This window comes from Alistipes megaguti (assembly GCF_944320325.1).
In the GTDB taxonomy this organism is placed as follows: Bacteria; Bacteroidota; Bacteroidia; order Bacteroidales; family Rikenellaceae; genus Alistipes; species Alistipes megaguti.
This window is the reverse complement of record NZ_CALUHA010000011.1, coordinates 1-57,671: the sequence shown is the minus strand read 5'-3', so window position 1 is coordinate 57,671 and position 57,671 is coordinate 1. Positions and strand designations below refer to the sequence as shown.

Sequence of the window (57,671 nt, the reverse complement as noted above, 5' to 3'; positions counted from 1 at the left end):
CGGGGTGATCCTGAACCAGGTGCCCCCGCTCGGATACATCCTCGGCGACGAAGGGAGCGGCTCGGCCCTCGGGCGTGCCCTGCTCAACGGACTCTTCAAGGGGCACATTCCGCTGTGCGAAGAGTTCCTGGCCGAGAGCCGCCTCACCTACGAGGAGATCATCAGCCGCGTCTACCGCGAACCCTCGGCCAACCGTTTCCTCGCCTCGCTGGCCCCCTTTGTCCACAGCCGGATGGAGTGTCCCGAAATACGAGAAATGGTCAGCCAGACATTCCGCGAGTTTGCCCGCCGAAACCTCAAACGCTACCCCGCAGGGCTCACCGTCGCGTGTCTCGGAGGCATCGCCGCCCATTTCGAGCAACCGCTGCGCGAGGCGCTCGCCGACGAGGGTCTTCGCGTCGGAACCATTGTCGAATCGCCCGCCGAAGGGCTCATCCGCTATCACCATGGAGAAGCGAATTACGGAACAGAGTTCGGAATACGATAACCTGCCGGAGATGTCGACCCACGACCTGCTGGTCGCCATCAACCGCGAGGATGCCCACGTGCATGAGGCCGTACGGAAGGCCATCCCCACGATGGAGCAGCTCGTCGAGCGCATCGTCGAACGGATGCGCCGCGGCGGGAGGCTCTTCTACATCGGCGCCGGGACGAGCGGGCGTCTCGGCGTAACCGACGCCTCGGAGCTGCCGCCGACGTTCGGCATACCGTTCGATCGGGTGATCGGGCTGATCGCCGGAGGCGACGGAGCCCTGCGCCGCGCCGTCGAGCACGCCGAAGACGACCTGCAGGGCGCCTGGCGCGACATGACCCCCTACCACCCCACGGCCGACGATGCGCTCGTCGGCATCGCCGCCTCGGGAACCACCCCCTACGTCATCGGCGGACTTCGCGAGGCGCGGCGCCACGGCCTGCTGACCGGAGCCGTCGTCTGCAACCCTCGCTCGCCCGTCGCCGCCGAGGCCGACTACGCGCTGGAAGCGGTCGTCGGACCCGAATTCGTCACCGGCTCGACCCGCATGAAGGCCGGAACGGCACAGAAAATGATGCTCAACATGCTGTCGACCACGGTGATGATCCGCCTGGGGCGGGTCGAGGGAAACCGCATGGTCAACATGCAGCTCACGAACAACAAACTCGTCGACCGCGGAACCCGCATGGTCGCCCAAACCACCGGCCTTCCGGAAGAGGAGGCACGCGGGGCACTGCTCCGATGGGGATCGGTCAAACGCGCGATCGAAGAGCTGAAATCCCGATAAAAAGAGACAAACATGCCCAGATTCTTTTCCGAACGTGAGATCCGCGCCGTAGCCGTCTTTCTGCCGCTGGCCGTCCTCGTCATTGCGGCCGTGGTGCTGATCCGCCCGAAGGCCGATCCGGAGGCCGCCCAGCGCATCGAACGCGAATACGAGAAACGGCAGCAGACGACCGACAGCATCGTCATGCGCCACTTCGATCCCAACACGGCCTCGTTCGACGAGCTGCTCGCTCTCGGACTCTCGAAATACGAGGCCGTAAGCCTGCTCAAGTACCGCGCCGCCGGCAAGGTCTTCCGCATTCCCGAGGATCTGACCCTCTGCTACGGGATCAATGACTCGCTCTACCGCCGGCTCCGCCCCTGGATCCGCATCGGCCGCAAATACGCCATCGCCCCGCAGGAGTTCCGCAGCGGGCGCATTCTCCCCGAACCGCTGGTTCCCGTCCGCTTCCGCATCGACACCGTCTCGGCCCGCTACCTGAGGGCCATCGGCGCCCTGTCGAAACGGCAGGCCGAGACGTTCATCCGCTGGCGCGATCTGCACGGCATCTACGACATGGAGGAGCTGCGCGAATGCTTCGTCGTCAGCGATTCGGTCGCCGAGGCGCTGGAGCCCTACGTCATCTTCCCCGAACGGAAGGCCCCGCCCATCGAAGAGCCCATCGAGATCAATTCGGCCGATTCGGCCACGCTGCGCTCCGTCGTGGGGATCGGCTCGCGCACCGTCGAAACCATCATGCGCTACCGCGAACGCCTCGGCGGATTCGTCCGTGTCGAGCAACTCGCAGAGGTTCCGGGAGTCACGGAGAGCAATTACGAAAAAATTTTGAAACAAATTTACTGCGACAGTTGCAAAATTCGGAAAATTGATATTAACTTTGCAAGCCCGAAAACGTTGGGACGCCATCCCTACATCGCGCCGCAGACGTTGAGGAGACTACTCAAGCAAAGACAGTTGAAAGGAGGTTGGAGTACCGCTGAAGAATTGATCGAACAAAACATATTGACCCGCGAGGAGGCAGCACGGCTGGCTCCCTATCTGCAATTCGGGTCGCACAGCGGATCAGCCGACAAGTAGACAACCCATCGGGGGGGGGAAAAAAAAAAAAACGCATCGAGGATACGTCCCCCCGCAGAACCAACAGACACGGAACGGCAACGTCCGGACAAAAAACAATTACAACAACAAAAAAACACAGAATACTATGATCATCATGCCGGTAAAAGAGGGCGAAAACATCGAGCGCGCCCTGAAGAAGTTCAAACGTAAATACGAGCGTACGGGTGTCCTCAAGGAGCTCCGTCGTCGCCAGTACTTCACCAAACCTTCGGTGGCCAAGCGCGAGGCGATGCAGCACGCCATTTACGTCGAGCACATGTACCGCGACCAGGATTAAGCACTCGGCAACGAGACAGGGGGGGAAGAGAAAAAATCATCTCCCCCCCTCTTTTTTATCCGGGGAGGGCATTGCACCCTCCTTTTTTGTGCACGGCCCGCCGCCACCTTGTACCGCCGGTCACCGTTTCACACCGTCCCCATCGCATCACACCGCCGGCCTTTTTTTCGCACGGTCCCCGCGCGGCCACAAAAAAGGGCCCGGTGCAAGCACCGGACCCGATCCAAAATCCATCTGCGGCAAATTACCGGATGAACAGCAGTTCGCGATATTTCGGAAGCGGCCAAATCTGATCGTCGACGATCTCCTCGAGTTTGTCGATGTGGCGACGAATCTGATCGAAATAGACCGATACCGTGTCGTGGTAGGCAATCGCCTTTTCGCGCTGATCCTCGATCTTGTTGGCCACCTTGCGGGCGTCGATCATCTCGCCCGTCAGGCGCTGAATCTCGGCCGTATGGTCCTGAATCTTCTTGATCAGACGGATGTCCGGTTCCGCATTCAGACCCGGGATCTGCGACATCTTGTAGACCTTGTCCAGCAGTTCGGCCTCGTATTTCGAAGCGATCGGCACGATGTGGTTCATCGCCAGGTCGCCCAGCACACGTCCCTCGATCTGGATCTTCTTCGTATAGGTCTCCCACTTCACCTCGGTGCGGGCCTCGAGTTCAACCTTCGAGAAGACACCCATGTCGGCGAACATCTTCAGACTCTCGGCATCCAGGTAGCGGTCGAAGATCAGGGGCGTTGAGGTCTCGCAGTCCAGACCGCGGCGGGCGGCCTCCTCCTTCCATTCGTCCGAGTAGCCGTTGCCGTCGAAGCGGATCGCCTTGCAGGCCTTGATCATCTCCTTGAGCACCTCGTAGATAGCCTTCTCCTTCTTCATGCCGCCTTCGATCTTGGCGTCAACCTTCTTCTTGAACTCCGTCAGTTCGTTGGCCATGGCCGTATTGAGGACAATCATCGCCTCGGCGCAGTTGTCCGACGAACCTACGGCACGGAACTCGAAGCGGTTACCCGTGAAGGCGAACGGCGAGGTGCGGTTACGGTCGGTATTGTCGATCAACAGCGTCGGGATGTGCGAAATGCCGCTCATCTTGAAGACGTTCTTCGCATCGAAGCGGATGGCGTCGTCGCTCTTCGAGGCCTCCAGCTTGTCCAGCACGGCCGAAACCTGCGTTCCGAGGAAGGTCGAGATGATGGCCGGGGGTGCCTCGTTGGCGCCCAGACGGTGGGCATTCGTGGCGCTCATGATCGAAGCCTTCAACAGTCCGTTGTGCTTGTAGACGGCCGAAATGGCATTCACCAGAAAAGTGATGAACTGCAGATTCTCACCGGCCGTCTTGCCCGGCCCCAGCAGGTTGACACCCGTATCGGTGCCGAGCGACCAGTTGTTGTGCTTGCCCGAACCGTTGATCCCCTTGAAGGGCTTCTCGTGCAGCAGCACGCGGAACTGGTGACGGCGGGCAATCTTGTCCATGATGGTCATCAGCAGCTGGTTGTGGTCGTTGGCCAGGTTGACCTCCTCATAGACCGGAGCCAGCTCGAACTGATTGGGAGCCACCTCGTTATGACGCGTCTTGACCGGAATACCCAGCTTCAGGCACTCATATTCGAGATCCTTCATGAAAGCCATCACACGGGCCGGAATGGCACCGAAATAGTGGTCTTCGAGCTGCTGGTTCTTGGCCGACTCGTGGCCCATCAGCGTGCGGCCCGTCAGCACCAGATCGGGACGAACGGCCCACAGGCTCTCGTCGACGAGGAAATACTCCTGCTCCCAGCCCAGATACGAGAAGACCTTTTCGACATTCTTGTCAAAGTAGTGGCAGACCTCCGTGGCAGCCGTTCCGACAGCCGTCAGCGAACGCAACAGGGGCACCTTGTAATCGAGCGCCTCGCCCGTATAGGCGATGAAGACGGTCGGGATGCAGAGCGTCGTGTCGACGATGAAGGCCGGCGAGGTGGGATCCCAGGCCGAATAGCCGCGGGCCTCGAACGTATTGCGGATACCTCCGTTGGGGAACGACGAGGCATCGGGCTCCTGCTGCACGAGCAGTTTGCCGGAGAATTCCTCCAGTACGCCTCCGTTGCCGTCGGGCTCGGCGAAGGCATCGTGTTTCTCGGCCGTACCGCCCGTCAACGGCTGAAACCAGTGCGTATAGTGGTCGGCGCCGTGCTCCAGGGCCCACTGCCGCATACCGGCGGCAATGCTGTCGGCGACCTCACGCGTCAGCGGCGTGCGGTTCTCCATCGTGTCGAGCAGAGCGGCGTAGGTCCGCTTGTCGAGGTACTTGCGCATGGCGGCACGTCCGAAGACCTTCTCTCCGAAGTAGTCCGAGGGACGACCCTCCGGGGCCTTCACCTCAACGGCGGTATGGTTGATCGCCGCATCGACCATTTTGAATCTGAGCAATGATGACATATACCTATCTGTTTGAAATGGGTTTTCTCAAAAAAACGGAGCGGGAGAAAGACTCGATAATTGCAAACTAAAACCTAACCTGAAATTTTCCGGACCACTGCCTCCCGGCAGAAATCACCGACCTAACTAACCCGGGCATTTCCCCGCTCCGGTATATCGGTTGTTCTGGATGCAAATGTAAAAATATTTCCGTTACGTTGTTTTACAAAAAATGTATTTTTCGAGAAAATTGCATTTTTTAAGGCATTTTTCCGGAAAATAACCCCATTTTTCAGAGCAACACTCGTTTTTTGAGGGCAGTTTTCCGAAAAACAGCCTCAAAAAATCGGCAAACAGCCAAAATCAGCACTTTTTGATTTTTCCTCGAATTTGAGGATATAAAGAACATTATTCAACCATTAAGCTCCTCAATCAAGCTCCTCCCCCACCGATGCAAGACCGATCCTTCCCCCCTTCGGCAACATAACTATATTTAATAAGAAAACGATTGTGATGTTATTTTGTTAACAATTTCTTGTTACAAATCCCCAATTATTTCGTACCTTTACGTGCAATTTTGAAACTAAGAGCAAGAACACTCATACTAATCTCTAAACAGTTATGGCAAATACCAAACGTGAAAAGCTGTTCACCGAGTTCCCCCCGGTCCCGACCGAAGTATGGGAAGCGGCGATCGCAGCCGACCTGAAAGGTGCCGATTACGAGCGTAAACTGGTATGGCGTACGGGCGAGGGATTCAACGTCCGCCCCTACTACCGTGCCGAAAACCTCGAGGGCATCCGGTTCCTGGGCTCGCAGGCAGGCGAGTTCCCCTACGTGAGAGGTACGCGCGCCAACAACCACTGGCACGTGCATCAGACCATCGAGGTCAAGTGCCCCAAGGAGGCCAACGCCGAGGCGCTCAAGCTCCTCAACTCGGGCGTCGACTCGCTGGGCTTCTCCATCGCCAAGGAGGACTTCTCGGCCGCTGACCTCGATCAGCTGCTCGCCGAAATCCACATCCCGGCCATCGAGATCACCTTCTGCGGCATGCACACCGGTCGCATCGCCGGCCTGGTGATCGACAAACTCGAAAAGGAGGGCATCGCCGCCGAGGCCAACGTCGCCTTCTGCATCGACCCCATCGTCAAGGGTCTCTCCCAGAAGGGCGACTTCTGCTCACCCAACGGCGAAAAGTGCTTCGCCAAGATCAAGTCGCTCATCGAGCGCACCCGTGAATACAAGCATATCCGCATCGTCACCGTCTCGGCCGGCATCTTCGCCAACTCCGGTTCGACGATCGTCGAGGAGCTCGCCTTCGCCCTCTCGGCCGGCAACGACTACATGGCCCGTCTGACCGACGCCGGTCTGGATGCCGACACCGCAGCCCGCAAGCTCCGCTTCTCGTTCGCCGTCACGTCGAACTACTTCATGGAGATCGCCAAGTTCCGCGCCGCCCGCATGCTCTGGGCCAACATCGTCAAGGGATACAACCCCGCCAAGGAGTGCGCCGGCAAGATGATGATCCACGCCCGCACGGCCGACTGGAACCAGACGGTTTACGACCCCTATGTCAACATGCTCCGCGGTACGACCGAGGCCATGTCCGCCGCTATCGCCGGCGTTCACTCGCTCGAGGTTACGCCGTTCGACGCCTCGTTCGAGGATCCTACCGAATTCTCGAAGCGCATCGCCCGCAACGTCGAACTGCTGCTCAAGCACGAGGCCCACTTCGACCAGGTCGTTGACCCGGCCGGCGGTTCGTACTACGTCGAGAACCTCACCCAGTCGATCGCCAACGAGGCCTGGAAGCTCTTCCTCGAACTCGAGGAGAAGGGCGGTTATACCGAAGCCTACAAGGCCGGCTACATCAAGGAGCGCATCGAGGCCTCGGCCGCAGCCAAGGACAAGGCCATCGCTACGCGCCGCCAGATCCTGCTGGGCGCCAACCAGTACCCCAACTTCACGGAGGTCGCCGGAAAGGAGATCACCCAGGAGGCCGTTACGCGCCACATGGCCGAAGGCAACACGCTGGCTCCCTACCGCGGCGCCATGGCTTTCGAGGCCATGCGTCTGCACGTCGACCGCTCGGGCAAGCAGCCCAAGGCCTTCATGCTCACCTGCGGCAGCCTGGCCATGGCCCGCGCCCGCGCCCAGTTCTCGTGCAACTTCTTCGGCTGCGCCGGTATCCGCGTAATTGACAACACCTTCTTCAAATCGGTGGAGGAGGGCGTCAAGGCCGCTCTCGAGTCGAAAGCCGAAATCGTCGTGGTCTGCGCTTCGGACGACGACTACGCCGAGGTTGCCCCGAAAGTCAAGGAACTGCTCGGCGGCAAGGCCATCCTGGTGGTTGCCGGTGCCCCGGCCTGCATGCCCGAACTCGAGGAGAAGGGCATCAAGAACTTCATCAACGTGAAGTCCAATGTCCTCGAAACGCTGAAGTTTTACCTTAAAGAGATGGGAATCTAACGATGAGAGCTAAATTTTCAGAACTCAAATACGAAGGCGCCCAGCAGAAGAGCTGCTGCGCCTCGAAAGGCTGCGGTCAGGTGGAACCGTGGCTTACGGCCGAGCGCATTCCCGTCAAGGGAACCTATACGGCCGAAGACCTCGAAGGCATGGAGCACCTGAACTATGCCGCCGGTATCGCACCGTTCCTGCGCGGTCCCTATTCGACGATGTACGTGATGCGTCCGTGGACGATCCGTCAGTACGCCGGATTCTCGACCGCCGAGGAGTCCAACGCCTTCTACCGCCGCAACCTCGCCGCCGGTCAGAAGGGTCTGTCGGTGGCCTTCGACCTGGCTACGCACCGCGGCTATGACGCCGATCACCCGCGTGTCGTAGGCGACGTCGGCAAGGCCGGTGTCTCGATCTGCTCCGTCGAGGACATGAAGGTCCTCTTCAACGGCATTCCGCTGGACAAGATGTCCGTGTCGATGACCATGAATGGCGCCGTGCTGCCCATTCTGGCCTTCTACATCGTCACGGGTCTCGAGCAGGGTTGCACGCTGGATCAGCTCTCGGGTACGATCCAGAACGACATCCTCAAGGAGTTCATGGTGCGCAACACCTATATCTACCCCCCCGAGTTCTCGATGCGGATCATCGCCGACATCTTCGAGTATACGTCGAAGAACATGCCGAAGTTCAACTCGATCTCGATCTCGGGCTACCACATGCAGGAGGCCGGTGCTACGGCTGACATCGAGTTGGCCTACACGCTGGCCGACGGTCTGGAGTATCTGCGCGCCGGTATCAATGCCGGCATGTCGATCGACGCCTTCGCGCCTCGTCTGTCGTTCTTCTGGGCCATCGGCATGAACCACTTCATGGAGATCGCCAAGATGCGCGCCGCTCGTATGCTGTGGGCCAAGATCGTCAAGCAGTTCAACCCGAAGAACCCCAAGTCGCTGGCTCTGCGTACCCACTCGCAGACCTCGGGCTGGTCGCTTACGGAGCAGGATCCGTTCAACAACGTCGCACGTACGGCCATCGAGGCCATGGGCGCTGCTCTGGGCCACACCCAGTCGCTGCACACCAACGCCCTGGACGAGGCCATCGCCCTGCCGACCGACTTCTCGGCACGTATCGCTCGCAACACGCAGATCTACATCCAGGAGGAGACGTCGATCTGCCGCGAGGTCGATCCGTGGGCTGGTTCCTACTACGTCGAGACGCTCACCAACGAGATCGCTCACAAGGCCTGGGAGCACATCCAGGAGATCGAGAAGCTGGGCGGTATGGCCAAGGCCATCGAGACCGGTATTCCGAAGATGCGTATCGAGGAGGCTTCGGCCCGCAAGCAGGCCCGCATCGACTCCGGCGAGGAGAAGATCATCGGTCTGAACGAGTACCGTCTGGAGAAGGAGGCCCCGATCGATATCCTGGCCGTGGACAACACCGCCGTACGCGAAAGCCAGATCAAGCGTCTGAAGGAGCTGCGCGCGACGCGTGACAACGAGGCCGTGAAGAAAGCGCTGGCCGCCATCACCGAGTGCGTGAAGACCAAGCAGGGCAACCTGCTCGAGCTGGCCGTCGAGGCCGCCAAGGTCCGCGCTACGCTGGGTGAGATCTCCGATGCCTGCGAGGTTGTCGTAGGCCGCTACAAAGCCGTTATCCGTTCCATCTCAGGTGTTTACTCTTCGGAAGTGAAAAACGACAAGAACTTCGAGCACGCCAAGGAGCTGTGCGCTGAATTCGCCAAGAAAGAGGGCCGTCAGCCGCGTATCATGATCGCCAAGCTCGGCCAGGACGGTCACGACCGTGGTGCCAAGGTGGTCGCTACGGGTTATGCCGACATCGGCTTCGACGTCGACATGGGTCCGCTGTTCCAGACCCCGGAAGAGGCTGCCAAGCAGGCCGTCGAGAACGACGTTCACGTTGTGGGCGTTTCGTCGCTGGCCGCCGGTCACCTCACCCTCGTACCGCAGATCATCGCCGAGCTCAAGAAACTCGGCCGTGAGGATATCGTCGTCATCGTCGGCGGTGTGATTCCTCACCAGGATTACGATGAGCTCTACCGCGACGGTGCCGCCGCCATCTTCGGCCCCGGTACGCCGATCGCCACGGCTGCCATCAAGATCCTCGAGATCCTGCTGGGCGAGTAACTCCTCCCTGAATTGACTTTCCGATCCCCTTCGGCCCCTCGGCCGGAGGGGATTTTTCGTGAGGTGGGGAGGATTTGTGAAGAGAAACTCCCGGGTAGATTAACGCGGGAAAGGACGCCGCCGGGAAGGATGGCACGTGAAAGGTTGGTGCAGAGAAAGACGCCACTGTGGCGGTGAGGAGAACGACGGCTCGGCGAATCGGAAAGTGTTTTTGGGAAACACCGATAAAAAATCCCGCACGACTCGCGGTCGTACGGGATGGTATCGGATCAGGAACAAGAGGTGTCAGAGGCAGGCCTCGAGGATGCGGCGGGCCATCGCTCCGTCGACGTTCCCGGCCTCACCGTAGTGGACGCCCGAAGCATTGAACCGGCGCTCGACCTCGGCAATTGTCTCCTGGCCGATCCCCTCCTCCGAGAGGTGCGTCGAGAGTCCCAGCGAACGGAAAAACTCCTCGGTACGGACCAGTGTCCGGTCAATACGCTCCTCATCGCTGCCGCCCGTAATGCCCCAGATCCGCTCACCAAACTGCAACAACTTGCCGTGCTTCTGGTCGCGCAGCACACGCAGCGTTCCGTTGATGACGATGGCCAGCGTAGCACCGTGGGTCAGTCCGTGCAGGGCCGTCAGTTCGTGGCCGATCATGTGCGTTGCCCAGTCCTGCGTCACACCCATGCGGATCATGTCATTCAGAGCCAACGTCGCCGAGAGCATGTACTCGGACATCGTGTCGTAATCACGCTCGTCGGAGAGGGCCTTCGGAGCCGTCTCTACGACCGTATGGAGGATTCCCTCAGCCCAGCGGTCCATCAACAGCGACTGACCCGGCGTGGTCATATACTGCTCGAGCACATGCACGAACGTATCGGCCAGTCCGCAGGCAATCTGTCGCTTCGGAAGCGAGAAGAGTGTCTCGGGATCGAGAATCGAAAAGACCGGATAGTGGCTGTAGAAGGCGTATTTCTCCTTGGTCTCGTAGCGCGAAATGACAGCACCGCTGTTCATCTCGGAGCCTGTGGCGGCCATCGTCAGAACAGTAGCCAGCGGCACGGTCTTCGAATAACTGCCCTTGAGGACGAGATCCCAAGCATCGCCGTCGTAGAGCAGTCCCGCCGAGATAAGTTTCGTACCGTCGATGACCGATCCTCCGCCTACAGCCAGCAGGAAGTCAACCTTCTTTTCCTTTCCAAGGGCGATGGCCTTGCGCAGCGTCTCCACCGAAGGATTGGCCTCGATTCCCCAGAATTCGATGAAATCACGCCCTTCAAGGGCCTTGACAACCTGGTCATAGACGCCGTTACGTTTAACGCTTCCGCCGCCGAAGGTGATCATGATACGACGGTCGGTCGGGATGAGTTCCGGAAGACGGGCAATCTGCCCCTTGCCGAAGACCAGTTTGGTCGGATTCTGATAGATGAAATTGTTCATAACAAAGAGGGTTTGTTGTTACAAAGATAACAAATTTTCGCAAGATTACGTAAGAAAGGCGCCACGCAGCCGAACGATGCGACGCGCAGACAACCGGGCAGAGAACCGGTCGGGAAAGAGTCTGTCCAAACGGGAACGGTCCGTAAAGGCGGCCGGAAAAGAGATCTGCCGCCTGTAGGCAGGACGAGAAGGCCATAGGGGTGAGGCAACGGGAGCAGAGAACATCCGAGACAGGAGTAAAAGCATTGGTGGCAGGAACAAAGGGCGTCGGTGGCAGGAGCCAAGGTACGGATCGAGGATGCATAGTTGAAACGGGAAAGATGCCTGGAATACAGGCAATAAAAAAGCGGGAAGAGGCGTTGCCTCTTCCCGCAAACCACTCAGGGATCACCGAGCGACAGGATTTCGCACCCGCCTTTCTCCGGTTATTTGAGCTCTCGGGTACTGCACGGTTACCGCGCCCCGATTACCACAGCCCCGGTTACCATACCATTTATGCACCCTCGGTTACCGTACCATTTACCGCAGCCCCTTTACAGCACCCCGGGCTTCTGCGGTCCCCGCAGTTAGAAGTACTTGCCGCGCAGATCCTGAATATCGGCCATCTGCTGAACGGCCGGCAGAGCAAACTGCTGGGCCATTCCTTCGGCCATTGCCTGTGCGCGAACCTTCTCACCTTCGGCGGTCTGCTTCTCCGAGGTCTGGATATCATCCACCTGGAAGATATAGAGCCCAGACAGGCCCTTCACAGGTGCCGACAAGGCTCCCTTCTCCGAAGAGGCAATCGCACCAACCAGACGCGGCTCAACACCGATGCCGTCGATATAGAATGCTCCGTAAGCCACACCCGAGAAGTCGCCGACCTCCGAGCCGAGGCTCTTGGCCTGCTCGTCGAGCGTCGAGCCCGAAAGCTCGTTGAGGATATAGTCGTACTTCTTGTCGCGCAGCACCTGGGCCCGAACCTGAGCCGCAACCTTCTGCAGCGAAGCATAATCATCGTCGTCAATATCGGTCAGCATGGCAATCACGTAATCCTTGCCTACGGAGAAAATCTCCGAAACATCGCCCTTCTTGGCACCGTATGCCCAGCGGGCCACGTCACGCGAGTCGTCCAGACCGCGGATCGTCCGATCGCCCTGAGTCAGCGTAGCCACACGCGGCGTCACGGCAGCCTCCGAAGCGGCATCGGCAAAGGCCTCCGATGACCCCTTGGCATTGACCATGAACGATCCGGCCTGGTTATGGATGTCACGGCGCGTTGCTGCCGAAGCCTCCACCGGATAGGTGATCGATGCCACCTGGAGATGCTTCGTGGGTTTGCCGGTACGGTAGATCTGCATCAACTGGATGGCGTCGCCCGAGGCGATCTTGACGATATCACCCGTCTTCACGCCGGCCAGTTTCTCGACGAATTCACCCGTAAAGGACGAGAAGGGAAGCACCCCTACGTCTCCGCCATTGGCGGCCGTAGCGTCATAGACCGAGTACTGCGAAGCCAACGCGGCAAAATCACCTCCCTGACGGGCCACCGTCAGCAAGCTGTCGGCCAGCGTCTCCTGCGTATAGGGCAGCACGATGTGGCGGATACCGATCGAGTCGGGAGCCACTTTCGAATCCAGCACACGGGCCATCGTCCACTCGTTGTTCTTCAGCACCGGTCCGTACATCTCACCGGCCATCAGAGCCTTGGCCTCCTCATCGGAAAGCTGGGCGGCGGTTACGTAATTCTCGGCAACATGTCCGTTGCGATTGCCCCGCACGAAGGCCTTCACATCCTCGGCGACGGCAAAATTCTTGCCCACCTCCGCAGCGTTCTTCTCCAGAGCCAGCAGGTCGTCATCCGTAGGCGAAACCTCGAACACGACATACGACAGCGTCCGCGACGGCGTCTGTTTGAACTGATCCTTGTGGCTGTTGTAGTAGGCCTTCAGGTCGCTCGACGAAACCGACACCAGCGAATCGGGCACCGAAGCGAACTTCTTGCCGATCCACTTGCCCGAGAAGGTCTCGTTGGCGCCCTTGACACCCTGAGCCACCTCCAGCGAATTGACGTAAACACCACCCTTGATCAGCCCGAAGAACTTTTGCATCTCACGCTCCATGCAGGCCTGTTCGTTGAGCTGCGACCACATCTGTGCAGCCTGCGGATTGGTCTCGGCCTGGGCCAGGAACTGATTGATGGCATCTACGCTGTACTGTCCCGTACGCGGATCGGTAAAGGCGTTGTAGAAGGTCTGCGAAGGCTGCTGACCGCTGGCCATGGCCATACGCTCGGACTCGGTCACACGCAGTCCCAGACGCTCGAAACCCGGCGTGTAGACATACTTGGCGATCAGCGACTGCCAGACGGCGTTGGCCAGCATGGCCGACTGCTGTTCGTCGCTCTCCTGCACGTTGTTCTGAGCCTTGATCTGCTCGTACTGGTCGTAATACTCCGAATAGTTGATCTTCTCGCCGTCGATCACGCCGACACGGGGATCATTGCCCGAGAAGCCCATTTCGGTCTTCAGGGAGAGGATAAAGGCCAAGAGGGCGAATGCGATGATGATCGAAAGCACGACGCCGAACTTGGTACGTAAGGTGTTTAAACTTGCCATATAAATGTTAATTATTCGTATTGTTTCGTTAGATCAGCCAAAGGTAGTAAAATATTCGCAAATAGAGGCCTGTATGCGTTACAATTTTTTCACCCGCGCCAGTTCGAGACGGGAACGCGTCGTGCGGAGAATCCGAACCTGGAGACCGTCGACGACGATCGTCTCGCCGGCGGCCGGAATCCCCTCGTAATTGTAGATGATGAAACCCGCCAGCGTATCGTATTCGCGGCTCTCCTCGATGCCCAGACCGTAGCGTTCGTTGAGATACTTCACCTCCAGACGGCACGAGAGGACATATTCGTCCGGTCCGACCTGTTTCTCGACCAGATCCGGCACATCGTGTTCGTCCTCGATCTCGCCGAAGATCTGCTCCAGCACGTCCTCCAGCGAGATGATGCCCGCCGTACCGCCGAACTCGTCAATCACCACGGCAATGTTCGTCCGGTGCTTGATGAAATTCTCCAGCACGAGTTGCAGCGGCATGGTCTCCGGCACGAAATTGACCTCCATCATCACATCCGAGATCTGTTCCGGACGCGTGAAAAGACTCTTCGAATTGACATATCCGATGATGTTGTCGATCGACTTCCGCCAGACGAAGATACGCGAATACTTCGTCTCGATGAAACGGTCGGCCAGCTGGTCGATCGTCGTCTCGTCGATATCCACAGCCTCGACATCCACGCGCGGCACCATGCAGTCCCGTACCCGCAGGTCGGCAAAATCCAGCGCATTCTGGAAGAGTTTCAGTTCGGCATCGGGTTCGGTGTGGGTCTCCTGCCCCCCGGCCTCGAGCAGCGAGGCCAGATCCTCGCGGTCAAACCCCGGAGCTATGTTCTTCTCCTCGACCCGTCGCCCCATAAGCCACAGAATTCCGTGCGACAAAAGCGTCGTGAAACGGGCTATGGGATAGAGCACGATGTAGAAGAAGTAGATCACCGGAGCCAGTGCCCGATAGTAGAAATTCGGGTCGTTGCGGAAGACCGACTTGGGCAGGAACTCCGCAAAGAAGATGATGATCAGCGTCGAAACGGCCGTATCAATGGCCACCGACCCCTCGCGGGCCAGCTCCTCCCACCCGAAGGCCGCATAGAGCTCCCGCAGGAGCATTGACATGGCCAGTGAATAGACCACCAGCGCAATGTTGTTGCCGACCAGAATCGTCGTGATGTACTGCCCCGGATGGCGGGCAAAGACCTCTGCTATGCGGTCAAACATCCGGTTCTGCTTGCGGTCGATCTCCAGCTTGAGCCGGTTCTTGCTCGTAAAGGCGATCTCCATCCCCGAGAAGAAGGCCGACAGCAGCAACATGACCACGATCAGTATGAGCGATTGCACCATAGCTTTCCACTTTTCTGTGTAGTCATTCGGCCTTGATGTTTCGCACGGGGCGCGGAGCCTCCACTGCGGAGCCGGCCGGAGCCGGTTTGGCCGACGGGACGGGGTTCGACTCCGGAACGGGCTTTACCGGAGTCGGAGCCGGACGCCCGGCCGCAGGCCGTACCGCCGAAGAGTCCGCCGATGTCGAATCGGCACGCTGCTTCATCTCCACCTCCATGCGTCCCTTCATCCTGCGGAAACGCCAGTCCTTGAACTCCTCGTCCGATTCGAATCCCTCGCCGATGAAGACGTCGCGACCGTTGTTCTGCACGATTTTCGAATCGACGTTCGAATAGATCTTCCCCGTACGCGCATTCCAGAAGAGCTGCTGCGTATAGAGCGTCTTGCCGTCGGACTTCTCCACCACGACATTGCCCTTGGCCTCCCACAGTTCGCGATTCTGGTAGTAGATGGCATAGTTGGCCGTCAGCACCGCATCGACCGACGAGAGCGAATCATCCTGGTAGGTCGTGATCTTGATTCCCTTGCGGAACTCCCGGTAGGGCTCCCGCGCCAGCGTATAACCCTCCAGCAGCGGCGTGACGAAATGGTACGAACGCCGTCCGTTCTGCGAATTGATGATCGACAGATCCTCGCTGTATTCGGTCATCATCGCCTCTTCGGCCGCCGACTTCGTATCCTGCGCCTCGCCCGAACACGAGAATAGCAAGATAGCACTCCCCACCACGGAGAGTGCTACCTGTGCGTATCGAGTGATGCGTTTCCTCATGGAAATGCGTTTCGTGCTCCCGGAGCGGAATTAGCGGGTGCGGACCGTCGTCGTGACGCCGGCTGCCGTACCGCAGGTCACCGTATAGCGGGCACCCTCCTGCAGCTCGTTGAAGAAGCACTCCTCCGAGTTGGGGAAGCGGCTGCGGAATGCCGAAAGCGAGGTCTTGGCATGCTCGAGGTACTCCGAGTCGCTCGGCAGCAGCTCGACGGCCTTGGCCATCGTGTCGTAGGCGGCCCAGAAGGTAGCCTGACCGGCGAATCCGCCGCAGGCGGCTGCCGACGAAGCATAGCACTGTGCCAGCACGAAATAGGGCACGCCGTCCTCCGGATTCAGATCACGGGCCTGACGGGCGGCCGATGCGGCCTCCGAAATGTCGTTGGCAACCAGACCCACCAGGGCGATGCGCACGAGGAGCTTCTGACGCTCGGCCGGATCCTGCTCGACGGCCAGCGCCTCGTTCAGGTAGGTCATGGCCTTGGCATAGTCACCCTTGTTCTGGAAGGCCTGGGCCAGGAACATGGCCGTCTCCGACGAGGGCTTCATCTGATAGTACTTCTCGGCGATCGTGAAGTAGAAGTCGCCGTCGCACTTGGCGCGCGACATCATTCCCACGGCCTGGGCCAGCAGCGCCTCATCGTCGGGTGCAGCCTCGATCTTCGCCCGGTAGAGCTTCTCGAGGTTCTCGCAGCTGGCCGCACCGCTCAGTCCGAACGCGGCATCGAACTGCGCCTTGTACTCGGCAGCCTCGGGATGCTTTGCGAAGAAGGGCTCCAGACGCTCGTACTCCGAAAGCACCTCGTCCGGCATCACCTCGTCCGTATTCTTGTAGTCGTCGCAGAGGTTCGAGAAATAGGCCACGACAGTCTCCGGATCGGTGTTGTCGCCACCGGCGGCAATGGCCTCGCGGAAGGCCTCACGGATACCGGCACGGTCGCTCGGCTTGTAGGTCAGATACTCACGGGCCTTACGGTCGAGAATATAGGCCGTGCCGCGCTTCGGATGGTCGCCGAAATACTTGTTGCGCAGATCGTAGATCAGCATCAGCGAGTCGACATACATGTTCTTCTCGTCAAGCGATTTGGCGCGGTTGATCTTGTTCTTGTAAAGCGTAATTCCACGCACGAAGGTATTCTCCGAGGCCTTCGGGCACTTGTCAAGCAGCTCTTTCAGATAGTGGGCGGCGGCATTGTAGTCCTTGTTGTCGCACGACTCCTTGAGGAAGTTGCTGTTCAGAATGTTCTGCTGACGCTCCTCGGGCGTATCACCCCAGATCGCGTACTTCGGATCACTGAAATCTTGAGCCAGCGCCGCGAACGCGAAGAGCGAGCATGCAGCGGTGAGCAGGAATTTTACGTTTTTCATTGGTCAGCTTAATTTTTGTTGTATTGTCGTTTGCCTTTATCGTTTTTGGAGTTTTTATCCGGGGATTAATCGTACTTGGGCCGCATGAACCAGTACTCGCCGTTCTCCTGGCCGGCGAAGAGCGTGAAGCCCACCGCAATCTTGAAATACTGCTGACGGACCAGTCCCAGCCGTTCGGCGACGTTGTAGGCGCGGCGTCCGTACTCAACCCCCACATCGACCGACGATACGGCCCACAACTTCACCGGAATACCGAAGCCCGCCGTCACGGCCCACTGTCCGAGGCGTTCGCCGTTGAAGGACTGGTTGTAGGTCCCGTAGCGGAAGCCCGCACGGTAGGACCACCGCCGCAGGAAATTTCGAATATCATACCGGTTGGGCGTAAACTCCACGCCCAGTTTGATCGTACTCGTATTGACATACTCGACCAGATACGACGTACGGTTTTCGCCCGTACCGCTCATACCCGTCATTTCAGAAGCCGTGTTGCGTCCGCCCCAGTTCTGGTAGACGTAATCCACGCCCATGGCCCATTTGGCCGTCTGGTAATAGAGGCCCACGGCCAACTGATGCGGCAGCACCAGCTTCAGATGCGTCGTATCGCCCTTGACCGTCGTGTTGTAGAGGTCGCCGACGTAGATCTTCTTGGTCACCTCCGGGTTCAGGTCGCCGCCGAAGTCGAACGCCGCGCCCACGGTCAGGATCCGCTTCTGATTCAGAATCGGGCTCCACTGTACGCCCACCTGTCCCTTGATGCTCGAGACGCTGTAGACGTCGCTGCCCACCGACGAAACGTAGGTCCCGTCACCGGTGATGGCCGTCGGGGTCATCACGAACGAACGGTTGATCGAGCCCCAGTAGTACTGGGCGGCCACGCCGATCGAGAAGTTCTTGAAGACCTCCCAGCCCAGACCGACCTTCACCTCCGTGATGTCGCCGTCGCCCTGGTAGTTGTACTGGATGTTGCCCACGTTGCCGTAGACGGGATCCGTCGGGTCGTACTCGTGGTAGTATTTCGTGCGGTAGCCCACCGAACTGTAGGGCGTCAGGCTGAAGCCCAGGCCCAGCCGCTTGGCCACCGGCAGCTGAAAGGCGATATCGTGGAAATTGAACGTATTGTAAACCGTGCTCTTCGCCTCGCCGGCGACCTTCTGCGAATTGTAGTAGTTCTGGCCCTCGAGACCGAAGTTGAAGAGGAAGGTCTTCTGCGGGGCGGCGCTGAATCCCGCGGGATTGAGCAGATTCACCACGCCCGTCGAACGCATGGCCACGCCCACGCCGCCCATCGACCGCATCGGGAGCGTTCCGGGGGTATTCACCTCACCGATTCCGTACATCGTATAGGGCGAGAAGGCATTGATACTGCTTGTCTGGGCCGCGACGGCAACAGGGAACAGCGCCGCTGCTGCGACAAGTAGCTTACTCAAGGTGTTCTTCACTGGCATTGTACTCTAAAATTCGATCCAATCCGCAAAAGACCAGATTACAATTTGCAAATATCGTGTTTTTAATTCTTTTCGCAAAGTATTTCGCGTCTCCTCCGGTAAAAATTACGCACAAATCGTCGATTTTTTCCCGCATCCGGCTCATATAGCCCTCGATTTCGAAGGTCAGCGAGTTCATCACCCCCAGCCGGATGGCCTCCTCGGTGGAGAGGCCCTGCAGCTCCTCGCTCCCGGTCGCCGAACAGAGAGGCAGCTTGGCCGTATAGTCGTGCAGCGCCCGGAAACGGGTCCGCATGCCCGGCGAAATACACCCGCCGCGGAAGGTGGCGTCAGCCGTCACCAGGTCGATCGTTACGGCTGTCCCGAAGTCGACGATCAGCACGTTGCGACCCGGATAGAGCACCGTGGCACCCACGGCGGCCGCCAGCCGGTCGCGGCCCAGTGTCTCGGGCGTACGGTAGGCGTTGGCGATCGGAACCGGCGTCTGAGGCGTGAATTCCAGCACGTAATCCGCGTGTTCGTGCACCTGTGAGAGGATCTCATCGGCATCGCCCCGTGTCGACTCCACGATGGCGCGTTCGGCCCGGTGTCCCGGCAGGATCTCCTCGAAAACCGACGGCTGGAGGTATCGCGTACTGGTCTGGGCAATGAGCCGTCCCCCGTCGAACGCGGCGAGCTTGACCAGCGAATTGCCTATGTCCACAAGCAGATTCAAAGCTCTTGCAAGGTTTTGTATGCGTCCTCCACGTCTTTGATATTCCTAACGGTCATCGCCAGCCGATTATTGTGCTGCTTGAGCACAAAACGGTCGGGATGTTGCGTCACCCGCTGCAGCAGCGTCATGAAGGTTTCGCTTTTATAATAAGGTGAATTCTCTTCGCCCACGAACTGCACGATCATCAGGCCGTTCTTGACCTTGACACGCTCCATGCCCAGGCGGATGGCCTCCCAGCGCAGCCGCACGACATTCAGCAGCTCACGCGCGGCACGCGGCAGCGGTCCGAAACGGTCCACCAGCCGGCTCTCGAAGGCCTCGAGCGCCGCTTCGTCCTTCGTCGAGTCCAGCTCGCGATAGAGCTTCAGACGCTCGGCCTGCTGCGAAACGTAGTCGTCCGGCAGCGACGCCTCGACCTCGATGTCGATGTGGGCGTCGTCGATGAAGTTCATGCGGCCGACGACCTGCTGCTCCTCCTGGCCCAGATCGGGCATCTGGAGTCCCTCGGCGCGCAGTTCGGCAATCGCCTCGTTCATGATCTTCTGGTAGGTTTCGAAGCCGATATCGGCGATGAAGCCGCTCTGTTCGGCCCCCAGCAGGTTGCCCGCACCGCGGATGTCAAGGTCCTGCATGGCGATGTTGAAGCCCGAACCCAGGTCCGAGAACTCCTCGATGGCCCGCAGACGGCGCCGTGCATCAGGCGTCAGCAGCTCGTCCGGCGGGGTGAGCAGGTAGCAGTAGGCCTTCTGGTTCGAACGTCCCACGCGGCCGCGCAGCTGGTGCAGGTCGCTCAGTCCGAAGTGCTGGGCGTTGTTGACGATGATCGTATTGGCGTTCGGGATGTCGATGCCGTTCTCGACGATGGTCGTCGACAGCAGCACGTCGAACTCCCCGTAGATGAAGTCCATGATGAGCTTCTCGAGCTGTTCGGCCGGCATCTTGCCGTGTCCCACCCCGACGCGGGCCTTCGGGCAGAGGCGCGTGATCATCCCCTGCAGCGTCGGCAGATCCTCCACGCGGTTGTGGACGAAGTAGACCTGGCCGCCGCGCGCAAGCTCCGTCTCGATGGCGTCGCGGATGATCTCCTCCGAGAAGACGTGCGATTCGGTGATGATCGGCTGTCGGTTGGGCGGCGGCGTCGAGATGACCGACAGGTCGCGCGAACCCATGAGCGAGAACTGCAGCGTGCGCGGGATGGGCGTCGCCGTCAGCGTCAGCGTGTCGACCGAGACGCTCATCTCCGTGAGTTTCTCCTTGGCCGCCACGCCGAACTTCTGCTCCTCGTCGATGATCAGCAGCCCCAGATCGTGGAAAACGACCTGTTTGCCCAGCATCTTGTGCGTGCCGATCAGGATGTCGATCTTCCCCGAGGCCAGATCGGCGCAGATCTGCCGGACCTCCTTGGCGGATTTCGTACGGTTGAGATACTCGACCCGCACCGGGAAGTCGCGCAGCCGCTCGCTGAACGAGCGGTAGTGCTGCAGCGCCAGGATCGTCGTCGGCACCAGCACGGCCACCTGCTTGCCGTCGCACGCCGCCTTGAAGGCCGCACGGATGGCCACCTCGGTCTTGCCGAAGCCCACGTCGCCGCATACCAGCCGGTCCATCGGCTGGTCGGACTCCATGTCACGCTTGACGGCCTCGGTGGCCGCCTGCTGGTCGGGCGTATCCTCCCAGCGGAACGAAGCCTCCAGCTCATGCTGCAGGTAGCTGTCCGGCGAGAAGGCAAAGCCCTTCGAGGCCTTGCGCTTGGCGTAGAGGGCGATCAACTGGCGCGAAATGTCCTTGACAGCCTTCTTCGTGGCATTCTTCAGCTTCTGCCAGGCGCCGGTGCCCAGCTTGTAGATCTTCGGCGGCTCGCCGTCGCCCGACTTGTAGCGCGAGATGCGGTGCAGCGAGTGGACGTTGACGAACAGCACGTCGCCATCCTTGTAGACCAGCTTGATCGCCTCGTGGGTCTTGCCCCCCTCGTTGATCTTCACCAGTCCGTCGAAACGACCCACGCCGTGGTCGATGTGGACCACGTAGTCGCCCGGACGCAGCTGGTTCAGCTCCGCCACGGTCATCTGTTCGTCGCGGCGGATCTCGCCGTTGATCCGGTAGCGCTGATAGCGGTCGAAGATCTGGTGGTCGGTATAGAGGCAGAGTTTCAGATCGTTGTCCACGAAACCCTCGTGCAGCGTCACGGCCAGCGACCGCACGACGGCCTGTCCGCGGCCGATCTGGTGGAAGATGTTCTCGAGGCGTTCGACCTGCGCCCGGTTTTCCGAAAGGATCCACGTCTCGTAACCCCGCAGCGCGTTGCGGATCATGTCGTCGGCCAGCAACTCGAAGTTCTTGTTGAACTTCGGCTGCGGCGAGGTCGAGAACTTCACGCCCGACGTCACGGGCCGTTCGGGCAGATTGTCGCGCAGGACGAACAGCCGGTTCTGCTGCAGATCCTCCAGCAGGCCGTTGCGGCTCGTCAGCAGCTGGTCGATCAGCCCGGGCTCTTCCAGATCGCCCAGCGTCTTGCGCCGCACGTCGTTCACCCGGCGCAGCACGAAATCCGCGTCGTAGAACCACCACGCCGCATCGGCCCCCGCAAAACGCGCCAGCGAAACCCGTGCCGCAGCCGTCTCGCCTCTGTTCAGGTCAGGGATGATCTCCACGCGGTCGAGCTTGTCGGCCGACAGCTGGCTCGAGATGTTGAACCGCCGGATCGAGTCGACCTCGTCGCCGAAGAAATCCAGACGGTAGGGTTTGCTCTCCGAGTAGGAGAAGACGTCGACGATGCCGCCGCGCAGCGAATACTGGCCCGGTTCGTAGACAAAGTCGACGCGGGTGAAGCCCCCGTCGACGAGCTCCTGTTCGAGCACCTCGATCGAAATCCGGGCTCCGACCCGCACCGCAATCGTCTTGCGCTGCAGCACCTCGGCATCGGCCACCCGTTCGGCCAGCGCCTCGGGATAGGTGCAGACCACCAGATACTCCCCCTTTGCGCCGCCGAAGGCCCGCAGGGCATTCATCGTGGCCGTGCGCTGCACCACCCCCTGGGCATCCTCGGCGCCGTTGGCCGCCGAGTGTTTGTACGACGACGGAAAGAAGCAGACCCGCTCTTCGTCGAGCAGGTTGTAGAAGTCATTGAGCAGATAGGCGGCCGCATCGCGGTCCTCGGCCACGAAGAGATGCACGCCGCCGCAGCGGGCTATGGCCGCTGCCGCATAAAACGACAGAGCCCCGCCGACCAACTCCTGGAGATGGACGGTGGTGCTCCGTTTCCGGTATTCGCGGCACAGGGCGTCGAGTTTTTTTGATCCGGCGGCGAACTGTGCCAACTGCTCGCGAGGGGTTGCCATGCCTTATTTCTCGATCAGATCGTTGTCCTTGCGGTCATGGTAATGGACATCGACGATGCCGGTGCTCTGATCCTCGACGATCTTCAGCCGCACCTTGTATTTCCACTCCCAGCGGCGGCGCAGCGACCAGAAGCCCTTGCGCAGGTACGAAGCCACGTAGGGGCTGACAACCAGCTTGATGAACTTGTGGCCGCGATCCTCCGTGAGGAACGAGATCTGGTTCTCAATTTTCTTGTCCAGCAGCACCGTCGGCTCGATCCGCCCCGTACCGTTGCACGTCGGGCAGACATCCGAGACATTCTCCACGGCCACCGGACGCACCCGCTGGCGCGTGATCTGCATCAGTCCGAACTTCGTCAGCGGCAACACCGTATGCTTGGCCTTGTCCGTCGCCATGAGCTTGACCATCTCGTCGAACAACGCCTGCTTGTTCTGCGCCTTGTGCAGGTCGATGAAGTCGATGATGACGATACCGCCCAGGTCGCGCAGACGCAGCTGGCGCGCAATCTCCTTGGCGGCGGCCAGGTTCACGTCCATGGCCGTCTGTTCCTGGTTGTCCTCGGCCTTGGTGCGGTTGCCCGAGTTGACGTCGATGACGTTCATCGCCTCCGTGTGCTCGATGATGAGGTAGGCGCCGCGCTTCAGCGACACGTACTTGGCAAACAGCGACTTGATCTGTTTCGAGATGTCGAAGTTGTCGAAGATCGGAACCGTCCCCTTGTAGAGTTTGACGATCTTCTCCTTCTCGGGATCAATCTCATGGATGTAGTTGCGGATCTCCTTGTACATCGCCTCGTCGTTGACGGCGATCTGCGAGAAGGAGCCGTTCAGCGAGTCGCGGATGATCGTGTTGGCGCGGTTCATCTCGTTCATCAGCTGGGCCGGAGCCTGTGCCGCGCAGCGCTTGATCGCCCCGCAGGTCTTGCGCCAGCGGTCGATCTGGGTCTGGATGTCGTGGGCAACATCCTCGTCCTTGGCCTCCATGGCCGCCGTGCGGATGATGACGCCGAAGTTTTTCGGCAGCACCTCCGTGGCGATGCGCTTCAGACGGCGTTTCTCCTCGGCCGAGCGGATCTTCTGCGAGAGGTAGACCTTCGACGAGAAGGGGACCAGCACCACGTTGCGGCCCGCCAGCGAGATGTCCGACGTCAGACGCGGCCCCTTGGTCGAAATGGCCTCCTTGGCCACCTGGACCATGATCTGCTGTCCGACCTGGAGGTAGTCGCCGATCTTGCCCGTCTTCTCGATGGGCGGTTCGAGCTTCATGGTCTCGACGCGCATGCCCCGCTTTCCGGGCTGTTGCGAGTTGACCAGCTTCTGCAGCGACGGGAACTGCGTTCCCAGATCAAGGTAGTGGATGAAAGCATCCTTTTCGTGCCCTATGTTGACGAATGCCGCGTTCAGACCCGGCATGATCTTGCGCACCTTCCCGAGGTAAATGTCTCCCACGGCAAAGCCCGTCTGACACTGCTCCTTGTTGAGCTCGACGAGCACCTTGTCCTCGCACAGGGCGATGGTGATCTCGGTAGGGTTGACGTTTACGATTAACTCTCTGTTCATTTATATCTGATTCCGCGTCCGGGTGTCCGGGGCGGTTTGGGCTGAAATTAGTACAAGAGCCGCATTTTGGGATGAAGTGGCGGCGAACTCCAATGGAAAAGTCCGCTTTTTCCCGCAGGAACCGGGGGACGGAGCGGTGACGCCGCAGCGTCGGATGACCGCAAACCGGAGGGGCCAAAGCCCCGAAAAGATGGATTTCCGAAAAATAGGTAAAGCTAAAGGAACCCGGGGGCCCCTTTAGCTTTATCTATTCGTTAGCACGAAGGTGCTACCCTACTTTTTCTTGTGACGGTTCTTGCGCAGACGTTTTTTGCGCTTGTGGGTAGCCATCTTGTGACGCTTATGCTTCTTTCCGTTTGGCATAGTGGTTAAATTTTAAGAGGTTCTTTGTTTATCGTTTATTTTACCTTCGCTGCAAAGCTCTTTGCGGGCTTGAAAGCGGGGATGTTGTGCTCGGGGATGGTGATCGTCGTATTCTTCGAGATGTTGCGGGCCACTTTCTTGGCACGTTTCTTCACGATGAAGCTTCCGAAGCCGCGAAGATACACATTATTCTTCTGGGTGAGCGACGTCTTGATACTCTCCATGAAAGCCTCGACGATAGCCTGCACCTGCACTTTCTCCACGCCGGTGCTCTTAGCGATTTCGCTTACGATATCAGCCTTTGTCATATCTGTTAATAAATTAAAATATTAAGTTCATCCGATTGATTCGGAGTGCAAATATACGCTTTATTTGAAATTCCGCCAACAAACGGCCATTTTTTTTCAATTTTTTCTCGACCCCGTAGCGCTCACGAAGCCAGCACGATAACCCGACAAAAGCAAATCCCGGGCCAAAATCCGAACACGCCGCCGCCGGCCCGGGTTCGGTCGGCCGCCCGGACTTCCACACGCCTGCCATCACCCCGAAATCCCAGCCGCGACAATAAAGCGCAGGATTTTTGCGTTTGATGGTAAAATCACTAATTTTGTAATCCCTAAACCGACACTGGCATGGTCAAAATACTCTGGGTCGACGACGAAATCGAACTGCTCAAACCGCATGTCTTCTTCCTCAAGCAGAAGGGCTATGAGGTCGACACCTGCAACAACGGCTACGACGCCATCGACATGGCGACCGAAAATGCCTACGATCTGATCATCCTTGACGAGATGATGCCCGGCATGACGGGCCTCGAAACCCTCCCCAAAATCAAGGAGGTACGCCCGACAACTCCCGTCATCATGGTCACCAAGAGCGAGGAGGAGAACATCATGGACAAGGCCATCGGTTCGAAAATCGCCGACTACCTGATCAAGCCCGTCAACCCGAACCAGGTGCTGCTGTCGATCAAGAAGAACGTCCACCAGCAGCAGCTCGTCACCGAACAGACCACGGCCGACTACCGCTCCGAATTCGGACGCATCTCGGCCTCGCTGCAGATGGCCGAGAACTTCTCGGACTGGTGCTCGCTCTACCGCAAGCTCACCGCCTGGGAGATCGAACTGGGCGAATCCACCGACGAAAGCATCAAGGAGGTGCTCACCTATCAGAAATCCGAAGCCAATCAGGAGTTCTGCAAGTTCGTGCGCCGCAACTACTACAACTGGATCAACCGCCGCTCGGACGATACACCCGTGATGTCGCATACGCTCATGCGCACGAAGATCTTCCCCGTGGTGGACGAAAACCCGAAGACCACGTTGCTGCTGATCGACAACTTCCGCTACGACCAGTGGCGGGCCATCTCGTCGCTGCTGCGGGGCTACTACGACGTGCAGCAGGACGACTTCTACTGCGCCATCCTCCCCACGGCCACACAATATGCCCGCAACGCCATCTTCGCCGGACTGATGCCGCTGGCCATCGACAAGCTGATGCCCCACAAGTGGCTCAACGACAACGAGGAGGGCGGCAAAAACCAGTACGAGGAGGAGTTCCTGCGGCGGCTCATGAGCCAGAACGGCAAGACATGGAAATTCTCCTTCGACAAGCTCGTCCGCCCGGAGCAGGGCCGCAAACTGGTCGACAATATCCAGAAGGTCTACGACGCCGACTTCTCGGTGATCGTCTACAACTTCCTCGACATCCTTTCGCACGCCCGCACCGAGACGGACATCATCCGCGAACTGACCGAGGACGAAGCGGCGTTCCGTTCACTGACCCGCTCGTGGTTCGAACACTCGGATCTCTACACCATCCTGCGGCTGCTGGCCGAACGCGGCCATACGGTGGTCATCACCTCCGACCACGGCACCATCCGCGTGGACAACCCGGTGAAGGTGACCGGAGACCGCGAAACCTCGTCGAACCTGCGCTACAAAACGGGCCGCAACCTGGCCTACAATGCCAAGGAGGTCTACGAGGTACTGCGTCCCGAGGACATCCAGCTGCCGTCGAGCAACCTCACCTCGAGCTACATCTTCGCCTACAATTCGGACTTCCTGGTCTACAACAACGACGCCAACCGCCACATCCGCTATTACCGCAATACGTTCCAGCACGGCGGCATCTCGATGGAGGAGATGATCGTGCCGTACATCGTTCTGAAACCGAAACAATAACACGCCATGAGAACCATCCATATCACCTCGCAGGAGGAGCTTCCGCACGTGGCCCGCGCGGTCATCGAATCGCTGGGACGCCGCACGGTGGTGGCCTTCCGCGGCGAGATGGGTGCCGGAAAGACAACGCTCATCCGCGAAATCGCCGCCCAGCTCGGCGCCACGGACACGGTCACCAGCCCCACGTTCGCCATCGTCAACCAGTACAAGGGACAGGGCAACCGCCTCATCTACCACTTCGACTTCTACCGCATCAACGACGTGCGCGAAGCCTTCGACTTCGGATACGAAGAGTACTTCTACTCGGGCGACCTGTGCCTGGTGGAGTGGCCCGAGAAGATCGAACAGCTGCTGCCCGACAACGTCATGACGGTACGCATCACCGTCGACAGCGAAACGGCCCGCACCTTCGAAATCGACTGAGCGGCCGTTGCCGCACAACCCGCCCGTCAGGGAAGAAAGGCAACATCCGCCCGCAGGAGGCGACCGAAGGGCCGTGTGCGGGCGACAAACACACATATCCCGTCAAAACACCCATGAAAATGCAGGAATACATCTCGAAACAACACCAGATTCTGCGCCCCGCAGAACAGATCTATGCGGTGATCAGCCGCTTCGACAACCTCACGCCGGCCCTGGCCGACCGCGTCGAGGAGTGGCAGGCCACGGAAGACCGCTGCTCGTTCAAGGCCAAGGGCTTCACGGTGAAGCTGCGCATGGAGGAGCGCGTCGAGCCCAAGCACGTCAAGATCGTCGGTGACGAGGGGGGTGTGCCGATGGACTTCGCCTTCTGGATCCAGCTGCACCAGGTATCGGAGACGGACACCCGCATGCGGCTGGTGCTGCACATCGAACTCAACATGATGATGAAGATGATGCTGGGCTCGAAGCTCCAGGGTGCCATCGACCAGATCGCCGAAGGAATTGCCCGGGCGATGAACGCCGCCCCGCAGTACTGATCCCGCCCCGGATCGGAAACGGAAGCGACGGCTCCACGGAGAATTCCGGGAGCCGTCGCCCGATTTTACGCCCCACGCAACCGCGGGAGGCGAAGGAGGGCGCCGCCATGCGGCACCCACCGCAACAGAAAGCAGGACCGCGGCGGAGCTCTTCGCAACGGAAGGGTGTTCATCGGAAGCGCCTCCGAAGCGGGAGCCCGCGGACGGTCAGATGCGCGGCTTCTGGGCCATGCGGATCACCAGCGAAAGAGCCTGGATCAGCAATCCGTAAATGACCGGAATGCAGGCGACCCGCAGCCCGCCGGCCAACACCGGGAATGCAACCTCCCCGGCCATGCGGACAAAGCCCATCGCCTGCGAGAAGCCGAGCAACGTGCAGACGGCTCCCGAGACAAGGGCCAGCGATCCGATCTCGCGCACCCAGGCAGGTGCTTTCCAGGCTGCAAAAAGCAGGCCGACCAGTTCGAGCGTCAGCAGAGTCATGCCCCACAATCCGCCCTCAATAAAAAGTTGGAACATAGGCAACGGTTTTAGAAGATTTTTCGGGATCAGCCCCTGATGCAAAGGTAGTGCGGAGGCGGGGCAGCGTCCAAAAATCGGGGCTGTCGAAACCCGCTGACACCCGGTAGAAACCCCTCAAAAGGGGTCTGAGGGCCGGCGGCGCCGGGTTGCGCATTGCCGGCACGGAGAAATTCGGCTATATTTGCCGCTGAAGAAAAAAGGATCCGCAATGAAACAGAATCTTCCCCTTCTCTGGTGGATAGTCTCGACGCTGCTTTTCGCCCTCGTGTTCGGAGCGCTGGGCTACGAAGCCGACCAGGCGCTGCTGCTGGCCGTGTTGTTCCTGCCCGGGCTGGTGGTGTTGCGCTACTTCGTCCCGCAACTCGAGGGCGAAAAGCGCCCCAGGGTCATTGCCGACACGCTCTATCTGCTGGCCGCCGTCGTGGCACTCGAGTATCTGGCGCTGGTCTTCGGCCATCGGATCGTCTTCGACACGCAGCCCGAGACCTTGCCGGGGCTGATCTTCAATCCGCTCTTCATCGGGCTGCTGCTCGTGGCGTTCATCCTCCCGGAGCGGGCCCTCGAACGGTATGCCGAACGTTTCGAACAACGCGACACCCCGCTGCGATTCACCTCCGAGCGGAAGCGGATCTCGATTGCGCCGTCCGAGATTCTCTACGTCGAATCGAACGACGACGAGGTGTGGATCCACACGGCCGACGGCGGAGCCTATCGCACGAAGACCCGCATTTCACAGTGGGAGGCGCTGCTCGACCGGCGTTTTCTGCGCATCCACCGCTCCTATATCGTCAACACGGAGCGCATCGAGGAGGTGCGGCCCACCCGCATCCGGATCGGCGACCGACAGATCGAGATCTCGCGGAAATACAAGGAGGAGGTCCGCCGCCGGCTGGGCAGCGAGCCGTCGACGAAACAGGAACGGGCCCAGGAGCCGGGCGTCGGAGCGAGCGAATGAAGCAACGCGGCCGGGCGGGCGGATGGAACGGGCGGCAGGAGAGCCGTTTCGCGCCCGGGCGGGCAGTCGGGGCAATATCGATAGCCTGCCAGGGGTTCATACCAATAATTAATGCCCGCAGTTGCAATCAGCCGCCGGGATCAGCCGGGATCAGCCGGGATCAGCCGAAATCAGCCGCGCATCGCCTCGGCCACGCGGCGAACGGTCGGAAAGGCCGTGCGAAGATGTTCGGCCGCCTCGGCCGGCGTACACCACACCACGCGTTCGATTCCCTCTTCGGTCTGCGGCTGCAGCGCCGCAGGAGCCGTCGGGCGGAGCTCGAACCAGTGGGTCTGTTTCAACTCCCAGCGTGCGGTCTTCGGAAACCAATAGGCGTGCAGCGTCGCGCACAACGGCCGCACTGCCCGGCACGCCACACCCGTCTCCTCCTCCACCTCGCGGGCGGCACACTGCTCGAGCCTTTCGCCCGCCTCAAGGTGTCCTTTGGGCAGGTCCCAGCGGCCGTTGCGATGAATCAGCAGCCACCGTCCCGCGTCATCGACCACCACTCCGCCGGCCGCCTCGACCCACGCGAACTGCCCGGCAAAGGCATTGAAAGTCGTCTCGGGCGAGGATGAAACCACCGCCACGGAGTTGTGCGATTCGAGAAAATTCAGTATCTTGGTACGCGATATGCCGCCGTCGGCTTCGGCCGCCACGGCATACCACCCCGCGTCGGGGGCCGAAGCGGTGAAAATCACCGCCTTGTCGGCAAAATAGACCGTACGATTCATGGTGTGAACGATTTTTTCGGAATCCAAAATTACGAATAAATAGGACAACCTCAACGAAAATGAAAAAAATCATCCTGATGATGGCCCTTGCAGCTGTGGGGCTGGGCGCCTGCGACCGGCAGCGTCCCGAAGCCCTGAAGATCGACAATGCACTGACGGCGGAGGAGATCGCCGCCGGGCGGTTCACTCCCGAAGTGATGTGGAAAATGAGCCGTGCGGCCGCTTCGTCGCTCTCGCCCGACGGGCACACGCTCCTCTATCAGCAAACGGATTACAACGTGGCCGAAAACCGCGGCGTAACGACCCTCTGGGTCGAGGATCTCGCCTCGAAGGCCGTCACGCGCCTGACCGACTTCACGTCAAACAGCCTCGCGCCGCGCTGGAGCGCCGACGGCGGGAAGATCTACTTCCTCTCGGACCGCAGCGGTTCGATGCAGGTGTGGGAGATGTCGCCCACGGGCGGCAACGTGCGCCAGCTTTCGGATCTGAAGGGCGGCATCGAGGGATTCGGCATCTCGCCCCGCGGCAACAAGGCATGGTACGTACAGCGCGTGCAGGCCGCCGACCGCCGTTCGGCCGACATCCACAAGGACATGGACAAGTCTCAGGCCCGCATCTATGACGATCTGATGGCCCGCCACTGGGACTATTGGGACGAAGGCGAGTATCTGCACCTCTTTGTCGGTGACTTCGGAGCCGAGGGGCTGAAGCCGGGCACGGACATCATCGGCGCCGAGGCGGCGTGGGACACTCCGCTGGCCCCCTACTTCGACATGGCCGAGATCGCCTGGAACAACGCCGGCACGATGCTGGCCTACACCTGCAAACCGCTCACCGGCACGGCCTACGCCGTCTCGACCGATTCGGACATCTTCGTCTACGACGTCGCTTCGGGACAGACGCAGAACATCTGCAAACCCACGAACTTCAACACCGGAGAGTTGATCGAATCGTCCCGGGACAACCTCCCGGGTTATGACAAATACCCCGTCTGGTCGCCCGACGACCGGATGATCGCCTTCCTCTCGCAGCGCCGCGCCGGCAACGAGTCGGACAAGTCGCGGCTGTTCCTCTACGACTGCTCGACGGCCGAGATGCGCGACCTCACGGAGGCGTTCGACTACAACGCGCAGAACGTCGTCTGGGAGGGCAACGACCGCGTATGGTTCATCGCCCCGATCGAGGGCACGTACCAGATCTGCCGCGTGGCCGCGACCGACGGCGAGGTGGAGGTCCTCACCAAGGGCGACCACAGCCTGACGGCCTTCACGACGGGCGGCGGCCGCATGGTGGCCGAGCGTTCGACCATCTCGTCGGCCACGGAGTTCTTCGAGGTCAACACCTCGGACGGCTCGCTGACCCAGATCTCGGCCATCAACGACGCCATCTACAAAAACATCCGCATGGGTGAGGTGCAGAAGCGCTGGGTGCGCACCACCGACGGCAAGCAGATGCTCACGTGGGTGATCCTGCCGCCCGACTTCGACCCGGCCCAAAAGTACCCGACGCTGCTCTATTGCGAGGGCGGCCCGCAGAGTGTCGTGGCCAACGGCTGGAGCTATCGCTGGAACTTCCAGCTGATGGCCGCCCAGGGCTATGTGGTGGTGGCCCCGAACCGCCGCGGCGTACCGTCGTTCGGCCAGGAGTGGCTCGACCAGATCTCGGGAGACTACTCGGGGCAGAACATCCGCGACTACCTCTCGGCCATCGACGACGTGGCCCGTGAACCGTGGGCCGACGAGGAGCGCATGGGTTGCGTCGGCGCCTCGTACGGCGGCTACTCGGTCTACTTCCTGGCCGGCTGCCACAAGAAGCGCTTCAAGGCCTTCATCGCCCACTGCGGCATCTTCGACTTCGACTCGATGTACGGCGAAACCGAGGAGCTGTGGTTCGTCAACAACGACTACGGCGGCCCGTACTGGGACCGAGACAACGCCACGGCCCAGCGTTCGTATGCCAATTCGCCCCACAAGTTCGTCGAGAAGTGGGATACGCCGATCCTGATCTTCACCGGCGAAAAGGACTTCCGCATCCCCTACACGCAGTCGCTCGAAGCCTTCACGGCAGCCCGCGTACGGGGCATTCCGGCCCGGCTGGTGGAGTTCCGCGACGAGGCGCACCAGGTCTTCAAACCCCAGAACTCGATGGTCTGGAACCGCGAATTCTTCGGCTGGCTCGACCGCTTCGTCAAAAAGGCCGAATAGGCTGATAATCTTCCCCGTAAAAGGCTCTCCGACCGCCGGATCGGAGAGCCTTTTCTGTTCGAAATGTCGCCGGGAGACCCCGAAAAAGGGAGGGTTTCATGATGAAAAACCGGGCGTTCGTTGAATTTATTTCCAAAAACGGCCTCCCGCGCCTATTTTTGCAGATGTTCAGATAAAAGAATTCGTACATGATGAAACGTTGGACAACCCTGCTGCTCCTGCCGCTTCTGGCCGCCTGTTCGAAGGCCCCGGAGGTCGCGACGGATCCGGCAGCACAAACCATCGAGGTCGCCATCGGTTCGGGTCCGCGGCTCGACATCACCACTCAGTCCGCCACCCGCACCACGCTGGACGAGGAGGGCACGCAGGTGAAATGGCAAACAGGTGACCAACTCGCACTCTGGGCCGTGAACTCCGCCTCGCAGCGCGTGATCGAAGCCGCCACCTTCAGTCTCTACCACTACAACGCCTCCTACAATTCGGCCAGCTTCCGGGGCTCGATTCCCGCCCTGGCCGAGGATACCTATTCCTATTATGCCGTTTCGCCCGTCCCGGCCGCAACCGACGGTCTGCAGGTCTCGTACGACATTCCGGCCGTACAGGACGGAACGTTCCACGGCGAGTGGGACGTGATGGTGGCCAAGCCCGTCACGGGAGAGGCCCTGCGCGAACACGACCGCAAGGATGCAAACGGCATCAGCGACAATTCGGACATCGTCAACCTGCAATTCGCCCACAAGATCCACGTGCTGAAAATCACGCTGCCGAAGAACGACCTCGGAGAGCCGATCACGGAGATCGAACTGACCTTCCCGACGGCCGTTACGGGCCGTCTGACGGTCGATGCCTCGAATCCGGAGGCCGACGCCACGTTGAGCGGCGGAAGCGAAACGCTCACGCTCCGTTTTGCCGAACCGAAGGATGCCGGCGACGTAGTCTACGCCATGATCGCTCCCGTGACGCTCGAAGAGGGGGAACAGATCTCGATTCTGGCCATCGGTGAGAGCAGCGAATCGGAGTCGCGGACCTTCGCACCCGCCAGCGCCGACCGCACCTTTGCCGCCGGCCATACCACCCCGATCAACTACAATGTTCCGGGGCTCGGGCGCATGTTCACCCGGCTGAATTTCCGGCTGGACGAGGCGGGAGCCAACACGCTGGGCGAAGAGATTGACACCTTCACGGTCACGGCTCCCGAAGGGTGGGTCTTCGAGGACGGCACCCGCAGCCGGACGTTCGACGTCACCGGCACGGGCGACTACCTGGTCCGCTTCCGCGACTACCCCAACCAGACGGCCGAAACATCCGGATTCCAGGTGACGTACGATTCGGAACATGCACTTCTGACCGAAACATTCACGCTGCCGGCCGTCACCCCCGAGACGCTGAATCAGGTCGCCGCGTTCCGCGTGCCGTACCTCTTCGAGGAGGACTTCAGCGGTGTCAACGGCGCGGGACACGACGATGACAAGTATACCGGCGACGCAAGCGGATACGACCTGCAGGACATGAATCTTCCAGGGTGGAGCGGACAACGTGTCGGCAGCAACGCCGAGGCTCGGGCAGTCCGCGTACACTCCCGCCATGAAGGTGCCTGGGGAATCAACGCCTACTACAACGGACGAATCACCTCGGCCCCGCTTTCGAATCTGAAGAGTTCGACACAGCCCGTCTCCGTAAAGATCACGTTCCGGACCGGCGGCTCCCACGCAGGAACGGCCTACGGATCGAACTTCTGCCAATTCGGAACCACCACCAACACCGGCAACATGCTCTACAGCGACACCGACATGACGGCCGTAGGCGACCGGTTGACCATCCCCGGAGAGTGCAGCTACACGAACATACCTCATGCCATCGAGACTCTTCCGGCCTTTCCGGCAACCAAAGAGACCCGTCTCTCCTGGAAAGTCACCAACGACGACAGCAAGTCTCCGTTTGGCGGCAGTTATACTTCCTATTACGTCTATCTGGACGACATCCGCGTCTCAATCGCCCAATAAACACGACACCGCCATGAAAAACTACCTGTTCACACTGTTGGCATCGGCGGCCGTCGTGGCCGGAGGATGCTCCAAAGACGAATCACCGGCATCGGCCGACGGATACGGAACCCTCCGGATCCTCTGCACGCCCGATGCCGCCATCACGACCCGCGCCGAAATCGCCACCTCGCCCGTACCCGAGGCCGGAGAGTTCGCCCTGCGCATCACCGGAACGGACTACGACCACTCGTGGACGAGCGTTACGGAGTTCAACGAGGCGCAGCCGCTTCTGCCGACCGGCGAATACACCGCCGAGGTCTCCTTCGGCGACCCTGCGGCCGAAGGGGCCGGCAAACCCTGCTACCACGGAACAAAAACCTTCCAGATTCTCCCGCGCAAAAGCATCTCGGAACAGATCGAGGCCCGCATCGTCAATTCGCAGGTGACGGTCACCTCGACCGAGGCGTTCCGCACCTACTTCCACGACGCCGTCTTCACCGTCACCACGTCGGCCGGCAACCGCTTCACCTTCAAGCCGGGGGCCGAGACGCAGGACGAGGCGGTCTTCGTGGCGGCCGGCACACGGCTCACCCTCACCGGTGAGGCCATGCTCCAGAGCCAGACCGGCACGGCCTTCGACCGTCCGTACACCTTTCCCGAGCAGACCCTCGAGCAGACCGTCGCCCGCACGCGTCACACCTTCTGTTTCGACGCCCGCGACAACGGCAGTGCCACGGTGACGATCAACCTCTACGACGAATACCTCGACGAACGCACCTTCGAGGTCGAACTGAACGACGATTCCCAAAAAGATCCCAACGCATGAAAACGACTCGAAATATGAAATTCTTTACCGGATTATGCTCGGCCCTGGCCCTGAGCGCCCTTCTGCTGACGGGCTGCGTCAACGAAGAACCGCCCTACAAAAGCACGGACAACGGCTCCGCGGAGGCCGGGACAACGGGTTATCTGAGCGGCGAGACGCTCTCGCTGCGCGCCATTGCCGACAGTCAGACCGACGTCCGCCCCGATGACACGGAGGATGCAACCCAGACTCCGCCGCAGGCAAACGCCGCCACCCGGGCCGATGTCGCGACGGACAACTACCACGTGACAATCGTCAACTCGGGCGACCAAAGCCCGGCCTTCGACGGCACCTATGCCAAGTTGAAGAGCCGACTCGCCGAAGGTCCCATGGAGCTGCCGATCGGAAGCTACGATCTGACGGTCCGTTCGCACCGCGACGAAGAGCTCCAGGCCGCAGCTTGGAACATGCCGGTCTACGGCACCTCCCGCTCCTTCACGATCACGAAGGATGTCACGACCTCTCTCGGAGAGATCGTCTGCACGCTGCAGAACATCAAGGTGACGCTGCTCTGCTCGGCGGATCTGGCCGAGCAACTGGCCGATGACACGAAAGTCGTCATCTCGCTGGGCGATGCCGCGCTGGAGTTCGACAAAGCACACTGGGACGGCAGCCAGGCCGCCTTCTTCCTGCCGGCCGGCGAAGAGAATACGCTCGACTTCGTCCTCACCGGAACCTTCACCGACGGCGGGGAGGCCGGTTTCACCCGCACGATCTCGGGCGTCAAGGCCGGTCAGTGGCGCAAGATCGAACTGGTAATCGTCTATGCCGATCAGGGCAACGTGAAGTTCGACATTCAGGTCGACAGTTTCGTCCTCGACCAGACGATCACCATCAACGGCACCGAAGGTCTCTGGGAGCCGCTCTACGTCGAGAAACCGCTTGTCGAAGCCCCCTCGCTCGTGTGGACAGGCCACGACTTCGGGGAGACGTTCCAGTTGACGGCCTCGATGTTCGACGAGGAGGGGCTCTGCTCGGAACCCTTCGAGATCGTCGCCACGGTCCCCGGCAAGGTGGCCCGTTTCGACATCGCCATCTCCTCGACCAACGAAGACTTCATGGCCTCGCTCCGCAGCCTGAACATCGAAAAGTTTGACCTCTGCTCGATCAGCGGAACGGAGGCCACCATGCTCCAGGGATTTGGATTTCCGGTCGGCGACCAGATCAAGGGACTGACCTCCAAGACCCTCAACATCGGCGGACAGCTGCCCTCGATGCTCTACAACTTCGAAGGAACCCACACCTTCGCCTTCACGGTGACCGACGAGGAGGGACAGAAGGCCTCGGCCACGCTGACCCTGCTGGTCGACAAGGCCCACGAAGAGGGCGGTGCAGGCAATGCCCCCGCGATCGTCATGGTGACCGACGACCACAACCTGGCCGAGCCCTACGTGATGAACGAAATCAAGGATATCGAGATCACGATCGCGGCCCCGAACGGCGGCATCCGCGAACTGCTCGTCACGGTCGAGGCCCCGGCGCTGGAGCCCCTGCTGCAGGAGATCGGGCTCGGGGGGCTCGTCACGCCGGGCATCGACCTCTGCCATCCCGACGAGACGGCCGCCGAGGTACTGGGTTCGGTCGTCGGATTCCCCGTCGGCAACGAGGTGCTGGGCCAGCTTTCGATCCCCTTCAAGGTGGAGAAGGACTTCGTCGAGATCCTCGCCGAGCTCGAATCCGCCGAGAGCCCCTGCACCTTCAAGTTCCATCTGCGCGTAACGGACAACGCGGGTGCCTCGACCGAGGCCACGCTGACGCTCGTTCAACCTGCCAAATAGTGTAGCATGAAACGATTATTGACATACCTGATTCCGGCCATGGCGCTGATGTTGGGCGCCTGCTCGAAGCAGGGCGACGAACTCGCCCCGGAGACTTCGGCCGGAACCCTCACGATGCGGATCTCCACCCGTGCGGAGGCCGCCGGCGACGGTTCGTATGACCCGATGGAGCACCTCGTCGTGCGGATCTACAACGGCAACGGCGAGCTGATCCGCAAATACGCCTCGAAGGAGGAGCTCCCGGAGCGGCTCGAGCTTATCGCCGGACAGTACCGCGTGGCGGTCGAGGCCGGTGAGGCGGTCGAGGCCTCGTTCACGCAGCGCCTCTACAAAGGCGAGGAGCCCTTCACCGTGACGGCCGGCGAGAATACGCCCGTCGAGGTGAAGTGCACGCTGCAGAATACGGCCGTGGCCACGCTCTTCGAGGAGAGTGTTACCGAGAACTTCGGTTCGGAGTTCGAGGTGCGGGTGATGGCGGGCGACACCTTTGACGCCGACCGCACCGACGCTGCCTCGACGCTCCGCTACACGGGCGATGCGACCGGTTACTTCACCCTCGGCGAGGGGGTCAGCAGCCTCTCGTGGCGGTTCCGCGGCGAGCACCCCTCGCGCGGCACGATCGAAAAGAGCGGCACAATCACCGACGTGAAGGCCCCGGGCCGCTATACGCTGACATTCCGCTTCTCGCCCGACCTGCCGGGATTCATCGATGCGGTGGCCATCCGCGTCGTCGATAAGACCGACGATTTCGACGATACGATCATCTGGAGCCCCGATCCCACGATCAAGGGCGACGGGTTCGAACTCTCGGAGAAACAACAGTACACGGGAGGCGAAAAACGATTCCAGATCACAACCGTCAAGCCGACGGCCACGGCCCGGATGAACTTCAACGGCAAGCAGTACGACCTGCTCTCCGAGGCTTCGACGCCCGAAACGGCCGGGCTGTCCGTGGTGAAGAACGCCGAAAACGCCCTTACGGTGACCCTTTCGGAGGCCTTCTTCGCCGGATGTCCGGGCGGCGACCATCCGCTGCGTCTGGAGGTGGCCGACAACGGCGGCGGACAGGGTGATGCGGAGTGCATCTTCACGCTGCAGGGCGTTCTGACTCCTTCCGCCGCGGATTGCAATCTGTGGAACAATACCGTCACGCTGCGGGCCCTGGTATTCGATCCGGCCGTATCGTCCGTCACGTTCGGCTTGCGCTCGAAAGGGGGCCAGTGGCAGGAGACGGCCGGTTCGAACACCGGCGACGGAACCTGGAGCGCCACGTTCGGCGCCGAATGGGAGGAATCGGTCAACGAAAACGGACAGACGATCTATACCCCGAAAGCCGGCACGGGCATCTGGGCCGGCAGCGAATACGAATGCCGTGCCGTGATCGACGGCAGCGAAAGCCTCGCCTCGCTGACCACAACCGCCGGGCAGACCATTCCGGGCGGCGACATGGAGGACGGCTCGATGAGCTGCTTCAACAACAACCACGGCTCGTTCTGGGACAGCGGCAACAATTCGATGAGCAGCCCGCTCTGCGTGCAGAGCACCTACAACGGCATGGAGGGCAACCACTGTGCCCGTCTGCAGGCCAACAAACCGATTCTGCTGGTCAATCTGGCGGCCGGCAACCTCTTCACGGGCAGTTTCAACCAGTCGGGGACCAGCGGTACAGTCTCCTTCGGACAACCCTACGACTGGCAGGCCCGCCCGCGTATGATGCGCCTGCGCTACTACGCCGAAACGCTCGGCACGGTCAACCAGAACCAGCACAGCGGTCCGCTGGCCATCGGATCGCAGGACCAGGCCCGCATCTACGCCGCCATCGTCGATTGGAATGCGACACACAGCGTCACCTCGGGATCAAGCTCCCCGAAGGGGGTTTGGGATCCCGCCAAGGGCATCTACGGAGGTGACAACACTACCGAAGCCTCCGGACGGATTATCGGCTACGCCTCGCTGCTGATCACCGAGCAGTCATCGGGCGGCGAGATGATCACGATCGACCTGCCGTTCCACTTCTACGACGCCTCGGCCAAACCGTCGGGCAGCTACACGCTGGTCATCTCGTGTGCCACGAGCGCCTACGGCGACTTCATGAACGGCTGCACGTCGAATGTCCTCTACGTCGATGACTTCCAATGGGTTTACTAACGATTAAACGCTTCACGATGCGCCATATACTCAGCATTCTGTTTCTTGCGGCCGTGGGTCTGCAGGCGTCGGGCCAGACGATCCGCTCCCGGGAAACTCTCGCAACGGACTCGCTCGCCCATACCCGGACGTCGGAACAGCCGCACCGCACCCTCACGGTCAACGAAATGCGCAGCCAGCGCGGCCTGACCGACACCCACAACCTCTTCATTCCCAAAGGTCAGTGGATCTTCGGCGGTACGGCCTCCTACTCGACCCATACCAATCAGAGCTACCAGTTTCTGGTCATCGAGGGAATCAACTCGACGGGCTATACCTTCAAGGTCAGTCCGATGATCGCCTACGCCTTCCGCAACAACATGGCCCTCGGCGGACGATTCATCTATTCGCGCACGCTGCTCAAGCTGGACAAGGCCTCGATCAACTTCGGCGACGAAGGTTCGGGCGTCGAACTCAACGTCCGCGACTACTATGCCCTGCAGCACAACTACCAGATAGCGGCCATCTGGCGGCAGTACATTCCCCTGGGCCGCAACAAGCGTTTCGCCCTCTACAACGAAATGTCGCTGGCCGGCGGCGGCAGCCAAGCCCGCTTCGCCAACGACTCTCCCGTGAAGGGCACCTATCAAAAGGGATACTCCTTCTCGCTGGGTATCTCACCCGGCATCATCGCCTTCGCCACCAACAACATGGCCGTCGAGGTGAACGTCGGCGTGATGGGTATCACCTACGACCACACCGAACAGGTCCACAACCAGGTCACCGTCGGCGAACGCAACATCAGCCAGATGAACTTCAAGATCAACATCTTCTCGATCGGCCTCGGTGTGGCCTTCTACCTCTAAATCCGGAATGCCATGAAACGTATCTTCCACATACTTGCCGCTCTCTGCATCGCACTCCCAGCCCTGGGCCAGAGCCGCGCCGAAGACTCCTTCACCGCAGCCGAAACCCCGACGGCCAACCCGCTGTCGGGCGAAACCCTCACCGACGCGTCGGTCATCACGCAGAAACAGCACTTCCTGCCCACACGCCGGCGCATCGACCGTGAAATCAACAAGATCAAGTTCGCCTACAAGGGCGAGGTGATCATGGGTCTGACAGCCTCCTACGGCACGCTGTCGAGCGACGACACCGATGTTCTGCTCATTCTGGACAACATCAATGCCGACGGATCGGTGACCACCATCAAGCCCTTCGTCGGATACTTCTACCGCGACAACCGCTGTCTGGGCGCCCGATTCGGATACAACTTCATGAGCGGTACGCTCGACCAGGGCGGACTCTTCGACCTGGGGGAGAACAACAACGTCTCGCTCAACATCCCCTATCTGAATTTCAAGAGCAGCAACTACTCGTTCGGCATCTTCCACCGCTCCTATGCGGGGCTCGACCCGAAGGGGCGCTTCGGCCTCTTCGCCGAACTCGAACTCTCGGTCTCGACCGGTACGTCGCGCTTCTCCTACGAATCCGAAGGCAAGGTCAAACAGACCTACAGCGACAACACGCAGCTCAAATTGGCCTTCAACCCCGGAGCCGCGGTCTACATCTTCCCGAATGTCTGCGCCACGCTCTCGTTCGGACTCGGCGGCATCCAGTACACCACCGTCAACCAGCACGACGAACTGGGCAACAAGATCGGAACCCGCGAGGCCTCGAAGATGAAGTTCAAACTCAACATCCTGGCCATCAACATCGGTATGACCTTCCACATGTGGGACAAGAAAAAGAAATAACGCATGAAACGACTCATCAGTTATCTGCTCGCCGGAGCGATGTTCGCCGGTACGTCGTGCATCTCCAACGATATTCCCTATCCGACGGTCGAGGTGGCCATCAACAGCCTCTCGGGGGAAGGTTTCACGGTCGCGGGCATCGATCTGGCAACCCGCACGGTAACCCTCTCGCTCGAGGAGGCCACCGACATCCAGCAGGTCCGCATCGACGAGGTGACCTACGCCGTCACCCCCCACAACACCAACATCGACCATCAGCTCTTCATGGACAACATCCGCCCGTCGCGCCCGCTCACGGGGACGTTCGATCTGCGCATGCCGATCTACGTCACCCTGCACCTCTATCAGGACTATGAGTGGCAGATCGTCGCCCAGCAGGAGATCACGCGGAGCTTCCGCGTCGAGGGGCAGGTCGGAGCCTCGGAGTTCGACCTTCAGAACCGCATCGCCACGGCCTACGTCGCCAAGGATGCCGACCGCAGCCGCGTGACCATCACCGAACTCAAGCTCGGTCCCGCCTCGACCGACGCCGTCACCACGACCTACTCCCCCACCCTGGAGGAGCTCTCCACGCTGGACTACAGCTCGCCCGAGGCCGACGATCCGACGGCCGGGACACCCCACTTCGTCGACGTCACCTGCCACGGCCGCACGGAACGCTGGGTGCTCTACGTACTGCCGACCGACAAGACGGTGCAGACCGAAGCCGTCGATGCCTGGTCGGGTGTCGTATGGCTGCGCGGTTCGGGCGTCTCGGGACAGCCGATGGGCTTCCGCTACCGCGTCGGTGAGGAGGGCGAATGGGCCGAAGTCCCCGGCGTGAAGATCGAGGGCGGAACCTTCTCGGCCGCCTTCGCCGCCGAACCGCTGACGACCTATCAGTTCAAGTCCTACTGCGGCGACGACGAGAGCGACCCCACGACCGTCACCACCGAACGGGCCGAACAACTCCCCAACAGCGGTCTGGAGGAGTGGTCTCAGCCCGCCAACCCGTGGCTGCCGTTCCTCTCCGACCTGACCGGCAAACCGATCTCTCCCTTCTGGGGCACGGGCAACAACGGCTCGGCCTCCCTGAGCAAAAAGGACAACGTCACCACCCCCGACGAGAGCACCGTACGGCCCGGATCCACGGGTACGAAATCGGCCAAACTTGCCAGCAGAAAGGTCCTCATCAAACTGGCCGCCGGCAACCTCTTCGCAGGAGAATTTGCCGCCACCAGAGGTACGGACGGCATTGTCAACTTCGGCCGGCCCTTCACGCTGCGCCCCACGGCCCTGCGCGTATGGATGAAATACAACAGTGGAAAGATCGACTTCGTGGGTTCGAACATGCCTGCCGGCGAGACGATCCAGACGGGCGATCCCGACAATGCCGCCATCTACATCGCCCTCGGAACCTGGACCAAGGAGAAATACGGCATGGGCAAGAACGGGACCGGCGACGATCAGAACGGCGGCAAACCCTTCGGAACGGACGCCTGCCCGGTGAGCATCGACACCCGCGACGTGAAGACCTTCTTCAACCCGCAGGGCGAGGATGTGATCGGCTACGGGGCACGATTCTTCTCCGAGAGTGTCGCCGACTGGACACAGATCACCATCCCGATCGACTATCGGTCGACCAACGAGGTCCCGACGCACATCATGGTCGTCTGCTCGGCTTCGCGCTGGGGCGATTACTTCACCGGCAGCAGCGAAAGCACCCTCTGGGTCGACGACATCGAACTGATCTACACCCCCGTCGAGAGCCTCGAGTAAACCGTCCCGAGGCCCGGCGACCGGGATGTCCCCGACGACACCCGGCCGAGTACAAAAAAAGGCAGCGCTTCGGAAATCCGAAGCGCCGCCTTTTCGATTATCTGTCGGGGATTACCTCCCGGCAATGCGACAGTACTTGTCGTAGCGTCCTAACACATCATCCACATAAGCCAGGGTCTGACGGCTGCCGGTAAACCGGCCGCACTTGACCACCTCGTTCTCATAGTATTCGGGCTCGGCCTTCAGCGTCAGATAGCGAGCCACCACCTCCCACGAGTTGGGGTCCTCGCCGTGCACGCGGGCCAGGCGCCGCGCATCGCTCACATGGCCGATTCCTCCGTTGTAGGAGGCCAGCACGATGCTCATACGGTCCTTCTCAGGGGTCCCCTCCGGGAGTCGGAGGGTCGACTGAATCTCCGTCATCAGTTTGTTGGCCAGCCAGATATTGGTTGCGGGATCGGCGATCCGTTCGGTCGGGATCTCGAAATGGCGGGCCACCGAGGGCATGATCTGCATCAGTCCGCACGCCCCGCTGCGCGACGTAAGGTCGGGCATGAAGCGCGATTCGTGGTAGGCAATGGCGCTCATCAAACGCCAGTCATGACCCTCCTCCTCGCTGATACGGCGAATCAGGTTGTCATAGGCCGAAATCACATACTTGCCCTCGGCAAGGGGTACATAGCCGATTTCGGCCTCATCGTTCAGCGACTGATCCGTCACGGGAGCGCTGAAGTGGGCATTAAAGCCGTAAAATGTCGTAAAAATGGTTAAGAACGCAAACGTTAAAACCGTCTTTTTCAGCATAAAATGTTGTTTTGCGGGCAGCTTATACCGCGCAGAACAGCACGCTAATCATAGAATCCCCAGGAGATGCCGATCTTGAACATACCCGGATTGAGCGGGTAACGGGCTGCCGAGAAATACTCTCCGTTTCCGAACAGGCCCTTGTTCAGATGCTGATATTTCAGGAAGATCCGCATTCTCTTCCACTTCGCCATCACGAAGGCGTCCATGTAGGGATAGTTCCCCACCTCCTCCTCGCGCTGGTTGTAGTACACCGACAGTGCCGGATTGTATCCGGGCGCATAATATCGCGTATTATAACGTCCGTCGAGTCCGATCTGCAAGCGCAGGATGTCGCGCACGACCCAGAATTCGTAGTAATACGACAGGAAGGCGCTCAATAGCGGAACGGGTACAACTTCTTGATTCGTGCTCCACTGCAACAATACCCTGTGGTCCAAATGAAGTCCGCCGAGGCGGAAATCCTTGCGGGCATACACGCTCGTGAGGCTTACGCTTCCATTGTCCTGGGCGACGTTGCTGTCCGATCCGTAGTAGATCTTGTTCGTCACGACGCCCTGCCAGGCTCCGACTTCGAATGCGTAGTCGGGAACCGAAAACTTGACCTCCAACCGAGTCTCATTCTCCTTGTTCAAAGGAGTGTCCCATATATAATGGTTCGAGAATAGATTCTCCTGCCAGTAGGTTGGCGAGCGGCGCTCCATCGTGAAGCGGCCTTCGAGAATCAGGGGGTGTCCGCGGAGATAACCCGTCAGAGCGAGGTGCGCTCCCACGCTCAGGTCTCCGCCTCTGTATCCCGACGGGTAGAACTTCAGGTTCCCGTCCCAGTCGACATACTTCTTTATCTTGCCGCTGACGGAGCCGTAGGCAAACCAGCTGGTCTTGCGTTCGGTCGTATAACGCCCCGTCAGGTAATCGTCCAGTTTGAATTGCGAGTAGGTGTGCAGGTCGAGGCCCACACCCGCGTCAATCGTTCCGACCACGCCGTTCCGGTCCCAGGGCTGCGCCTGGACGAAGACCCGGTTGGAGATGACCCGTTCGTAGATCGAGTCGCGCGTCTCCACCGGATTGATGTACCAGTGGTCGTAGTAGTTGTGTTCCGCGGAGACGAACTGTCCGTTCTCGTCGCGATGGTCGCGCTCGTTGGTGTAGGGCTTGTTCAGATCCGTATAGATCTTGCTCCACGAACTGTACTCGAACGAGTGGCCGATGTAGACGGCCGACAGACCGGCCATCGAAAAGTCACTCTCGGTCAGACGCTGCAGCGGAATACCGTAGGACTGCGTCAGGAAGAAGCCGTTGTTGCGGTAGACATTCTTCGCCTCGGCATCGGCCAGACGCATCGGTACGCCCGAGGGCATGCTGAACGTCGTGTCGGCGATGGCCCATTTGCCCACCACGCCGCCGTTTTCCTGCTGTTCGATGTGGTTGTTGTAGTAAGCCGCATGAACCGAATAACGGCGTCCCGTATGGCTGAAGGCCAGCGAGAGGTTGTGGTTCTTGGTCCGCGACCAGAGGTAGAGTCCGCGGGTGCCGCGCGACTTGTAGTCGACGTTGAAGCCCGTCGTCGGCGAGATGTTCTGGGCCACCATGATGCCGAAATTCTCCTCGCGGTAACGCTTCTGGCCCGACTCCGCGTAACTCATCCGGATCATCGGCCGCTTCGTGTTGTAGAAGGGGACGTTCTCCATATCGTAGGTGTACGCGTAGTAGGGACTCGCAAAACTGAAGTCAAAGAACTGCGGCCGTCGGAAGTAGTTGAGCGGCAGTGACGTTTGTCCCAGCGCGCCCTGGGCGATGTCGCCCACATCCTCGCGATAGAACGGATAGTCGATCCGGTAATCGGTCAGGGTGGTATCCAACGGGCCGATCTCCACGCGGTTGAAATCGCGCTTCACGTGCCACATGAAGTTGTTCAGCGCGCGGATCGAGTCGTTGAAGAAATAGGACTCTAACGGCTTGCGGATTTTCCGTTCCTTTTTGGTGGTGTCCTGCTGTTGCTGGCCCTCTTCGTCGTCCTCGGTCTGTTCGTAGGGGTTCGAGCCGTAGAGCGCACCGCTCTGTCCGTTCTGCATGGCCCGCCGCAGGGTGCTGGCATCGAAGCCCTGGGCGTGCAGCGCCGCGGGGACGGCCATCAGCAGACCGAGCAGCAGCAAGGGCAATATGCGCTTCGTAAGTCCCGACATCACTACCAAAGAGCGGAAAACCGCGGCAAAGATAATTAAAAATTTTTAATTTCGCAACTATTTCTCTTTCCTACAGTCCGTTGCGGGGCTCGCGAAGTGTTTCACGGCCGAGATCAAGACGTAGATCACGACGATGAGCGGAATGGCCCGCCCGCCCAGCGCGACGAGCAGTACGGCGCTCACGGCCAGGAACGTATAACGCAGTTCGTTCCCGGCCCAGCCGAAGCCGTGGAACTTCAGGGCGAACATCCGCAGGTCGGAGACCATCAGCCAGGCGGCACCGAGTGCCACCAGTACGAGGCTCTCGCGCGAAAAGACCATGCCGTAGCGCTCGACCAGCAACCCAAGCGAAGCGCAGAGCATCGCGGCGGCCGGGATCGGCAGTCCGAGGAACTCCGAACGCTGCGTATCGTCGATATTGAAGCGTGCCAGGCGCAGCGCCCCGAAGGCGGCGTAGAGGAAGATCACCAGCGCCACGGCACCGTCGGGCAGCCAGTATCCGGGCATTGCGCCATAGAGGGCGTACATCACCGCCGCGGGAGCCAGTCCGAAGGAGATGTCGTCGGCCAGGGAATCGAGCTGCAGCCCAATGGGCGAATCCTGATGCAGCAGTCGTGCGACGAAGCCGTCGAAAAAGTCGAATACGGCGGCCAGCACGATGAGTGCAAAGGCCAGCGTCAGAGAGCCCCATGCCAGGGCCGAAACGGTCGCCACAGCACCGCAGAGCAAGTTGGCCAGCGTGAGCAGATTGGGTATCGTGAACAGTCTGATCTTCATTTCCGGACAGAAATTAATCACTCCAATAGGCGGCAAAGTTACTAAAATATTTTTATCTTTGTCGAAGTTAACTCCATATAATAACTTATGGCGAGCAATAAATATTGTGTCATCATGGCGGGCGGCATCGGGACCCGTTTCTGGCCCAAGAGCCGGCAGTCGATGCCCAAACAGTTCCTCGACATCCTCGGAACGGGAAAATCCTTCATCCGCCACACCTACGAACGCTTTGCAAAGATCGTCCCGGCGGAGAATTTCCTCGTGGTGACGAACGACAAATACCGGCAGCTCGTGCTGGAACACCTCCCGGAGCTCGACGAACGGCAGGTGCTGTGCGAACCCGTCGGACGCAACACGGCCCCGTGCATCGCCTATGCAGCCTACACGCTGATGAAGGCCAATCCCGACGCCGAGATGATCGTCACCCCGTCGGACCACCTGATCCTCAACGAAGAGGACTTCCGCTCGATCATCGCCGAATGCCTCGACTTCGCCGCCGAGCACGACGCGCTGATGACCGTGGGCATCAAGCCCACCCGCCCCGACACGGGCTACGGATACATCCAGGTCTCCGACTCGCAGCCCATCAGCAAGGTGAAGTGCTTCACCGAGAAACCCGACCTCGAACTGGCCCAGGTATTCCTCCAATCGGGCGAATTCTTCTGGAATTCGGGCATCTTCATCTGGAAGGTGCGCTCGATCATCGAGGCCTTCGAGAAGTACCTCCCCGAGCACCATGCGCTGTTCAGCGGCGTGATGCGCGCCGAGGGCACCGCGGCCGAACGCAACGTCGTGGAGATCGCCTTCTCGGAGTGCCGCGCCATCTCGATCGACTACGGCATCATGGAGAAGGCCGACAACGTCTACGTACGCTGCGGCGAGTTCGGCTGGAGCGACGTCGGCACCTGGGGCTCCGTCTACCAGCACTCGCGCAAGGACCGCTATGCCAATGCCGTCCCCGAGGAGGGGTGCTACCTCTACGACACGCGCTCGTCGATCGTCTCGCTGCCCAAGGGGAAGATCGCCGTCATCAGCGGCCTGAAGGAGTACATCGTCGTCGACACGGACGACGTACTGATGATCTGCCCCCGCTCCGAGGAGCAGAATATCAAGAAATTCATCGACGAAGTGAAGTTCCACAATGGTGACAAGCATATCTGATCTCTACGAACTCTTCCGTTCGCATCCGCACGTCTCGACCGACACGCGGCGCATCGAGCCCGATTCGATCTTCTTCGCCCTCAGGGGGGCCAACTTTGACGGCAACCGCTTTGCCGCCGAGGCGCTCGAAAAGGGGGCCGCGGCAGCCGTCATCGACGATCCGGCGGCGCTCGCCGACCCGCGCATGAGGCTGGTCGACAACACACTGACGGCCCTTCAGGAGCTGGCCCGACAGCACCGCCGCACGCTCGGCATTCCGATTCTGGCCATCTCGGGCAGCAGCGGCAAAACCACCACCAAGGAGCTCATTGCCCGCGTGCTGGCCGCCCGTTACAGGGTCTACGCCACGCAGGGCAATCTGAACAACCACATCGGCGTGCCGCTGACGCTGCTCGCAATGCCCCCCGAAACGGAATTCGGCATCGTCGAGATGGGGGCCAGCGCCCAGGGTGAAATCGCACAGCTGGCTTCGATCGCCGAACCGGACTACGGCCTGCTGACCAACATCGGACGGGCCCATCTCGGCGGTTTCGGCGGCCCGGAAGGGGTGCGGCGCGGCAAGGGCGAACTGTTCGACTATCTGGCCGCACACGGCGGCCGCGCCTTCGTCCTCTCGGACGACGAAACGCTCAACTCGATGGCCGCCGAACGCGAATCGTTGGCCGTGGAGTACTATCCGGCATCGCTGGCCGACGGCTTCGAGACCCATCTGGAGGGTAACTACAACCGCTTCAACGTGGCAGCAGCCGTGGCCGTGGGACGCTGGTTCGGGGTCTCCGATCAGAAGATCCACCGCGCCGTGGCCGACTACGTGCCGGACAACCACCGCTCGCAACGCATCGAAACCCGTCGCAATACGGTCATCGCCGACTGCTACAACGCCAACCCGGGCAGCATGCGCGCCGCCATCGAGAATCTCCTTGCGGAGGAGCTCGGCGAACGTAAACACCGCGTGTTGATTCTGGGCGACATGCTCGAGCTGGGCGAATGGTCGCTCTCCGAACACGGCACCATCATCCGGCAGGCGGCCCGGGACCCCGAGGCCGAACTGATCCTCGTCGGCGGGGAGTTTGCCCGGGCCTATGCGGCTCTGCCGGAAAAACCGGCCCGCGTGACGCTCTGCCCTTCGTGCGAAGAGTTGCGCCACCTGCTGCAGACGGCGCCCGTCGACGATGCGCTGGTGCTCGTCAAGGGCTCGCACGGCATCGGTCTGGAGAAGATCCTCGATCTTCTATAGCAGCAGAACGCCTCAAACCGCGAAAACGGCCCGTACGAAATCCATTGACCGGAATCCGGCCATCCGACCCGGAAAGAGAGGCCCCGCACCGCAAGTGCCGGGGCTTTTTCGTGGGTTTTTCCGATTATTTTGCTATTTTTGCCATCAATAATAAAAAGACCAAACGTAACAACATTTTCCTAATGACACTGAACGAATACCAGCAACATGCCCTCGAAACGGCCATCTACCCCGAAGAGAGCCGTATCGTCTACCCCACGCTCGGGCTGACGGGCGAAGCCGGCGAAGTGGCCGACAAGGTCAAGAAGGTAATCCGCGACTCGAACCGGGAGTTCTCCCCCGAGAAGCGCCTCGAAATCGTCAAGGAGATCGGCGACGTGCTGTGGTACTGCGCCACGTTGTCGCACGACCTGGGCTACGACCTCGACGAAGTGGCCCGCATGAATGTCGAGAAGCTCCGCTCGCGCATGGAGCGCCACCGCATCTCGGGCAGCGGCGACAACCGATAACCGCCCCCGTGAAACGTTCACCCACACAAAGCGCCCGACTCATGAAACAGGAAGAAACACCCCGCACGTCGCTCCCCGAAAACGCCTACCGCGAACTCAAACCCGGGGAAAACTATACGCCGGTCATGCCGGCCTCCTCCTCGCCCCGCGAGGTCACCCCCTACTCCGTAGGAATGGGCATCGTGATGGCCATCATCTTCTCGGCCGCCGCAGCCTATCTGGGTCTGCGCGTCGGCCAGGTCTTCGAGGCCGCCATCCCGATCGCCATCATCGCCGTCGGCATGGGCACCGTCCTGGGCAAGAAGAACATGCTCGGAGAGAATGTCATCATCCAGTCGATCGGCGCCTCGTCGGGCGTCATCGTCGCCGGTGCGATCTTCACCCTCCCGGCCCTCTACATCCTCGGGCTGGATGCCGCCTTCTGGCAAGTCTTCCTCTCGTCGCTCTTCGGCGGTCTGCTGGGCATCGTGCTGCTGATCCCCTTCCGCAAATACTTCGTCAAGGAGATGCACGGCAAGTATCCCTTCCCCGAGGCTACGGCCACCACCGAGGTGCTCGTCTCGGGCGAAAAGGGAGGCAATCAGGCCAAACTGCTCGCCGTGGCGGGTCTGATCGGCGGTCTCTACGACTTCGTAGTCGGCACGTTCGGACTGTGGACCGACGCCGTCTCGACGCGCATCTGCGCCTGGGGACAGGTCGCCGCCGACAAGTTCAAGGTCGTCTTCGGACTGAACACCTCGGCCGCCCTGCTGGGGCTGGGATACATCATCGGTCTGAAATATGCACTGATCATCACCGCCGGCTCGTGCCTTGTGTGGTTCGTCATCGTGCCGGTGGTCGGCTCGCTGGCCGAAGCGCTGGATCCCGCAGCACTGGCCTCGCTGCTGGGCGTGACGAACGAGAAGCTGCTGGCCGACCCCTCGGCGCTGCTCTCGGCCGAGAACCTCTACACCTTCATCGGCAAGCCGATCGGCATCGGCGGTATCGCCATGGCCGGCATCATCGGCATCGTGCGCCAGTCGAAGATCATCCGTCAGGCCGTGGGTCTGGCCGTCTCGGAGTTCGGCGGCGGCAAGACGGCCGCAGCCTCGACGGAGCGCACACAGCGCGACATCCCGATGAAGCGCATCCTCTCGATCCTGATCGCCACGCTCGTCTGCGTCTTCGTCTTCTTCCACTTCGGACTGCTCGACAACTGGGTGCAGTCGGTCACCGCGATTCTGATCGTCTTCATCATCGCGTTCCTCTTCACGACCGTGGCCGCCAACGCCATCGCCATCGTGGGTTCGAACCCCGTCTCGGGCATGACGCTCATGACGCTGATCCTCTCGTCGCTGGTGCTCGTCTCGGTGGGTCTGAGCGGCACGACGGGCATGACCGCCGCGCTGATCATCGGCGGCGTGGTCTGCACGGCCCTCTCGATGGCCGGCGGATTCATCACCGACCTCAAGATCGGCTACTGGCTCGGCACGACTCCCCGCAAGCAGGAGGCGTGGAAATTCCTCGGCACGTTCGTCTCGGCAGCGACGGTGGCCGGCGTGATGATCGTACTGAACAAATCCTACGGCTTCGTGGGTGAAGGGGCCCTGGTCGCTCCGCAGGCCAACGCCATGGCCGCGGTGATCCAGCCGCTGATGACCGGCGGCCAGACCCCCTGGATGCTCTACTTCTGCGGTGCGGCGCTGGCCCTGGTGCTGACGGCCATCGGCGTGCCGGCCCTGGCCTTCGCGCTGGGTATGTTCATCCCGATGGATCTGAACGCCCCGCTGGTGGTGGGCGGTCTGATCGCCTGGTTCGTCTCGAACCGCTCGAAGGATGCGGCGCTGAACAGGGCCCGCATGGACCGCGGCACGCTGATTGCCTCGGGATTCATCGCCGGCGGTGCGCTGATGGGCGTGGTAAGCGCCATCCTGAAGTTCGCCAACGTCGACTGGTTCCTCGCGGGATGGGCTTCGTCGAATGCAGCCGAGTGGACCGGTCTGGTGATGTATCTGGTGCTGATCGGCTACTTCACGTGGCACACGCTCCGCGCCAAAAAGGAGGAGTAACTCAGGTCGGGAGAGGGCCCGGAAACTCGGCACAACACCCGAAACCGGGATTCAGACCTCCGGAAACGGAAAACGAACTAACAACAAAACCGAATATTTATGGATCTCAAGGAACGATTTCTGAAATATGTCTCCTACGACACCCAGTCGTCGGAGGAGAGCATGACCTTCCCCTCGACCGAGAAGCAGAAGGTGCTGCTCGAAGCCCTGCGCGACGAGATGCTGACGCTCGGCATGACCGACGTCACGATGGACCAGTACGGCTACGTGATGGGCACCATCCCCGCCTCGGCAGGGTGTGAGAATGCCCCCGTGATCGGCTTCATCGCCCACGTCGACACGTCGCCCGACATGAGCGGCAAGGATGTCAAGCCGCGCGTGGTGGAGGATTACGACGGCGGCGACCTGGTGCTGAACGGCCACCTGACGATGCGCGTCGAGGATTTCCCCGAGCTGTCCTTCTTCAAGGGCCACACGCTGATCCACACCGACGGCACAACCCTGCTGGGGGCCGACGACAAGGCCGGCGTGGCCGAGATCATGACCGCCGCCGAGTATCTGATGACCCACCCCGAAATCCGGCACGGAAAGATCCGCATCGGCTTCACCCCCGACGAGGAGGTGGGACGCGGCGTCGACTTCTTCGACGTACGGGCCTTCGGCGCCGACTTCGCCTACACGGTCGACGGCGGCATGGAGGGCGAACTCGAGTATGAAAACTTCAACGCCGCGAGCGCCAAGATCGAAATTCAGGGCCGCAACGTCCACCCGGGCTACGCCAAGGCGAAGATGATCAACGCCATCGACGTGGCCTGCGAGTTGCAAACGCTGCTCCCGGCGGCCGAGCGTCCGCAGTTCACCGAGGGCTACGAGGGCTTCTACCACTGCGTCGGCGTGAACGGCACGGTCGAGAAGGCCTCGCTGAGCTACATCATCCGCGACCACGATGCCGACCGCTTCGAGCAGAAGAAGGTCTTCCTGTGGGCGTGCGTCGACCTGCTGAAGAAAAAATACGGCGACGAGGTGCTCACCCTCACGATGAAGGACCAGTATTTCAACATGCGCAAGATGGTCGAGCCCCATCCGCAGCTGATCGAGCGGGCACTGAAGGCCATGGAGATGGCCGGCGTGAAGCCGCTGGTACGGCCCATCCGCGGCGGTACGGACGGCGCTCGTCTCTCGTTCATGGGGCTGCCCTGCCCGAACCTCTTCACCGGAGGCATGAACTTCCACGGCAAGTTCGAATACTGCTCGCTCACCACGATGCGCAAGGCCCAGCAGGTGATTCTGAACCTGGCACAGCTCTGGGCCGAATAGGAGTTGCATGGCGGACGGGGCATGGCGCCGGACTGATTCCGGCACGGAGCCCCCGAAGGCGGAAACTGGAAACAAAATGGACAATTTCGGATTTCTGAAGGTGGCGGCGGCGATCCCCTCCCTGCGGGTCGGCGACTGTACCTACAACATGGAGCGCACGGCAGCGCTGGCCGAAGAGGCTGCCCGCCGCGGCGTGGAGATCGCGGCATTCCCCGAACTGGGAATCACCGCCTACACGTGTGCCGACCTGCTGCTGCAGCCCACGCTGCTCGATGCCGCCGAGGAGGCCCTCGTGCGGCTGGCGAAGGCCACGCGCAGACTGCCGCTGGTCGTGATCGTCGGGGCGCCGCTGCGCCACGGTTCCGCGCTCTACAACTGCGCCGTAGTGATGACTCAGGGCAAGCTGCTCGGCGTCGTCCCGAAGAGCTACATCCCCAACTATGCGGAGTTCTACGAGGATCGCTGGTTCGCCTCCGGGGCCGGAATCACCGACGAACAGATCGCCGTCGGCGGACAAACGGCCGACTTCGGGGCCGATCTGACCTTTGAGGTCAACGGCGCGGAGTTCGGCGTGGAGATCTGCGAGGACCTCTGGGCTCCGATTCCGCCCTCGTCGCAGCTGGCGCTGAACGGCGCCAAGGTGATCTTCAACCTCTCGGCTTCGCCCGAACTGGCCGGCAAGCACCTCTACCTGCGCACGCTGGTGGCCCAGCAGTCGGCCCGTTGTCTGGCAGCCTACGTCTACGTCTCGGCCGGATTCGGCGAGTCTTCGACCGACCTGGTCTTCGCCGGAAACGGTCTGATCGCCGAAAACGGCACGCTGCTGCGCGAGGCCGAGCGCTTCTCGATCGACGAGCAGCTGGTCGTGGCCGATGTCGACCTGCAGCGGCTCGAGTTCGAACGCCGCCGCAACACCTCGTTCCGCCAGAGGGAGGCCGCCTCGGAGAATACCGTCATCGAGATGGAGATCCCCGAAGGGCTGCGTGCCGCCGTTCCGGAGCGTGACGTCGACCCGATGCCCTTCGTGCCGAAGGACGAGGAGCACCGCAGCGAACGCTGCGAGGAGATCTTCCGCATCCAGTCGCACGGACTGGCCCAGCGGCTGCGCCACACGCGCTGCGAACGGGCCGTGGTCGGCATCTCGGGCGGACTGGATTCGACGCTGGCCCTGCTGGTGACGGTCCGCACGTTCGACCTGCTGAAGCTCGACCGCACGGGAATCATCGGCATCACGATGCCCGGCTTCGGAACCACCGACCGCACCTATCACAACGCCCTGGAGCTGATGCGCGAACTGGGGGTCACCGTACGCGAGATTCCGATCCGCGACGCCTGTCTGCAGCACATGCGCGACATCGGTCTCGATCCGGCGGACCGCTCGGCCGCCTACGAGAATGCCCAGGCCCGCGAACGGACCCAGATCCTGATGGATGTGGCCAACATGGAGGGCGGTCTGGTCATCGGAACAGGCGACCTCTCGGAGCTGGCACTCGGATGGGCCACCTACAACGGCGACCAAATGTCGATGTACGGCGTCAATGCCTCGGTACCCAAGACGCTGGTGCGCCACCTGGTCAAGTGGGTCGCCGACACGGAGCGCGATTCCTCGACGCGCGCCACGCTGCTCGACATCATCGACACCCCCGTGAGCCCCGAACTGCTGCCGGCCGATGCCGACGGACACATCGCCCAGAAAACCGAAGATCTGGTGGGCCCCTACGAACTCCACGACTTCTTCCTCTACAACTTCCTGCGGCTGGGCTTCGGCCCGGAGAAGATCCTTCGGCTGGCCGAGGTGGCCTTCGAAGGGAGCTACGACAGCGAAACGATCCTCAAGTGGCTGCGGATCTTCTTCCGCCGCTTCTTCGCGCAGCAGTTCAAGCGCTCGGCCATGCCCGACGGCCCGAAGGTCGGTTCGGTGACCCTCTCGCCGCGCGGCGACTGGCGCATGCCATCGGATGCCTCGGCCGACGTCTGGCTCCGCGAGCTCGACCGGCTGTAATCATCCCGTACGCGAAGGTGCGGCAACGCCCCGCGCCGAATAACCGGAACTCCACCGACGCCCCCACGGGACCAATCACCTGTTCCCGAGGAGAGCGGCGTCGGACAAATACGACATAACGCATGAAAAAGATTCTTTTAACGACGGTCGTCCTGCTCGTGGCAGCCTCGGCCGCAGCTCAGGACTGGAAAGATGCCCTGAAGAAGATCGCCACCACGGCGGTCGACGAAGTCACCGACGGAAAACTCACCCAGTATGCCCTTGACGGAACGTGGAACTACACGGGCCCGGGCGTCAAGTTCGAAGGCGAAGACATGCTCTCGGACCTCGGAGCCGCAGCCCTCGAATCAACCGTCGTCGAGAAACTCGAGAAAGCCTACTCCCTGGTCGGCATCAAGGCCGGAACCAGTTCGTTCACCTTCGAACGCGCCGACAGCACCTTCACCGCCGTACTGGGCAAGCACCAGCTCTCGGGAACCTACTCCTACGACGCCGAAAAGCACACCGTGGCCCTGTACTTTGCCAAAGGCAAACTCAATCTGGGAACCGTCGAGGGACATGCCTACGTCAGCGGCTCCGATCTGCAGCTGGTCTTCCCGGTGACGAAACTGGTGAATCTGGTCACGTCGCTCGGCAGCAAGGTCTCTTCGCTTTCGACCCTCGTCACCCTGCTCAAGAAGTACGAAGACGTCTACCTCGGATTCGCCTTCTCCCGCTAAACGGCAACTTCCAACCCCGGGAGTGCAAAATTTTTGAAATTTTTTCCCTGACGGATTCACGGCGAATCCGTCTTTTTTTATTACGAATTCTCAGCCTGGCCCGTTCATCGGCCCCGGACCGTAAGCAAATGAGTGGGGGGCTTATCTAAAATATTTTACGAAATTCTTAAAGAACTTGCAAAATAGCGGCGAATTTGTTAATTTTATAGCCACAATCAAACCTGAAAACCCCGTAAATCCGAAACGCTATGAACGAACAAGCCCGACAATACGTCGAAGATTTCATGGCCCGGCTCATCGCCCGCAATCCGGGAGAGCCGGAGTTCCATCAGGCCGTCCGTGAGGTGGCCGAGTCGCTGGCTCCGCACATCGTCGCCAGCCCGATCCTGCAGAAGATGAAGATTCTCGAACGCATCGCCGAACCCGAACGGGTCATCATGTTCCGTGTGGCGTGGCTCAACGACAAGGGCGAAATCGAAATCAACCGCGGTTACCGCATCCAGATGAACAGCGCCATCGGCCCCTACAAGGGCGGTATCCGCTTCCACCCGTCGGTGAACCTCTCGATCCTGAAGTTCCTGGCCTTCGAGCAGACCTTCAAGAACAGCCTCACGACCCTCCCGATGGGCGGCGCCAAGGGTGGTTCGGACTTCAACCCCAAAGGCAAGTCGGACAACGAAGTAATGAAGTTCTGCCAGTCGTTCATGACCGAACTGCAACGCCATATCGGTCAGGATACCGACGTGCCGGCCGGCGATATCGGCGTCGGAGGCCGCGAAATCGGATACATGTTCGGCCAGTACAAGCGTTTGCGCGACGAGTTCACCGGGACGCTCACCGGTAAGGGCCGCGACTGGGGCGGCAGCCCGCTGCGCCCCGAGGCTACGGGATACGGCACCTGCTACTTCGCCCAGGAGATGCTCGCCACGCGCGGCGACTCGTTCCAGGGCAAAACCGTCTGCATCTCCGGTTCGGGCAACGTGGCCCAGTATGCCTGCATGAAGGCTACGGAGCTGGGAGCCAAGGTCGTGACGCTCTCCGATTCGTCGGGTTACATCTACGACCCCGAAGGCATCAGCCCCGAAAAGCTCGACTACGTCATGGAGCTCAAGAACATCTTCCGCGGCCGCATCAAGGAGTATGCCGAGCGCTATCCCTCGGCGACGTACTATCCGGGCGAGCGTCCGTGGGGCGTGAAGTGCGACATCGCCATGCCGTGCGCCACGCAGAACGAACTCAACGGCGATGAGGCCCAGATGCTCGTCGACAACGGCTGCATCTGCGTGGCCGAAGGGGCCAACATGCCCTCGACACCCGAAGCCATCCGCGTCTTCCAGCTCCACAAGCTGCTCTATGCCCCGGGCAAGGCGGCCAATGCGGGAGGTGTAGCCACCTCGGGCCTCGAGATGGTTCAGAACTCAATGCGCCTGACCTGGACCCCCGAGGAGGTCGACGCACGCCTCAAGGCCATCATGAAAAACATCCACTCGGTCTGCGTCCAGTACGGCACCGAACCCGACGGCTACATCAACTATGTCGTCGGAGCCAACATCGGCGGCTTCATGAAGGTGGCCAACGCCATGCTGGCCCAGGGATGCGTATAACCCACGAACCTTCCCTCCAACCCATCATCAGTTTCTCTCCCGAAAGCCGGTTTTATCAAAAACCGGCTTTTTTATCCTCCTCAGGAGCGGTTTTTCGCTATCTTTGTCTGAAAGAATCACCCGCAAAAAAACGATCCATAAAGAGACTGCTCCTCCTGCTCACCACCCTGCTCCTGCTGCAACCACTCGCCGCCCGGGAAGAACTCACCTCGCCCGGAAACGCACTGACCCTCACCTTCGACGTCGCGGACGGCATACCGCGTTACGCGCTCAGCTACAAGGGTCGGGCCGCGGTGCTCCCCGGCCGGCTCGGCTTCGAACTCAAGAACGCCCCCGCGCTGCTGTATCACCCGGCAGTCGGCCGAGCGCAGCAGCTTCGACGAGACCAGGGAACCCGTCTGAGGCGAAACGGCCACCATCCGAAACCACTACAACGAACTGGCCGTCACCCTCGAACAGCAGGGCCGCATCATGATCGTCCGCTTCCGCTCCTATGACGATGGACTCGGATTCCGCTACGAATTCCCCGAACAAAAGCGGCTCACACAATCCTCCGCGAAGAGCGGACCGATGGACTACACGCCGGGAATCTTCGGCATGGACCTCTCGACCTTTGCCCCGGGCAACACCTCGAAAGCCAACGCTACGATCTGCAACCAGCTGGCCCTCTACGTCACGATGTATTCACCGCTGCAGATGGCGGCCGAACCCGGGGCCTATATCGTGGCGGCCCGCAAGACCAAAGGCCGCAACGAATGGTTCGTGGGCGGGGGGGGGAAAAAAAAAAAAAAAAAGGGGCCCGGGCGAAGCGGAGGGCGGGGTCCACTGCCGGGAGCCAGGGGGGGGGTGTG

General features: G+C 60.7%; 42 protein-coding genes and 2 pseudogenes (1 of these 44 running past the window's edge). 28 read left to right on the top strand and 16 right to left on the bottom strand.

All coding sequences use genetic code 11. From position 1 onward, the window contains the following. The 4 genes from PUQ42_RS04630 to rpsU all read left to right on the top strand — a co-directional run. Window positions 1-487, top strand: partial view of an ATPase gene (locus PUQ42_RS04630; RefSeq protein ID WP_273371410.1) — the 3' portion only. Its footprint begins 365 nt before the window's first position; the window shows 487 of its 852 coding nt (coding positions 366-852); the start codon falls outside the window, past its left edge; the stop codon is at window positions 485-487. Then, window positions 447-1,259, top strand: a complete 813-nt coding sequence (locus PUQ42_RS04625; RefSeq protein WP_087403690.1) for an N-acetylmuramic acid 6-phosphate etherase — start codon at window positions 447-449, stop codon at window positions 1,257-1,259. Before PUQ42_RS04630 ends, PUQ42_RS04625 begins: the two co-directional genes overlap by 41 nt. A 12-nt stretch (window positions 1,260-1,271) precedes the next feature. Continuing rightward, window positions 1,272-2,336, top strand: a complete 1,065-nt coding sequence (locus tag PUQ42_RS04620) for a helix-hairpin-helix domain-containing protein (protein WP_273371408.1) — start codon at window positions 1,272-1,274, stop codon at window positions 2,334-2,336. A gap of 127 nt (window positions 2,337-2,463) precedes the next feature. Beyond that, window positions 2,464-2,655 (top strand): 30S ribosomal protein S21, encoded by a 192-nt coding sequence (gene rpsU / locus PUQ42_RS04615; RefSeq protein ID WP_087309486.1) that lies wholly within the window; start codon window positions 2,464-2,466, stop codon window positions 2,653-2,655. Between the two features lie 244 nt (window positions 2,656-2,899). Here rpsU and PUQ42_RS04610 read toward each other — a convergent pair whose 3' ends face one another. Then, window positions 2,900-5,056, bottom strand: coding sequence for a glutamine synthetase III family protein (locus PUQ42_RS04610; RefSeq protein WP_087309485.1), 2,157 nt, complete (start codon window positions 5,054-5,056; stop codon window positions 2,900-2,902). Between the two features lie 624 nt (window positions 5,057-5,680). Between PUQ42_RS04610 and PUQ42_RS04605 the strand changes: the two genes are divergently transcribed. Together PUQ42_RS04605 and scpA are read left to right on the top strand one after the other, a co-directional pair. Beyond that, window positions 5,681-7,528 (top strand): methylmalonyl-CoA mutase family protein, encoded by a 1,848-nt coding sequence (locus PUQ42_RS04605; RefSeq protein WP_122119559.1) that lies wholly within the window; start codon window positions 5,681-5,683, stop codon window positions 7,526-7,528. Between the two features lie 2 nt (window positions 7,529-7,530). Continuing rightward, the gene (gene scpA / locus PUQ42_RS04600; protein WP_087309483.1) at window positions 7,531-9,669 is read left to right on the top strand and encodes a methylmalonyl-CoA mutase; all 2,139 of its coding nucleotides are present in this window, start codon (window positions 7,531-7,533) and stop codon (window positions 9,667-9,669) included. A gap of 285 nt (window positions 9,670-9,954) precedes the next feature. Here the strand turns inward: scpA and PUQ42_RS04595 are convergent, their stop codons facing one another. From PUQ42_RS04595 to PUQ42_RS04550, 10 genes are all read right to left on the bottom strand, one after another. Continuing rightward, window positions 9,955-11,097: an iron-containing alcohol dehydrogenase gene (locus PUQ42_RS04595; protein WP_122119560.1), complete on the bottom strand. Its 1,143-nt coding sequence runs from the start codon at window positions 11,095-11,097 to the stop codon at window positions 9,955-9,957. Between the two features lie 566 nt (window positions 11,098-11,663). Beyond that, window positions 11,664-13,694 (bottom strand): peptidylprolyl isomerase, encoded by a 2,031-nt coding sequence (locus PUQ42_RS04590; RefSeq protein WP_273371402.1) that lies wholly within the window; start codon window positions 13,692-13,694, stop codon window positions 11,664-11,666. 78 nt (window positions 13,695-13,772) lie between these two features. Next, on the bottom strand, window positions 13,773-15,035 hold the full coding sequence (locus PUQ42_RS04585; protein ID WP_087309480.1) for a hemolysin family protein: 1,263 nt from the start codon (window positions 15,033-15,035) through the stop codon (window positions 13,773-13,775). Between the two features lie 22 nt (window positions 15,036-15,057). Next, window positions 15,058-15,804, bottom strand: a complete 747-nt coding sequence (gene lptC, locus PUQ42_RS04580) for an LPS export ABC transporter periplasmic protein LptC (protein WP_087403693.1) — start codon at window positions 15,802-15,804, stop codon at window positions 15,058-15,060. A 30-nt stretch (window positions 15,805-15,834) separates the two neighbouring features. Then, complete coding sequence (locus PUQ42_RS04575) at window positions 15,835-17,169, bottom strand: tetratricopeptide repeat protein (protein WP_273371398.1); 1,335 nt, start codon at window positions 17,167-17,169, stop codon at window positions 15,835-15,837. A gap of 65 nt (window positions 17,170-17,234) precedes the next feature. Further along, window positions 17,235-18,614, bottom strand: a complete 1,380-nt coding sequence (bamG, locus tag PUQ42_RS04570; RefSeq protein ID WP_197714836.1) for a BamG family beta-barrel-assembly machinery protein — start codon at window positions 18,612-18,614, stop codon at window positions 17,235-17,237. After that, window positions 18,589-19,329, bottom strand: a complete 741-nt coding sequence (locus tag PUQ42_RS04565; protein WP_087309476.1) for a type III pantothenate kinase — start codon at window positions 19,327-19,329, stop codon at window positions 18,589-18,591. The genes bamG and PUQ42_RS04565 overlap by 26 nt, the downstream gene beginning before the upstream one ends. Beyond that, complete coding sequence (mfd, locus tag PUQ42_RS04560; protein WP_273371395.1) at window positions 19,326-22,667, bottom strand: transcription-repair coupling factor; 3,342 nt, start codon at window positions 22,665-22,667, stop codon at window positions 19,326-19,328. Before mfd ends, PUQ42_RS04565 begins: the two co-directional genes overlap by 4 nt. Before the next feature lie 3 nt (window positions 22,668-22,670). Continuing rightward, window positions 22,671-24,227 (bottom strand): Rne/Rng family ribonuclease, encoded by a 1,557-nt coding sequence (locus PUQ42_RS04555; RefSeq protein WP_087309474.1) that lies wholly within the window; start codon window positions 24,225-24,227, stop codon window positions 22,671-22,673. A gap of 398 nt (window positions 24,228-24,625) precedes the next feature. Beyond that, window positions 24,626-24,898, bottom strand: coding sequence for an HU family DNA-binding protein (locus PUQ42_RS04550; RefSeq protein ID WP_015547910.1), 273 nt, complete (start codon window positions 24,896-24,898; stop codon window positions 24,626-24,628). 324 nt (window positions 24,899-25,222) lie between these two features. Here PUQ42_RS04550 and porX point away from each other — a divergent pair, with 324 nt between their 5' ends. From porX to PUQ42_RS04535, 3 genes are all read left to right on the top strand, one after another. Beyond that, window positions 25,223-26,773, top strand: coding sequence for a T9SS response regulator signal transducer PorX (porX, locus tag PUQ42_RS04545; RefSeq protein WP_273371387.1), 1,551 nt, complete (start codon window positions 25,223-25,225; stop codon window positions 26,771-26,773). A 6-nt stretch (window positions 26,774-26,779) separates the two neighbouring features. Beyond that, window positions 26,780-27,196 carry a tRNA (adenosine(37)-N6)-threonylcarbamoyltransferase complex ATPase subunit type 1 TsaE gene (tsaE, locus tag PUQ42_RS04540; protein ID WP_087309472.1) on the top strand — a complete coding sequence of 139 codons (417 nt, stop codon included), beginning with the start codon at window positions 26,780-26,782 and terminating at the stop codon, window positions 27,194-27,196. A 119-nt stretch (window positions 27,197-27,315) separates the two neighbouring features. Further along, complete coding sequence (locus PUQ42_RS04535) at window positions 27,316-27,732, top strand: SRPBCC domain-containing protein (protein WP_087403872.1); 417 nt, start codon at window positions 27,316-27,318, stop codon at window positions 27,730-27,732. A gap of 207 nt (window positions 27,733-27,939) precedes the next feature. Here PUQ42_RS04535 and PUQ42_RS04530 read toward each other — a convergent pair whose 3' ends face one another. Beyond that, on the bottom strand, window positions 27,940-28,251 hold the full coding sequence (locus PUQ42_RS04530) for a hypothetical protein (protein WP_122119566.1): 312 nt from the start codon (window positions 28,249-28,251) through the stop codon (window positions 27,940-27,942). Window positions 28,252-28,462: 211 nt separating this feature from the next. Here PUQ42_RS04530 and PUQ42_RS04525 point away from each other — a divergent pair, with 211 nt between their 5' ends. Then, the gene (locus tag PUQ42_RS04525; RefSeq protein WP_273371383.1) at window positions 28,463-29,209 is read left to right on the top strand and encodes a LytR/AlgR family response regulator transcription factor; all 747 of its coding nucleotides are present in this window, start codon (window positions 28,463-28,465) and stop codon (window positions 29,207-29,209) included. A gap of 170 nt (window positions 29,210-29,379) precedes the next feature. Here PUQ42_RS04525 and PUQ42_RS04520 read toward each other — a convergent pair whose 3' ends face one another. Beyond that, window positions 29,380-29,982, bottom strand: a complete 603-nt coding sequence (locus tag PUQ42_RS04520) for an NUDIX hydrolase (RefSeq protein ID WP_273371381.1) — start codon at window positions 29,980-29,982, stop codon at window positions 29,380-29,382. A gap of 59 nt (window positions 29,983-30,041) precedes the next feature. On the opposite strand from PUQ42_RS04520, the gene dpp5 reads away from it, so the two are divergent. The 8 genes from dpp5 (at window position 30,042) to PUQ42_RS04480 (ending at window position 42,456) form a co-directional block, all read left to right on the top strand. After that, entirely contained in the window at window positions 30,042-32,186 is a 2,145-nt protein-coding gene (gene dpp5, locus PUQ42_RS04515; protein WP_273371378.1) for a dipeptidyl-peptidase Dpp5, read from the top strand. Window positions 32,187-32,377: 191 nt separating this feature from the next. Beyond that, on the top strand, window positions 32,378-34,189 hold the full coding sequence (locus tag PUQ42_RS04510; protein WP_273371376.1) for a fimbrillin family protein: 1,812 nt from the start codon (window positions 32,378-32,380) through the stop codon (window positions 34,187-34,189). A gap of 13 nt (window positions 34,190-34,202) precedes the next feature. Continuing rightward, a complete protein-coding gene (locus tag PUQ42_RS04505; protein WP_273371373.1) occupies window positions 34,203-34,997 on the top strand; it encodes a DUF4493 domain-containing protein in 795 nt (264 codons plus the stop codon). A gap of 14 nt (window positions 34,998-35,011) precedes the next feature. Further along, window positions 35,012-36,814, top strand: a complete 1,803-nt coding sequence (locus PUQ42_RS04500) for a DUF4493 domain-containing protein (RefSeq protein WP_273371371.1) — start codon at window positions 35,012-35,014, stop codon at window positions 36,812-36,814. Between the two features lie 6 nt (window positions 36,815-36,820). Further along, the gene (locus tag PUQ42_RS04495) at window positions 36,821-38,962 is read left to right on the top strand and encodes a DUF4493 domain-containing protein (protein ID WP_273371368.1); all 2,142 of its coding nucleotides are present in this window, start codon (window positions 36,821-36,823) and stop codon (window positions 38,960-38,962) included. A 17-nt stretch (window positions 38,963-38,979) separates the two neighbouring features. Next, window positions 38,980-39,807: a hypothetical protein gene (locus PUQ42_RS04490; protein ID WP_273371365.1), complete on the top strand. Its 828-nt coding sequence runs from the start codon at window positions 38,980-38,982 to the stop codon at window positions 39,805-39,807. Window positions 39,808-39,819: 12 nt separating this feature from the next. Further along, on the top strand, window positions 39,820-40,698 hold the full coding sequence (locus tag PUQ42_RS04485) for a hypothetical protein (RefSeq protein WP_273371363.1): 879 nt from the start codon (window positions 39,820-39,822) through the stop codon (window positions 40,696-40,698). Between the two features lie 3 nt (window positions 40,699-40,701). Next, window positions 40,702-42,456 (top strand): PCMD domain-containing protein, encoded by a 1,755-nt coding sequence (locus PUQ42_RS04480; protein WP_273371360.1) that lies wholly within the window; start codon window positions 40,702-40,704, stop codon window positions 42,454-42,456. Window positions 42,457-42,567: 111 nt separating this feature from the next. On the opposite strand, the gene PUQ42_RS04475 is transcribed toward PUQ42_RS04480, so the two are convergent. From PUQ42_RS04475 to pssA, 3 genes are read right to left on the bottom strand one after another with little or no spacing between them, the layout of a single operon-like run. Continuing rightward, window positions 42,568-43,260, bottom strand: a complete 693-nt coding sequence (locus PUQ42_RS04475) for a transglycosylase SLT domain-containing protein (protein ID WP_087309463.1) — start codon at window positions 43,258-43,260, stop codon at window positions 42,568-42,570. A gap of 44 nt (window positions 43,261-43,304) precedes the next feature. Beyond that, window positions 43,305-45,446, bottom strand: a complete 2,142-nt coding sequence (locus PUQ42_RS04470) for a putative porin (protein WP_273371356.1) — start codon at window positions 45,444-45,446, stop codon at window positions 43,305-43,307. A 57-nt stretch (window positions 45,447-45,503) separates the two neighbouring features. Then, the gene (gene pssA / locus PUQ42_RS04465; protein WP_122121457.1) at window positions 45,504-46,223 is read right to left on the bottom strand and encodes a CDP-diacylglycerol--serine O-phosphatidyltransferase; all 720 of its coding nucleotides are present in this window, start codon (window positions 46,221-46,223) and stop codon (window positions 45,504-45,506) included. 87 nt (window positions 46,224-46,310) lie between these two features. On the opposite strand from pssA, the gene PUQ42_RS04460 reads away from it, so the two are divergent. From PUQ42_RS04460 to PUQ42_RS04420, 10 genes and pseudogenes are all read left to right on the top strand, one after another. Continuing rightward, a complete protein-coding gene (locus PUQ42_RS04460) occupies window positions 46,311-47,384 on the top strand; it encodes a mannose-1-phosphate guanylyltransferase (protein ID WP_273371353.1) in 1,074 nt (357 codons plus the stop codon). Next, window positions 47,377-48,621, top strand: a complete 1,245-nt coding sequence (locus PUQ42_RS04455; RefSeq protein WP_122121459.1) for a UDP-N-acetylmuramoyl-tripeptide--D-alanyl-D-alanine ligase — start codon at window positions 47,377-47,379, stop codon at window positions 48,619-48,621. Before PUQ42_RS04460 ends, PUQ42_RS04455 begins: the two co-directional genes overlap by 8 nt. Before the next feature lie 182 nt (window positions 48,622-48,803). Beyond that, window positions 48,804-49,130 (top strand): nucleoside triphosphate pyrophosphohydrolase family protein, encoded by a 327-nt coding sequence (locus tag PUQ42_RS04450; protein ID WP_087309459.1) that lies wholly within the window; start codon window positions 48,804-48,806, stop codon window positions 49,128-49,130. Window positions 49,131-49,171: 41 nt separating this feature from the next. Next, the gene (locus PUQ42_RS04445) at window positions 49,172-51,178 is read left to right on the top strand and encodes an OPT family oligopeptide transporter (protein WP_273371350.1); all 2,007 of its coding nucleotides are present in this window, start codon (window positions 49,172-49,174) and stop codon (window positions 51,176-51,178) included. A gap of 99 nt (window positions 51,179-51,277) precedes the next feature. Then, the gene (pepT, locus tag PUQ42_RS04440; RefSeq protein ID WP_273371348.1) at window positions 51,278-52,495 is read left to right on the top strand and encodes a peptidase T; all 1,218 of its coding nucleotides are present in this window, start codon (window positions 51,278-51,280) and stop codon (window positions 52,493-52,495) included. 76 nt (window positions 52,496-52,571) lie between these two features. Continuing rightward, a complete protein-coding gene (locus tag PUQ42_RS04435; RefSeq protein ID WP_087403708.1) occupies window positions 52,572-54,497 on the top strand; it encodes an NAD(+) synthase in 1,926 nt (641 codons plus the stop codon). A 122-nt stretch (window positions 54,498-54,619) separates the two neighbouring features. Continuing rightward, the gene (locus PUQ42_RS04430; RefSeq protein WP_122119580.1) at window positions 54,620-55,216 is read left to right on the top strand and encodes a DUF4923 family protein; all 597 of its coding nucleotides are present in this window, start codon (window positions 54,620-54,622) and stop codon (window positions 55,214-55,216) included. A 248-nt stretch (window positions 55,217-55,464) separates the two neighbouring features. Continuing rightward, window positions 55,465-56,820, top strand: a complete 1,356-nt coding sequence (gdhA, locus tag PUQ42_RS04425) for an NADP-specific glutamate dehydrogenase (RefSeq protein WP_087309455.1) — start codon at window positions 55,465-55,467, stop codon at window positions 56,818-56,820. Window positions 56,821-57,237: 417 nt separating this feature from the next. Continuing rightward, a pseudogene (locus PUQ42_RS10330) lies at window positions 57,238-57,300 on the top strand (hypothetical protein); the annotation flags it as partial. A gap of 78 nt (window positions 57,301-57,378) precedes the next feature. Continuing rightward, window positions 57,379-57,671: pseudogene (locus tag PUQ42_RS04420) on the top strand (hypothetical protein); the annotation flags it as partial.

Bases quoted from the DNA above. Each gene is read 5' to 3' on its own strand.
- PUQ42_RS04625 (WP_087403690.1), top strand. From the start codon at position 447: ATGGAGAAGCGAATTACGGAACAGAGTTCGGAATACGATAACCTGCCG.
- PUQ42_RS04620 (WP_273371408.1), top strand. From the start codon at position 1,272: ATGCCCAGATTCTTTTCCGAACGTGAGATCCGCGCCGTAGCCGTCTTT.
- rpsU (WP_087309486.1), top strand. From the start codon at position 2,464: ATGATCATCATGCCGGTAAAAGAGGGCGAAAACATCGAGCGCGCCCTG.
- PUQ42_RS04610 (WP_087309485.1), bottom strand. From the start codon at position 5,056: ATGGTCGATGCGGCGATCAACCATACCGCCGTTGAGGTGAAGGCCCCG.
- PUQ42_RS04605 (WP_122119559.1), top strand. From the start codon at position 5,681: ATGGCAAATACCAAACGTGAAAAGCTGTTCACCGAGTTCCCCCCGGTC.
- scpA (WP_087309483.1), top strand. From the start codon at position 7,531: ATGAGAGCTAAATTTTCAGAACTCAAATACGAAGGCGCCCAGCAGAAG.
- PUQ42_RS04595 (WP_122119560.1), bottom strand. From the start codon at position 11,097: ATGAACAATTTCATCTATCAGAATCCGACCAAACTGGTCTTCGGCAAG.
- PUQ42_RS04590 (WP_273371402.1), bottom strand. From the start codon at position 13,694: ATGGCAAGTTTAAACACCTTACGTACCAAGTTCGGCGTCGTGCTTTCG.
- PUQ42_RS04585 (WP_087309480.1), bottom strand. From the start codon at position 15,035: ATGGTGCAATCGCTCATACTGATCGTGGTCATGTTGCTGCTGTCGGCC.
- lptC (WP_087403693.1), bottom strand. From the start codon at position 15,804: ATGAGGAAACGCATCACTCGATACGCACAGGTAGCACTCTCCGTGGTG.
- PUQ42_RS04575 (WP_273371398.1), bottom strand. From the start codon at position 17,169: ATGAAAAACGTAAAATTCCTGCTCACCGCTGCATGCTCGCTCTTCGCG.
- bamG (WP_197714836.1), bottom strand. From the start codon at position 18,614: ATGCCAGTGAAGAACACCTTGAGTAAGCTACTTGTCGCAGCAGCGGCG.
- mfd (WP_273371395.1), bottom strand. From the start codon at position 22,667: ATGGCAACCCCTCGCGAGCAGTTGGCACAGTTCGCCGCCGGATCAAAA.
- PUQ42_RS04555 (WP_087309474.1), bottom strand. From the start codon at position 24,227: ATGAACAGAGAGTTAATCGTAAACGTCAACCCTACCGAGATCACCATC.
- PUQ42_RS04550 (WP_015547910.1), bottom strand. From the start codon at position 24,898: ATGACAAAGGCTGATATCGTAAGCGAAATCGCTAAGAGCACCGGCGTG.
- porX (WP_273371387.1), top strand. From the start codon at position 25,223: ATGGTCAAAATACTCTGGGTCGACGACGAAATCGAACTGCTCAAACCG.
- tsaE (WP_087309472.1), top strand. From the start codon at position 26,780: ATGAGAACCATCCATATCACCTCGCAGGAGGAGCTTCCGCACGTGGCC.
- PUQ42_RS04535 (WP_087403872.1), top strand. From the start codon at position 27,316: ATGCAGGAATACATCTCGAAACAACACCAGATTCTGCGCCCCGCAGAA.
- PUQ42_RS04530 (WP_122119566.1), bottom strand. From the start codon at position 28,251: ATGTTCCAACTTTTTATTGAGGGCGGATTGTGGGGCATGACTCTGCTG.
- PUQ42_RS04525 (WP_273371383.1), top strand. From the start codon at position 28,463: ATGAAACAGAATCTTCCCCTTCTCTGGTGGATAGTCTCGACGCTGCTT.
- PUQ42_RS04520 (WP_273371381.1), bottom strand. From the start codon at position 29,982: ATGAATCGTACGGTCTATTTTGCCGACAAGGCGGTGATTTTCACCGCT.
- dpp5 (WP_273371378.1), top strand. From the start codon at position 30,042: ATGAAAAAAATCATCCTGATGATGGCCCTTGCAGCTGTGGGGCTGGGC.
- PUQ42_RS04510 (WP_273371376.1), top strand. From the start codon at position 32,378: ATGAAACGTTGGACAACCCTGCTGCTCCTGCCGCTTCTGGCCGCCTGT.
- PUQ42_RS04505 (WP_273371373.1), top strand. From the start codon at position 34,203: ATGAAAAACTACCTGTTCACACTGTTGGCATCGGCGGCCGTCGTGGCC.
- PUQ42_RS04500 (WP_273371371.1), top strand. From the start codon at position 35,012: ATGAAATTCTTTACCGGATTATGCTCGGCCCTGGCCCTGAGCGCCCTT.
- PUQ42_RS04495 (WP_273371368.1), top strand. From the start codon at position 36,821: ATGAAACGATTATTGACATACCTGATTCCGGCCATGGCGCTGATGTTG.
- PUQ42_RS04490 (WP_273371365.1), top strand. From the start codon at position 38,980: ATGCGCCATATACTCAGCATTCTGTTTCTTGCGGCCGTGGGTCTGCAG.
- PUQ42_RS04485 (WP_273371363.1), top strand. From the start codon at position 39,820: ATGAAACGTATCTTCCACATACTTGCCGCTCTCTGCATCGCACTCCCA.
- PUQ42_RS04480 (WP_273371360.1), top strand. From the start codon at position 40,702: ATGAAACGACTCATCAGTTATCTGCTCGCCGGAGCGATGTTCGCCGGT.
- PUQ42_RS04475 (WP_087309463.1), bottom strand. From the start codon at position 43,260: ATGCTGAAAAAGACGGTTTTAACGTTTGCGTTCTTAACCATTTTTACG.
- PUQ42_RS04470 (WP_273371356.1), bottom strand. From the start codon at position 45,446: ATGTCGGGACTTACGAAGCGCATATTGCCCTTGCTGCTGCTCGGTCTG.
- pssA (WP_122121457.1), bottom strand. From the start codon at position 46,223: ATGAAGATCAGACTGTTCACGATACCCAATCTGCTCACGCTGGCCAAC.
- PUQ42_RS04460 (WP_273371353.1), top strand. From the start codon at position 46,311: ATGGCGAGCAATAAATATTGTGTCATCATGGCGGGCGGCATCGGGACC.
- PUQ42_RS04450 (WP_087309459.1), top strand. From the start codon at position 48,804: ATGACACTGAACGAATACCAGCAACATGCCCTCGAAACGGCCATCTAC.
- PUQ42_RS04445 (WP_273371350.1), top strand. From the start codon at position 49,172: ATGAAACAGGAAGAAACACCCCGCACGTCGCTCCCCGAAAACGCCTAC.
- pepT (WP_273371348.1), top strand. From the start codon at position 51,278: ATGGATCTCAAGGAACGATTTCTGAAATATGTCTCCTACGACACCCAG.
- PUQ42_RS04435 (WP_087403708.1), top strand. From the start codon at position 52,572: ATGGACAATTTCGGATTTCTGAAGGTGGCGGCGGCGATCCCCTCCCTG.
- PUQ42_RS04430 (WP_122119580.1), top strand. From the start codon at position 54,620: ATGAAAAAGATTCTTTTAACGACGGTCGTCCTGCTCGTGGCAGCCTCG.
- gdhA (WP_087309455.1), top strand. From the start codon at position 55,465: ATGAACGAACAAGCCCGACAATACGTCGAAGATTTCATGGCCCGGCTC.